This window comes from Rhodococcus sp. 14-2496-1d (genome assembly GCF_002259365.1).
Classification (GTDB): domain Bacteria; phylum Actinomycetota; class Actinomycetes; order Mycobacteriales; family Mycobacteriaceae; genus Rhodococcoides.
Genome location: NZ_NPFV01000029.1, coordinates 691,777 through 749,447 on the forward strand (window position 1 = coordinate 691,777; position 57,671 = coordinate 749,447).

General features: G+C 66.2%; 52 protein-coding genes (2 of these 52 only partly in view). 17 read left to right on the forward strand and 35 right to left on the reverse strand.

Translation table 11 applies throughout. The features are described 5' to 3' along the window. Window positions 1-461, reverse strand: the 5' portion of a protein-coding gene (locus CH296_RS24605) for a fumarylacetoacetate hydrolase family protein (RefSeq protein ID WP_094685877.1). 313 nt of this gene lie to the left of the window's left edge; only the first 461 of its 774 coding nucleotides appear in the window; it begins with the start codon at window positions 459-461; the stop codon falls past the left edge of the window. Window positions 462-591: 130 nt separating this feature from the next. Between CH296_RS24605 and CH296_RS24610 the strand changes: the two genes are divergently transcribed. Further along, on the forward strand, window positions 592-1,815 hold the full coding sequence (locus CH296_RS24610; RefSeq protein WP_218830269.1) for an MFS transporter: 1,224 nt from the start codon (window positions 592-594) through the stop codon (window positions 1,813-1,815). Between the two features lie 81 nt (window positions 1,816-1,896). On the opposite strand, the gene CH296_RS24615 is transcribed toward CH296_RS24610, so the two are convergent. The 5 genes from CH296_RS24615 to CH296_RS24635 all read right to left on the reverse strand — a co-directional run bounded on the left by CH296_RS24615 (window position 1,897) and on the right by CH296_RS24635 (window position 8,243). Next, window positions 1,897-2,907: a 3-isopropylmalate dehydrogenase gene (locus CH296_RS24615; RefSeq protein ID WP_032397760.1), complete on the reverse strand. Its 1,011-nt coding sequence runs from the start codon at window positions 2,905-2,907 to the stop codon at window positions 1,897-1,899. A 49-nt stretch (window positions 2,908-2,956) separates the two neighbouring features. After that, entirely contained in the window at window positions 2,957-4,552 is a 1,596-nt protein-coding gene (gene serA, locus CH296_RS24620; protein ID WP_032397759.1) for a phosphoglycerate dehydrogenase, read from the reverse strand. Between the two features lie 185 nt (window positions 4,553-4,737). Continuing rightward, window positions 4,738-5,739, reverse strand: a complete 1,002-nt coding sequence (ilvC, locus tag CH296_RS24625) for a ketol-acid reductoisomerase (protein WP_170944858.1) — start codon at window positions 5,737-5,739, stop codon at window positions 4,738-4,740. Window positions 5,740-5,799: 60 nt separating this feature from the next. Further along, window positions 5,800-6,303, reverse strand: a complete 504-nt coding sequence (gene ilvN / locus CH296_RS24630) for an acetolactate synthase small subunit (RefSeq protein ID WP_032397758.1) — start codon at window positions 6,301-6,303, stop codon at window positions 5,800-5,802. After that, window positions 6,300-8,243 carry an acetolactate synthase large subunit gene (locus tag CH296_RS24635; RefSeq protein ID WP_032397757.1) on the reverse strand — a complete coding sequence of 648 codons (1,944 nt, stop codon included), beginning with the start codon at window positions 8,241-8,243 and terminating at the stop codon, window positions 6,300-6,302. Before CH296_RS24635 ends, ilvN begins: the two co-directional genes overlap by 4 nt. A 257-nt stretch (window positions 8,244-8,500) precedes the next feature. Here CH296_RS24635 and CH296_RS24640 point away from each other — a divergent pair, with 257 nt between their 5' ends. Then, window positions 8,501-9,049, forward strand: coding sequence for a PH domain-containing protein (locus CH296_RS24640; protein WP_179277809.1), 549 nt, complete (start codon window positions 8,501-8,503; stop codon window positions 9,047-9,049). 60 nt (window positions 9,050-9,109) lie between these two features. Further along, window positions 9,110-10,951 carry a dihydroxy-acid dehydratase gene (gene ilvD, locus CH296_RS24645; protein ID WP_045195643.1) on the forward strand — a complete coding sequence of 614 codons (1,842 nt, stop codon included), beginning with the start codon at window positions 9,110-9,112 and terminating at the stop codon, window positions 10,949-10,951. 75 nt (window positions 10,952-11,026) lie between these two features. On the opposite strand, the gene CH296_RS24650 is transcribed toward ilvD, so the two are convergent. Further along, window positions 11,027-12,001, reverse strand: coding sequence for a DoxX family protein (locus CH296_RS24650; RefSeq protein WP_032397754.1), 975 nt, complete (start codon window positions 11,999-12,001; stop codon window positions 11,027-11,029). Window positions 12,002-12,094: 93 nt separating this feature from the next. Here CH296_RS24650 and CH296_RS24655 point away from each other — a divergent pair, with 93 nt between their 5' ends. Continuing rightward, a complete protein-coding gene (locus CH296_RS24655; RefSeq protein ID WP_032397753.1) occupies window positions 12,095-13,243 on the forward strand; it encodes a sorbosone dehydrogenase family protein in 1,149 nt (382 codons plus the stop codon). 60 nt (window positions 13,244-13,303) lie between these two features. Here the strand turns inward: CH296_RS24655 and gatB are convergent, their stop codons facing one another. Further along, the gene (gene gatB, locus CH296_RS24660) at window positions 13,304-14,815 is read right to left on the reverse strand and encodes an Asp-tRNA(Asn)/Glu-tRNA(Gln) amidotransferase subunit GatB (RefSeq protein WP_094648110.1); all 1,512 of its coding nucleotides are present in this window, start codon (window positions 14,813-14,815) and stop codon (window positions 13,304-13,306) included. Between the two features lie 129 nt (window positions 14,816-14,944). On the opposite strand from gatB, the gene CH296_RS24665 reads away from it, so the two are divergent. Beyond that, window positions 14,945-15,409 (forward strand): acyl-CoA thioesterase, encoded by a 465-nt coding sequence (locus CH296_RS24665; protein WP_176459328.1) that lies wholly within the window; start codon window positions 14,945-14,947, stop codon window positions 15,407-15,409. A 19-nt stretch (window positions 15,410-15,428) separates the two neighbouring features. Here the strand turns inward: CH296_RS24665 and CH296_RS24670 are convergent, their stop codons facing one another. The 3 genes from CH296_RS24670 to CH296_RS24680 form a co-directional block, all read right to left on the reverse strand. After that, window positions 15,429-16,460 (reverse strand): ATP-dependent 6-phosphofructokinase, encoded by a 1,032-nt coding sequence (locus tag CH296_RS24670; RefSeq protein ID WP_032397750.1) that lies wholly within the window; start codon window positions 16,458-16,460, stop codon window positions 15,429-15,431. 101 nt (window positions 16,461-16,561) lie between these two features. After that, window positions 16,562-17,224 carry a response regulator transcription factor gene (locus CH296_RS24675; RefSeq protein WP_032397749.1) on the reverse strand — a complete coding sequence of 221 codons (663 nt, stop codon included), beginning with the start codon at window positions 17,222-17,224 and terminating at the stop codon, window positions 16,562-16,564. 10 nt (window positions 17,225-17,234) lie between these two features. Further along, entirely contained in the window at window positions 17,235-18,422 is a 1,188-nt protein-coding gene (locus CH296_RS24680; RefSeq protein ID WP_094685878.1) for a sensor histidine kinase, read from the reverse strand. Window positions 18,423-18,640: 218 nt separating this feature from the next. Between CH296_RS24680 and CH296_RS24685 the strand changes: the two genes are divergently transcribed. Both CH296_RS24685 and CH296_RS24690 read left to right on the forward strand, forming a co-directional pair. Then, on the forward strand, window positions 18,641-19,297 hold the full coding sequence (locus CH296_RS24685) for a hypothetical protein (RefSeq protein ID WP_143546412.1): 657 nt from the start codon (window positions 18,641-18,643) through the stop codon (window positions 19,295-19,297). Next, the gene (locus tag CH296_RS24690; protein ID WP_094685880.1) at window positions 19,294-20,685 is read left to right on the forward strand and encodes an alpha/beta-hydrolase family protein; all 1,392 of its coding nucleotides are present in this window, start codon (window positions 19,294-19,296) and stop codon (window positions 20,683-20,685) included. Before CH296_RS24685 ends, CH296_RS24690 begins: the two co-directional genes overlap by 4 nt. 17 nt (window positions 20,686-20,702) lie before the next feature. Here CH296_RS24690 and CH296_RS24695 read toward each other — a convergent pair whose 3' ends face one another. The 3 genes from CH296_RS24695 to gatC are packed head-to-tail and all read right to left on the reverse strand — an operon-like array spanning window position 20,703 to window position 23,560. Beyond that, a complete protein-coding gene (locus CH296_RS24695; RefSeq protein ID WP_256980561.1) occupies window positions 20,703-21,785 on the reverse strand; it encodes an esterase family protein in 1,083 nt (360 codons plus the stop codon). A 6-nt stretch (window positions 21,786-21,791) separates the two neighbouring features. Beyond that, window positions 21,792-23,264, reverse strand: coding sequence for an Asp-tRNA(Asn)/Glu-tRNA(Gln) amidotransferase subunit GatA (gene gatA, locus CH296_RS24700; RefSeq protein WP_094648114.1), 1,473 nt, complete (start codon window positions 23,262-23,264; stop codon window positions 21,792-21,794). Continuing rightward, on the reverse strand, window positions 23,261-23,560 hold the full coding sequence (gene gatC / locus CH296_RS24705; RefSeq protein ID WP_032397745.1) for an Asp-tRNA(Asn)/Glu-tRNA(Gln) amidotransferase subunit GatC: 300 nt from the start codon (window positions 23,558-23,560) through the stop codon (window positions 23,261-23,263). The genes gatA and gatC overlap by 4 nt, the downstream gene beginning before the upstream one ends. 340 nt (window positions 23,561-23,900) lie before the next feature. On the opposite strand from gatC, the gene CH296_RS24710 reads away from it, so the two are divergent. Further along, a complete protein-coding gene (locus tag CH296_RS24710) occupies window positions 23,901-24,551 on the forward strand; it encodes an amino acid-binding protein (protein ID WP_032397744.1) in 651 nt (216 codons plus the stop codon). 30 nt (window positions 24,552-24,581) lie between these two features. On the opposite strand, the gene ligA is transcribed toward CH296_RS24710, so the two are convergent. From ligA to CH296_RS24760, 10 genes are all read right to left on the reverse strand, one after another. Next, window positions 24,582-26,732, reverse strand: coding sequence for an NAD-dependent DNA ligase LigA (gene ligA, locus CH296_RS24715; RefSeq protein WP_179277811.1), 2,151 nt, complete (start codon window positions 26,730-26,732; stop codon window positions 24,582-24,584). 55 nt (window positions 26,733-26,787) lie between these two features. Further along, window positions 26,788-26,970, reverse strand: coding sequence for a hypothetical protein (locus tag CH296_RS24720; protein ID WP_032398339.1), 183 nt, complete (start codon window positions 26,968-26,970; stop codon window positions 26,788-26,790). 81 nt (window positions 26,971-27,051) lie between these two features. Continuing rightward, window positions 27,052-28,239, reverse strand: coding sequence for a diguanylate cyclase (locus CH296_RS24725; protein WP_094685882.1), 1,188 nt, complete (start codon window positions 28,237-28,239; stop codon window positions 27,052-27,054). A 132-nt stretch (window positions 28,240-28,371) separates the two neighbouring features. Then, window positions 28,372-29,391, reverse strand: coding sequence for a methionine synthase (locus CH296_RS24730; RefSeq protein WP_094631808.1), 1,020 nt, complete (start codon window positions 29,389-29,391; stop codon window positions 28,372-28,374). Continuing rightward, window positions 29,388-30,476, reverse strand: a complete 1,089-nt coding sequence (gene mnmA, locus CH296_RS24735) for a tRNA 2-thiouridine(34) synthase MnmA (protein WP_032397742.1) — start codon at window positions 30,474-30,476, stop codon at window positions 29,388-29,390. Before mnmA ends, CH296_RS24730 begins: the two co-directional genes overlap by 4 nt. Beyond that, window positions 30,476-31,714: a cysteine desulfurase family protein gene (locus tag CH296_RS24740; RefSeq protein ID WP_094685883.1), complete on the reverse strand. Its 1,239-nt coding sequence runs from the start codon at window positions 31,712-31,714 to the stop codon at window positions 30,476-30,478. Before CH296_RS24740 ends, mnmA begins: the two co-directional genes overlap by 1 nt. Before the next feature lie 82 nt (window positions 31,715-31,796). Further along, window positions 31,797-32,723, reverse strand: a complete 927-nt coding sequence (locus CH296_RS24745) for a 1-acyl-sn-glycerol-3-phosphate acyltransferase (protein WP_256980562.1) — start codon at window positions 32,721-32,723, stop codon at window positions 31,797-31,799. Next, window positions 32,720-33,538 carry a GNAT family N-acetyltransferase gene (locus CH296_RS24750; protein WP_045195662.1) on the reverse strand — a complete coding sequence of 273 codons (819 nt, stop codon included), beginning with the start codon at window positions 33,536-33,538 and terminating at the stop codon, window positions 32,720-32,722. The genes CH296_RS24745 and CH296_RS24750 overlap by 4 nt, the downstream gene beginning before the upstream one ends. Before the next feature lie 146 nt (window positions 33,539-33,684). Then, the gene (locus CH296_RS24755) at window positions 33,685-34,641 is read right to left on the reverse strand and encodes an electron transfer flavoprotein subunit alpha/FixB family protein (RefSeq protein WP_032397739.1); all 957 of its coding nucleotides are present in this window, start codon (window positions 34,639-34,641) and stop codon (window positions 33,685-33,687) included. Between the two features lie 42 nt (window positions 34,642-34,683). Next, complete coding sequence (locus CH296_RS24760; RefSeq protein ID WP_094685884.1) at window positions 34,684-35,484, reverse strand: electron transfer flavoprotein subunit beta/FixA family protein; 801 nt, start codon at window positions 35,482-35,484, stop codon at window positions 34,684-34,686. Between the two features lie 155 nt (window positions 35,485-35,639). Here CH296_RS24760 and CH296_RS24765 point away from each other — a divergent pair, with 155 nt between their 5' ends. From CH296_RS24765 to CH296_RS24775, 3 genes are read left to right on the forward strand one after another with little or no spacing between them, the layout of a single operon-like run. Beyond that, window positions 35,640-36,479: a bifunctional 2-polyprenyl-6-hydroxyphenol methylase/3-demethylubiquinol 3-O-methyltransferase UbiG gene (locus CH296_RS24765; protein WP_052050271.1), complete on the forward strand. Its 840-nt coding sequence runs from the start codon at window positions 35,640-35,642 to the stop codon at window positions 36,477-36,479. A gap of 23 nt (window positions 36,480-36,502) precedes the next feature. Next, window positions 36,503-38,035: a glycoside hydrolase family 57 protein gene (locus CH296_RS24770; protein WP_094685975.1), complete on the forward strand. Its 1,533-nt coding sequence runs from the start codon at window positions 36,503-36,505 to the stop codon at window positions 38,033-38,035. Next, window positions 38,032-39,279 (forward strand): glycosyltransferase family 4 protein, encoded by a 1,248-nt coding sequence (locus CH296_RS24775; RefSeq protein ID WP_032397735.1) that lies wholly within the window; start codon window positions 38,032-38,034, stop codon window positions 39,277-39,279. Before CH296_RS24770 ends, CH296_RS24775 begins: the two co-directional genes overlap by 4 nt. 11 nt (window positions 39,280-39,290) lie before the next feature. Here CH296_RS24775 and CH296_RS24780 read toward each other — a convergent pair whose 3' ends face one another. Beyond that, window positions 39,291-40,052, reverse strand: a complete 762-nt coding sequence (locus CH296_RS24780; RefSeq protein WP_032397734.1) for an acyltransferase — start codon at window positions 40,050-40,052, stop codon at window positions 39,291-39,293. A 149-nt stretch (window positions 40,053-40,201) separates the two neighbouring features. Here CH296_RS24780 and CH296_RS24785 point away from each other — a divergent pair, with 149 nt between their 5' ends. Beyond that, a complete protein-coding gene (locus CH296_RS24785) occupies window positions 40,202-41,524 on the forward strand; it encodes a PQQ-binding-like beta-propeller repeat protein (protein WP_094685885.1) in 1,323 nt (440 codons plus the stop codon). Here the strand turns inward: CH296_RS24785 and CH296_RS24790 are convergent. From CH296_RS24790 to CH296_RS24810, 5 genes are all read right to left on the reverse strand, one after another. Beyond that, entirely contained in the window at window positions 41,512-42,684 is a 1,173-nt protein-coding gene (locus CH296_RS24790; protein ID WP_094685886.1) for an SAM-dependent methyltransferase, read from the reverse strand. The genes CH296_RS24785 and CH296_RS24790 overlap by 13 nt on opposite strands. A 39-nt stretch (window positions 42,685-42,723) precedes the next feature. Then, on the reverse strand, window positions 42,724-43,782 hold the full coding sequence (locus CH296_RS24795) for a class I SAM-dependent methyltransferase (protein WP_032397731.1): 1,059 nt from the start codon (window positions 43,780-43,782) through the stop codon (window positions 42,724-42,726). A 58-nt stretch (window positions 43,783-43,840) separates the two neighbouring features. Then, window positions 43,841-44,620: an enoyl-CoA hydratase/isomerase family protein gene (locus CH296_RS24800; RefSeq protein ID WP_045195673.1), complete on the reverse strand. Its 780-nt coding sequence runs from the start codon at window positions 44,618-44,620 to the stop codon at window positions 43,841-43,843. Between the two features lie 11 nt (window positions 44,621-44,631). Then, on the reverse strand, window positions 44,632-45,462 hold the full coding sequence (locus CH296_RS24805) for an NUDIX hydrolase (RefSeq protein ID WP_094685887.1): 831 nt from the start codon (window positions 45,460-45,462) through the stop codon (window positions 44,632-44,634). A gap of 64 nt (window positions 45,463-45,526) precedes the next feature. After that, a complete protein-coding gene (locus CH296_RS24810; RefSeq protein ID WP_094648183.1) occupies window positions 45,527-46,369 on the reverse strand; it encodes an ABC transporter ATP-binding protein in 843 nt (280 codons plus the stop codon). A gap of 31 nt (window positions 46,370-46,400) precedes the next feature. Here CH296_RS24810 and glgX point away from each other — a divergent pair, with 31 nt between their 5' ends. After that, window positions 46,401-48,566, forward strand: coding sequence for a glycogen debranching protein GlgX (glgX, locus tag CH296_RS24815; protein ID WP_094685888.1), 2,166 nt, complete (start codon window positions 46,401-46,403; stop codon window positions 48,564-48,566). A gap of 658 nt (window positions 48,567-49,224) precedes the next feature. On the opposite strand, the gene CH296_RS24825 is transcribed toward glgX, so the two are convergent. The 3 genes from CH296_RS24825 to ctaD form a co-directional block, all read right to left on the reverse strand. Further along, a complete protein-coding gene (locus tag CH296_RS24825) occupies window positions 49,225-50,004 on the reverse strand; it encodes a peptidyl-tRNA hydrolase (protein ID WP_094685976.1) in 780 nt (259 codons plus the stop codon). Window positions 50,005-50,045: 41 nt separating this feature from the next. Next, window positions 50,046-51,272, reverse strand: a complete 1,227-nt coding sequence (gene serB, locus CH296_RS24830; RefSeq protein WP_032398333.1) for a phosphoserine phosphatase SerB — start codon at window positions 51,270-51,272, stop codon at window positions 50,046-50,048. A 144-nt stretch (window positions 51,273-51,416) separates the two neighbouring features. Continuing rightward, complete coding sequence (gene ctaD / locus CH296_RS24835; RefSeq protein ID WP_032397727.1) at window positions 51,417-53,207, reverse strand: cytochrome c oxidase subunit I; 1,791 nt, start codon at window positions 53,205-53,207, stop codon at window positions 51,417-51,419. A 347-nt stretch (window positions 53,208-53,554) separates the two neighbouring features. Here ctaD and CH296_RS24845 point away from each other — a divergent pair, with 347 nt between their 5' ends. The 4 genes from CH296_RS24845 to CH296_RS24860 all read left to right on the forward strand — a co-directional run bounded on the left by CH296_RS24845 (window position 53,555) and on the right by CH296_RS24860 (window position 56,291). Then, complete coding sequence (locus CH296_RS24845) at window positions 53,555-54,595, forward strand: iron-siderophore ABC transporter substrate-binding protein (RefSeq protein WP_094685890.1); 1,041 nt, start codon at window positions 53,555-53,557, stop codon at window positions 54,593-54,595. Between the two features lie 4 nt (window positions 54,596-54,599). Further along, window positions 54,600-55,073 carry an NUDIX domain-containing protein gene (locus tag CH296_RS24850; RefSeq protein WP_032397726.1) on the forward strand — a complete coding sequence of 158 codons (474 nt, stop codon included), beginning with the start codon at window positions 54,600-54,602 and terminating at the stop codon, window positions 55,071-55,073. Window positions 55,074-55,172: 99 nt separating this feature from the next. Further along, a complete protein-coding gene (locus CH296_RS24855; RefSeq protein WP_032397725.1) occupies window positions 55,173-56,090 on the forward strand; it encodes an SPFH domain-containing protein in 918 nt (305 codons plus the stop codon). A 3-nt stretch (window positions 56,091-56,093) separates the two neighbouring features. After that, window positions 56,094-56,291, forward strand: a complete 198-nt coding sequence (locus CH296_RS24860) for a hypothetical protein (protein ID WP_094685891.1) — start codon at window positions 56,094-56,096, stop codon at window positions 56,289-56,291. Between the two features lie 24 nt (window positions 56,292-56,315). Here the strand turns inward: CH296_RS24860 and nrdF are convergent, their stop codons facing one another. Then, window positions 56,316-57,281: a class 1b ribonucleoside-diphosphate reductase subunit beta gene (gene nrdF / locus CH296_RS24865; protein WP_008717549.1), complete on the reverse strand. Its 966-nt coding sequence runs from the start codon at window positions 57,279-57,281 to the stop codon at window positions 56,316-56,318. 161 nt (window positions 57,282-57,442) lie between these two features. Continuing rightward, window positions 57,443-57,671: the 3' portion of a DUF2252 domain-containing protein gene (locus CH296_RS24870; protein ID WP_094685892.1), read on the reverse strand. Its footprint extends 1,166 nt past the window's final position; 229 of the gene's 1,395 nt are visible here — the last part of the coding sequence; its start codon lies off the right edge, out of view; its stop codon occupies window positions 57,443-57,445.

Genomic DNA, 57,671 nt, shown 5'->3' on the forward strand with positions numbered 1-57,671 from the left:
TGTCCGTCGTGCTTCTGGTGGTCACGGGCCGAGACGTCGTTGGCGACGGTGTATCCGAGCACCACCTCGTACGCCTTGGAGGCCGGGACGTCCTTGCACGGGCGGCCGATGACGATCGCCAGTTCACCCTCGAAGTGCACCTCGTTCGAGGACGGTGGCAGCACGATGGGCGCTCCGGGCCCGACGATGGAGGTGTTCGGCTTGATGAAGATCACGGGGTCCTTCGGAGCCTCACCGCCCATCTCGGCCACGTGCGCGGCGTAGTTCTTCCCGATGGCGATGACCTTGCTGGCGAGGATGGGGGCGAGCAGTCGCACGTCGGCCAGAGGCCACGACCGACCCGTGAACGTGGGTGTGCCGAAAGGATGTTCGGCGATTTCCTTCGCAGTCTGCGAGTCACCCTCACCTTCGATACTCACGAATGCCACACCATCAGGACTTGCAATTCGACCGAGACGCATGCCGGAAGTCTATCGACCGTCGTTCTCCGCACGTCGACGCCGTCCGATCCACCGATCTTTCGCCGGTGTAAAGTTCGCGTTGATCCACATAGCAAGATCGTATGTCCATATCTTGAGACGAAAGGCCGGAATGAGTGACACGAAACAGTTGTCCAGCATCGGCGAGACGCGACGGTGGTTCATGCTCGTGCTCGGGATGCTCGCGCAGACTGCGGGCGCCGTCTTCATCAACGGTGCTGCATTTCTCATTCCTGCCCTGCACGACGACCGGGGACTCGGCCTTGCGACTGCAGGATTCGTGGTTGCGATGCCCACCGTCGGCATCATGCTGACCCTCATCGCATGGGGCGTGCTCGTCGACCGCATCGGTGAACGTCTCGTTCTGGTGATCGGGCTCGGGCTCACGGCCGCAGCGAGTCTCGGCGCGGTGGTCAGCACGTCCATCCCGGTGCTCGCCGTCCTGCTGCTGGTCGGCGGTATGGCCGCGGCCAGTGCGAACAGCGCCAGCGGACGCGTGGTGGTGGGATGGTTCCCGCCGCATCGCCGTGGACTGGCAATGGGCATCAGGCAGATGTCGGTGCCCCTGGGCGTTGCCCTTGCCGCCCTCACCATCCCACCCATCGCCCGTGACCACGGCGTCGGAGTGGCACTACTCGTACCCGCTGCCGTGTGCGCTGCGAGCGCCCTGCTGTGCCTGGCGGTCGTCGACCCTCCCCGTCCGAATCGTATCGACGCGGCGGCGCAGGGTCTGCTCGACAATCCGTACCGAGGCAGCAGCCAACTGTGGCGCATTCATGCCACGTCCATTCTGTTGGTGGTTCCGCAGTACGTGGTCTGGACATTTGCACTCGTGTGGCTGATGACCGACCGAGGGTGGACTGCTGCGGCCGCGGGCGTCCTCGTCACCGTCACCCAGATCCTCGGTGCACTGGGCCGGATGAGCGTCGGAGCGCTCTCCGATCGGGTCGGTAGCCGCATGCGGCCCCTACGGTGGGTTGCGGCCACCGCCACCGTCAGCATGATGGGGCTCGGCATCGCCGACTGGTTCGACTCCCCCGCCGCGATCGTCCTGCTCGTCGTCGCGTCCGTCGCCACCGTTGCACCGAACGGCCTTGCCTTCACTGCTGTCGCAGAGATATCGGGACCGTATTGGAGCGGACGCGCCCTCGGCGTGCAGAACACGAGTCAGTACGTGTTCGCGTCGGCCGTACCGCCGATCTTCGGGGCGCTTGCGACGGTCAGCTTTCCCGTCGCATTCCTGGTGTCGGCGATCTTCCCTGCACTCTCCGTACCGATCGTCCCCGACGATCCACGTCCCGAGACTCCCGACGAGAATTCCGACAGCGCCGGCTGATCCAGACCTGCGGGGATGCCCGAGAAACACGACATGCCACGATGGGCAGTCGGCCCACCGTGGCATGTCGTGACGGCCCTGCTACAGACGCGCTGCGATTCTCGCGCCGATGTCCTTCGTCGACGCGGTTGTGGTTCCTCGCTCGGCGAGATCCGCTGCGACAGCGGCTTCCACCCGCGCCGCACCTGCCGCATCGCCCAGATGATCGAGCAACAACGACACCGACAGAATCGCGGCCGTCGGGTCCGCCTTCTGCTGCCCTGCGATGTCGGGAGCACTGCCGTGCACGGGCTCGAACATACTCGGATTGGTTCCGGTCGCATCGATGTTTCCGCTTGCGGCCAAACCGATTCCACCGGTCACCGCCGCCGACAGGTCCGTCACGATGTCTCCGAACAGATTGTCGGTGACGATGACGTCGAACCGGCCCGGGTCGGTCACGAGGTGAATCATCGCGGCGTCGATGTGCTGGTACGCGACCTCGACGTCCGGGAACTCGGCCGCGACCTCGTCCACCGTGCGAGCCCAGAGGCTGCCTGCGAACGTGAGCACATTGGTCTTGTGCAGCAGCGTCAGATGCTTGCGCCGAGTCAGAGCCCGCTCGAAACCGTTGCGCACCACCCGCTCGACCCCGTAACGGGTGTTGACACTGACCTCGGTGGCCACCTCGTGCGGGGTGCCGACACGAAGCGCGCCACCGTTGCCGGTGTACGGCCCCTCGGTGCCCTCCCGCACGACCACGACGTCGATGTCCTTGTCACCGGCGAGTGGGCCGACGACACCCGGGTACAGCTTGGCCGGACGCAGGTTGATGTGGTGATCGAGCTCGAACCGAGCGCGCAACAGCAGTCCGCGCTCGAGCACGCCGCTCGGAACCGACGGATCACCGATGGCTCCCAACAGAATCGCGTCGTGCTCGCGCAGTTCGGCCAACACCGAGTCCGGCAGCAGTTCTCCGGTGGCGTTGTAGCGACGCGCGCCGAGGTCGTACTCGGTCTTCTCGGCACCGGGTGCAACGACGTCGAGCACGGCGAGCGCCTCGGTGACGACCTCCGGTCCGATACCGTCTCCGGCGATGACGGCCAGCTTCATCTCACTCCTCGTGATTCTTCGACTTCGTTCGATCGACTGCGAGCGATGCTCAGGACAGGTCGACCAGTTCGATGGTGGACGCGCCGACCGCGGTCGCGATGCTCGCGCTCAACTCCTCCGACACGTCCTTGTCGACGCGCAGCAGAATCGTTGCGCCGTCGCCCTCGGAGTCCTGGCTCAGTGCGGCGGCCTGGATGTCGATGCCGGCATCGCCGAGCAGGGTGCCGATCCGGCCGAGGCTGCCGGGCTGGTCCGCGTAGTTGACGATGAGGTTCTTGCCCTCGGCACGGAGGTCGAAGTTGCGGCCGTTGATGTTGACGATCTTCTCGACCTGCGTGGTGCCGGTCAGAGTGCCCGCGACGTTGAGCACCGAGCCGTCGCCGTACACGGCGCGGATGTCGACCACACTGCGGTGGTTCTCGCTCTCGGACGCGGTGGTGACCTCGGCGGTGACGCCACGCTCCTCGGCGAGCGACGGGGCGTTGACGAACGTGACCGAGTCCTCGATGACGGCGGAGAACAGACCGCGCAGCGCCGAGAGCTTGAGGATCTCGACGTCCTCGGCGGCGAGTTCGCCGCGGACGTCGACCGACAGCGACGTGGGAAGTTCGGTGGACAGAGCGCCGAGCAGCACACCCTGCTTACGCACGATCTCGAGCCACGGCGACACCTCCTCGCCCACGGCGCCACCCTTGACGTTGACGGCGTCGGGCACGAATTCGCCTGCGAGAGCGAGCAGAACCGACTTGGCGACATCGGTGCCCGCCCGGTCCTGTGCCTCGGTCGTCGACGCGCCGAGGTGCGGGGTGACCACGACCTGCGGCAGCTCGAACAGGGGGCTGTCGGTGCACGGCTCGGAGGCGTAGACGTCGATTCCGGCGGCGAAGACGTGGCCACTGGTGATGGCGTCGGCCAGTGCCTGCTCGTCGACCAGTCCACCGCGAGCAGCGTTGACGACGATGACACCGGGCTTGGTCTTGGCCAGGGCTTCCTTGCCGATGATGCCCTTGGTCTCCGGGGTCTTCGGGAGGTGAACCGAGAACATGTCGGCGCGCTCGAGCAGCTCGTCCAGGCTCACCAGTTCGATGCCGAGCTGGGCGGCACGCGCAGCCGAGACGTAGGGGTCGTAGGCGATGATGTGGGTCTCGAACGCAGCGAGACGCTGCGCGAACAGCTGACCGATGCGGCCGAGTCCGACGACACCGACGGTCTTGCCGAAGATCTCGACACCGTTGAACTTGCTGCGCTTCCACTCGTGCTGACGCAGAGTGGCGTCGGCAGCGGGGATCTGGCGCGCGGCCGACAGCAGCAGTGTCACCGCATGCTCGGCGGCGGTGTGAATGTTCGACGTCGGGGCGTTGACGACGAGGACACCGCGCTCGGTGGCTGCGGGTACGTCGACGTTGTCCAGGCCGACGCCTGCGCGGGCGACGATCTTGAGATTGGTTCCGGCGGCGAGAACCTCTGCGTCGACCGTGGTCGCGGAACGCACCAGGATCGCGTCGGCCTCGGGGACCGCGGCCAGCAGCGCGGGGCGATCCGGGCCGTCGACCCAACGGACCTCGACGCCGTCGCCCAATGCCTCGACGGTGGACGGCGCAAGTTTGTCGGCGATCAGAACGACAGGACGGCCTGGCTGGCTCACGTGAAGAACTCCCTATGTCGGTTCGAGACTGTTGTCGGTGAAAAGTCGGAGCTGGTGCAGCAGAAACAGTTTAGAGGCCGGAGACGTCGAACTGTGACGCCACCTGCCTCACGCATCGAAGGGCACCCCTACGGATGCAGGGGTGCCCTTCGATCAGCATGCGTGAGAACGTGATTCGATGAGAATCAGGCCGTTTCGGTGATCGGGCGATCGACCCAGCTCATCAGGTCGCGCAGCTTCTTGCCGGTGACCTCGATGGGGTGCTCGGCGTTGGCCTTGCGCAGGCCTTCGAGCTCGGTGTTGCCGTTCTCGACGTTGGCGACGAGGCGACGGGTGAACTCACCCGACTGGATGTCGGCCAGGATCGCCTTCATGCGCTCCTTGGTGCCTGCGTCGATCACGCGCGGTCCCGAGAGGTAGCCACCGAACTCCGCGGTGTCGGACACCGAGTAGTTCATCCGAGCGATGCCGCCCTCGTACATGAGGTCGACGATGAGCTTGAGCTCGTGCAGCACCTCGAAGTACGCCATCTCGGGCGCGTATCCGGCCTCGACCATGACCTCGAAGCCCGTCTTGACGAGCTCTTCGGTGCCGCCGCACAGCACGGCCTGCTCGCCGAAGAGGTCGGTCTCGGTCTCTTCCTTGAACGTGGTCTTGATGACACCTGCGCGCGTTCCGCCGATGCCCTTGGCCCAGGACAGGGCCAGCGCCTGACCTTCGCCCTTGGGGTCCTGGTCGATGGCGATGAGAGCGGGAACGCCCTTGCCGTCGACGAACTGGCGACGCACGAGGTGCCCGGGGCCCTTGGGTGCGACCATGCCGACCGTGACGAACTCCGGTGCCTTGATCAGGTCGAAGTGGATGTTGAGTCCGTGCCCGAAGAACAGCGCGTCGCCGTCCTTCAGATTGGGCTCGATCTCCTCGGAGAAGATCTTGGCCTGCGCGGTGTCCGGTGCGAGCACCATGATCACGTCGGCCCATTCGGACACCTCGGCGGGAGTGCCGACCTTCAGACCCTGCTCCTCCGCCTTGGCGCGGGACTTCGAGCCCGCAGCCAGGCCGATGCGCACATCGACACCGGAGTCGCGCAGGCTCAGCGAGTGCGCGTGGCCCTGGCTTCCGTAACCGATCACAGCGACCTTGCGGCCCTGGATGATCGACAGATCAGCATCGTCGTCGTAGAACATCTCGACTGCCACTGTTTGTAACCTTTCCTCTTCGATTTCGCTGAAAATCACGTCCGCCGCTCAGCGCGACGCTGTGATCGATTTCGGTCCACGTCCGACGGCAACGACTCCCGACTGAACTATTTCTCGAATTCCATAGGGGTCCAACATCTTCAGCAACGCATCGAGCTTCGAGCGGGTGCCCGTCGCCTCGACCGTCACGGCCTCGGGAGACACGTCGATCACCTTGGCGCGGAACAGGTTCACCGTTTCGATGACCTCACTGCGCACACTGGCGTCGGCGCGGACCTTGATCAGCACCAACTCGCGAGCCACCGAGGAGTCGTCGTCCTGCTCGACGATCTTGATGACGTTGATGAGCTTGTTGAGCTGCTTGGTCACCTGCTCGAGCGGGAATTCGTCGACGGTGACCACGATCGTCATCCGCGAGATCTCGGGAATCTCGGTACCGCCGACGGCAAGCGAGGAGATGTTGAAACCACGGCGCGAGAACAACGCGGCGACGCGGGCCAGCACACCTGGCTTGTCCTCGACGAGGACGCTGAGGGTATGGCTCGTGCTCACTTGTCGGTGCCTTTCACGTCGTCGATCTGCGGGTGCGGGGCCTGCTCGCGCTCCATGGCCTCGTCGAGGCCGGGCTCGCTTCCCACGGTCTCGTCCTCGTCGAACAGCGGACGGATTCCGCGCGCGGCCATGATCTCGTCGTTGCCGGTACCGGCAGCGACCATCGGCCACACCTGTGCGTCGGCTCCCACGATGAAGTCGATGACGACCGGACGATCGTTGATCGCTCGTGCCTGAGCGATCACCGCGTCGACGTCCTCTTCCCGCTCGCACCGCAGCCCGACGCAACCGAGCGCCTCGGCGAGCTTCACGAAATCGGGGATGCGAACGGCACCGTGGGTACCGAGATTGGTGTTGGAGTAGCGCTCCTCGTAGAACAGGGTCTGCCACTGGCGAACCATGCCGAGGTTGCCGTTGTTGATGAGTGCGACCTTGATCGGGATGCCCTCGACCGCGCAGGTCGCGAGTTCCTGATTGGTCATCTGGAAGCATCCGTCGCCGTCGATGGCCCACACCTCGGCGTCGGGGAGGCCCCTCTTGGCACCCATTGCGGCCGGAACCGCGTACCCCATCGTGCCGAGGCCGCCCGAGTTGAGCCACGTACGCGGCTTCTCGTAGTTGATGAACTGTGCCGCCCACATCTGGTGCTGACCGACGCCGGCGCAGTAGATCGCGTCGGGGCCGGCGAACTTGCCGACCGAGCTGATGACGAACTCCGGTGACATCGATCCGTCGGACGGGCGGTCGTAACTCAGCGGGTAGGTCTTGCGGATGCCGTTCAGGTAGACCCACCACTGCTCGAGATCGAGCGTGGTTCCGGTCGCACGGTCCGCCCGCAGTGCCTCGATGAGCTCGGTGATGACCTCACGGCAGTCGCCGACGATCGGCACGTCGGCGTAGCGGTTCTTGCCGATCTCGGCCGGATCGATGTCGGCGTGGATGACCTTGGCATCCGGTGCGAAGGACGAGAGCTGGCCGGTGACTCGGTCGTCGAACCGGGCACCGAGCGTGATCAGCAGATCGCTCCGCTGCAATGCGGCCACCGCGGCGACGGTGCCGTGCATACCCGGCATGCCGAGGTTCAGATTGTGCGAGTCGGGGAACGCGCCGCGGGCCATCAGAGTGGTCACGACAGGAATTCCGGTCAATTCGGCCAGCTCGAGCAGCTCCGCCGAGGCGTCGGCCTTGATGACGCCGCCACCGACGTAGAGCACCGGCTGCTTGGCGTCGGCGATGTAGCGGGCCGCTTCGCGGACCTGCTTGCCGTGCGGCTTGGTGACCGGACGGTAGCCGGGCAGACGCATCTCCGGCGGCCACGAGAACGTGGTCTGCGCCTGCAGGACGTCCTTGGGGATGTCGACGAGCACCGCACCGGGACGGCCCGAGGCGGCGATGTAGAACGCCTCGGCCATGATGCGCGGGATGTCGGCACCGTCGGTGATGAGGAAGTTGTGCTTGGTGATCGGCATCGTGATACCCGAGATGTCGGCTTCCTGGAAGCCGTCGGTCCCGATGAGACTACGGGCGACCTGGCCGGTGATCGCGACGACGGGAACCGAATCCATCTGAGCGTCGGCGAGTGGGGTGACGAGGTTGGTCGCGCCGGGACCGGACGTTGCCATGCAGACGCCGACCTTGCCGGTCGCCTGGGCGTAGCCGGTCGCGGCGTGGCCTGCACCCTGCTCGTGGCGCACCAGAATGTGGCGCACCTTCACCGAGTCGAAGAGCGGGTCGTAGACCGGGAGAACCGCGCCACCGGGAATGCCGAATACGGTGTCGACGTCGAGTTCTTCGAGGGCCCGAACGACCGACTGTGCGCCGGTGACCTTCTCCGGTGCGACGTGGCGTCGCGATCCGTTGGTCACTGCGTCTGCGGACGGGCTGGCGGCTGTCCCCGACTTACGGGTCGTGGGCCCTGGGCGTGCGGTTGGTGCGCTCACTGATTGCTTCCTCAGGAATGTGAAATTGCTGGGCGATCTCTGGGCAAGAAAAAACCCCCGTCAGCGTGAGCTGTACGAGGGTGGCGCGTCGATGCGAGTTTGAACAACCGGCTCAGGCGTTGACGCGCCGGCCGATTACGAGTATCCAATTCCGCTTCACGCGCTCGACGGTAGGCGCGCGCACAGGGAAGAGTCAAACTCGTCACGACGCAATCCCATTATGTGAGATCGCGTAGATGCAATGCGAAGATGAATGGGTGTCGTCTTCGCAGCAGTCCGAACCACCTCGGCCATCATCCCACACCGCACCCGAGTCACCGAACGGTGCCGAGGGACCGCAACCACCGACAGCGCAGGTCATTCGAGTCCCGCGCCTCGCGCTCCTCGGCGTCGGCCTGTTGCTCTTCGGCACCGGACTGACCGCCGCCAGCTGGCCCCTGGCCATGGGCTGGCTGCTCATCCTGCCCATCGTCGCCGGCATCTGGGTGTTTCGGGTGCGCACGGTCGTCTCTCCCGAGGCGATCACGGCGCGACGGTTCGTGGGTTCGGATGTGATCGCGTGGGAATCGGTGGCGGGTCTGCACTTCCCGGACCGTCGATGGGCGCGAGTGGTCCTGACCGACAAGAGCGAGAAGTCCCTACCGCTCGTGCGATTCGACCTACTCCCCCAGCTCGCCGCGGCCAGCGGCGGTCGTATCACCGACCCCTACGCCGCGGCCGCCGCTGCTGCCGCCGCGGAGGATCGGGACCGTGAGGAAGCCGACGACACCGAGGGCGACGGCGAACAGGCACCGAAGGACCGGTAGTCGACGGCGAGTAATCTCCTCGGTGCGAGAAACCGCTGCAACGAACGAGGACAACGCACTATGCCGCCACTACGCTCACGGGTCACCACTGTCGGACGCAACGCCGCGGGCGCACGCTCGCTGTGGCGCGCCACCGGAATGACCGATTCGGACTTCGGAAAACCCATCGTCGCCATCGCGAACTCGTACACCCAGTTCGTCCCCGGCCACGTGCATCTGAAGAACGTGGGCGAGATCGTCGCCGACGCCGTACGAGCTGCAGGCGGCGTACCCCGGGAGTTCCACACCATCGCCGTCGACGACGGAATCGCCATGGGTCACGGCGGCATGTTGTACTCGCTGCCCAGCCGCGAGATCATCGCCGACTCCGTCGAGTACATGGCCAACGCCCACACCGCCGACGCGCTGGTGTGCATCTCGAACTGCGACAAGATCACCCCCGGCATGCTCAATGCCGCGATGCGCCTGAACATCCCTGCCGTCTTCGTCTCCGGTGGACCGATGGAGGCAGGCAAGGCGGTGGTCGTCGACGGCGTCGCGCAGGCACCGACCGACCTGATCACCGCGATCTCCGCCAGCGCCAACGACGCCGTGTCCGAGGCGGGCCTCGACGAGGTCGAGCGCAGCGCGTGCCCCACGTGCGGGTCGTGCTCGGGGATGTTCACGGCCAACTCGATGAACTGCCTCACCGAGGCGCTCGGTCTCGCCTTGCCCGGCAACGGCTCCACGCTGGCCACTCACGCGGCCCGCCGCGCGCTGTTCACACGTGCAGGCACCACCATCGTCGAGGCAGCGCTGAAGTACTACCGCGACGAGGACGAATCCGTCCTCCCCCGCAACATCGCCACTCCGGCCGCGTTCCGCAACGCCATGGCTCTCGACGTCGCGATGGGCGGATCCACCAATACGGTGCTGCACACCCTCGCTGCCGCGCAGGAAGGCGAGGTCGACTTCGATCTGGACTCCATCGACGCCATCAGCCGCAAGGTCCCGTGCCTGTCGAAGGTCTCCCCCAATTCCGACTACCACATGGAGGACGTGCACCGCGCCGGCGGAATCCCGGCCCTGCTCGGCGAACTGCGACGCGCGAACCTGCTCGAAACCGATGTCTCGACCGTGCACACGAAGAGCTTCGACGAATGGCTCGACACCTGGGACATTCGATCCGGCAAGGCCTCCGCCGAGGCCGTCGAGCTGTTCCACGCCGCCCCGGGCGGTGTCCGCACCGTCGAACCGTTCTCCACCGGCAACCGCTGGTCCTCGCTCGACACGGACGCCGCAGGCGGCTGCATCCGCGATCTCGAGCATGCCTACACGGTCGAGGGTGGCCTGGTGGTACTGCGCGGCAACATCGCCGTCGACGGTGCGATCCTCAAGACCGCAGGCATCGACGAGGACCTGTTCTCCTTCCAGGGTCCGGCACTGGTCGTCGAGTCGCAGGAAGAAGCGGTCTCGGCCATCCTGCAGAAGAAGATTCGGCCCGGTGACGTGCTGGTCGTCCGCTACGAGGGCCCCAAGGGCGGCCCGGGCATGCAGGAAATGCTGCACCCGACGGCCTTCCTCAAGGGGGCCGGACTGGGCAAGGTCTGCGCACTGATCACCGACGGCCGCTTCTCCGGCGGAACTTCGGGACTGTCCATCGGACACATTTCCCCCGAGGCCGCCGCCGGCGGTGTGATCGGGCTCGTCGAGAACGGCGACCAGGTCCGAATCGACGTCGCCACCCGCACCCTCGAGATCCTCGTCGACGACGAGACCCTCGAGACGCGACGCGCGAAGATGAACGCGTCCGAGCGGCCGTGGCAGCCGGTCGATCGCCAGCGCACGGTCACCACCGCGCTACGCGCCTACGCCGCCCTGGCGACATCGGCGGACAAGGGTGCCGTTCGCTACGTCCCCTGAGGGTGAAAACCACGTGAGCGGAACTTCGTAGCAGGCTACGAACTTCCGCTCACGTGGTCGGGCGGCTGTCAGAGGTCAGCGAACGACGGGGTTGGCCCCGTTGAGGAAGATCCAGATGCACACGCCTGCGGCGATGCCGACGACGAGCGCCAGGAACGAACCGATCCGCGGCCGGGTGGCCCATCCACGTCGGCCGTCGAACGCGATGCGTCCCGGGCCGGTGAGAATGATCGCCGCTGCAGCGAAGCCGAGGACCGTCTCGTACTCGACACCGCCGCTGCCCGAGAACTGCAATCCGGGCTCGACGGCCTGCTTGAAGCACCAGGCGTTGATGATCGTGGCCAGCACGGCCGCGCCCGCCAGTGGTGTCGCCAGACCCAGGATCAGCAGCGCTCCACCGAGGGTTTCGCCAGCCGCGGCCGCGATCGCGAGAATTTCCGGGTAGCGGAATCCCGAGCTCTCCAGCAGGTTCTGAAATCCGTCGAGGCCGGGGCCGTTCCACAGTCCGACGAGCTTCTGCAGTCCGTGACCGAGAAACACCGCTCCGATGGTGACACGGAGGACGAACAGACCGAGGTCGGTGCTGCCGCGGCGTGCGGGAACCTCGACGGTCTCGGTACGAACTTCGGGCTCCGGGGCAACGGCCGCCGCGGGCGCTGCCGCTGCGGTGGTCCCGAGGTACTCGGTGGAGCGATCGGAGTACGCACTCGACGTCGTGCTCTCGGAGGTCGACGGGCGATCGGACGTCGAATCGGCGAAGGCCGACGGTCGATATGTCTGCATCTTCTCCGTGGGCTGTGCGTCTGCCGAGCGTGCGTCGGACGACGACGAGTACGGAAAGTCGAGTTCGTCGTCGGTTCGCGGCAGTCGGTCCGAGCGCTGGGCACCGAACGCCGTGGTCGGCGGACCCGCGGCGTCGGTGCGGTCGGACGCCGACGTCTCCGAGGTGGAGCGCGAGGGTGGAATCTTCTCCGTGGGATTGTCGTACGGGCTCTCGGCCGGTTCGTACGACTGATCCGGCCGGTTGGGGTCGCGCGGTGTATCGGTCACCTCCCCACAGTAGAGCCGAAGTGCGCTCCTCACCGACGTCGACGCTCACGGCCGCGTGGCGTGTCTCCCTCCACGTTCCGTAACGTTCGAAGCATGAAGCCGGTCGGAGCGTCGCCACGAACTGCAACCGCTGCCGTCGTCGCCCTGTCGATGACCGCAGCCCTGCTCGCCGGGTGCGCCCGTTTCGACGACTCGAACGCCTCTCCGTTCACTCCTGCGCCGGAGGTGGGCGCGGCCGAGCTGGAGCCGACGACTCCCAGCGACACGCCGCCGCCGTCCGATCCGAACGCTCCGCCGCCGCCGTCCGGTCCGTGTGTCGACCCGGATTCGGCGGTGATCGCGACATGTCTGGACACCACGGGCGGTCTCGTCGCGCTCCCCGACGGACAGTCGGCACTGGTCGCCGAGCGTCGCACCGGTCGCATCATGGAGGTCGCTGCCGGCCGCACGCCGGTCGAGGTGGCTCGAATCGATGTCGACGGCACCGGCGACGGCGGCTTGCTCGACATCGCGCTGTCTCCGACGTACATCGAGGACGGGTTGCTCTACGCCCTCATCACCACATCCGCGGACACCAGAGTGGTCAGACTCGCTCAGGGCGATGTACCCAAGGACATCCTGACCGGCATCCCCCGCGGCGCGACGGGCAATCGCGGAGCCATCGACTTCTACACACCGAACGAACTACTGGTCCTCACCGGCGACAACGGCGATCCGGCCGCGGCCGCGAGCCCGAACTCCCTGTCCGGCAAGCTGTTACGGGTGACGTCGCTGTCCCCGACGACAAACCCCCCACGCCCGCAGATCGCACTCAGCGGCATCGGCACGGCGGGCGACGTCTGCACCGACGGCACCGGAAACATCTACGTCACCGACCGCACCGCGCTGGAGGATCGCCTGCAGCGCATCGACACCCTCGGTGCAGTGTTCAACCCGGTGTGGACGTGGCCGGACCGTCCCGGTGTTGCCGGATGCGCAGCGGGCGCAGGTGGGGTGGCCGTGGCCCTCACGACGGCCAAAGCTGTTGCAGCACTGACCACGGACCCGAACACCGGAGCTGTCTCGGCCGAACCGACACTGCTGATCCAGGACGAATACGGCCAGTTGAACGGCGCGACGAGCTCGGCCGATGGACAGATCCTGGTGGGCACCGTCAACAAGAACGGGCCGACCGTCGGACCCACCGACGACCGCGTCGTCAAGGTGCCGTTCCCCGGCGGCGGCGGAGGCGGCTTCGACTGAACGACGAACGACTGCGGCCGAGCGCGATACGCGCTCGGCCGCAGTCGTTCTCGGTCGTGATCAGGGCTGACCGCAGGCCTCGAGTACCAGCTCTTTGACGCGGGCGGCATCGGCCTGGCCGCGCGTCGCCTTCATCACCGCACCGACGATCGCCCCGGCGGCCTGAACCTTGCCGCTGCGGATCTTCTCGACCACACCGGGATTCGCTGCGAGCGCCTCGTCCACGGCGGCCTGCAACTTGGTGTCGTCCTTCTCCAGTACGAGATTGCGCGCCGCCATGACCTGCGCAGGCTCACCCTCGCCCGCCAGCACCCCGTCCACCACCTGACGGGCACCGTTGTTGTTGAGCTTGCCGTCGGCGACCAGCGCAGCCACCTCGGCAACCTGAGCCGGGGTGATGGACAGATCGGTCAGTCCGACGCCGGCGATGTTGGCCTGCTGCGCCAGGTACGACACCCACCACGAGCGTGCCGCCTGCGCCGACGCACCCGCCTCGACCGTCGCCGAAACGAGCTCGAGTGCACCGGAATTCACCAGATCGCGCATCTCCTCGTCGGAGACACCCCACTCCTTCTGAATCCGACCACGGCGCAGCCACGGCAGCTCGGGCAGCGTCGTCCGAAGCTCCTCGATCCAGGCCGCGTCGGGAGCGACGGGCGCAAGATCGGGCTCGGGGAAGTAGCGGTAGTCCTCGGCGGTCTCCTTCTTGCGGCCTGCGGTGGTGGTGCCGTCCGACTCCTGGAAGTGCCGAGTCTCCTGCGTCACCTCCCCACCCGATTCGAGAACCGCCGCCTGACGCCGCATCTCGTACCGAACGGCAACCTCGACGCTCTTGAGCGAGTTGACGTTCTTCGTCTCGGTGCGGGTGCCGAATTCGGTAGCCGTCTTCTCCATCAGAGACACATTGGCGTCGCAACGCAACGAGCCCTGATCCATCCGCACATCGGACACGTTCAGCGATTTCAACAGGTCGCGGAGCGCGGTGACGTACGCACGTGCGACCTCGGGCGCACGCGCACCGGTCCCCGTGATGGTCTTGGTCACGATCTCCACCAACGGCACACCGGCACGGTTGTAATCGAGCAGCGAGTGCGACGCCCCCTCGATGCGCCCGGTAGCCCCGCCCACGTGCGTCGACTTACCGGTGTCCTCCTCCATGTGCGCGCGCTCGATCTCCACACGAAACGTGCTGCCGTCGTCGAGCAGCACATCGAGGTAACCCTCTGTCGCGATGGGCTCGTCGTACTGCGAGATCTGATAGTTCTTCGGCTGATCCGGGTAGAAGTAGTTCTTGCGAGCGAACCGCCCCCACGGGGTGATCGAGCAATTGAGAGCCAGCCCTATCCGAATCGCCGACTCCACGGCAGCAGCGTTCACCACCGGAAGCGCGCCGGGAAGGCTCAGGCACACCGGGCACACCTGGGTGTTCGGCTCCGCACCGAACTCGGTGGGGCAGCCGCAGAACATCTTGGTCGCCGTGCCCAACTCCACATGGACCTCCATGCCCAACACGGGGTCGAACTTGGCGAGCACATCGTCGTAATCGATCAAATCGACGGTTGCAGCAGTCATGCACGCAAGTTTATGTCCTACCCACCGCCAGCCGTTCCCGCAGGCTCCACTCCCGCCTACAACGCGCGAGTAACAACGAGTCCTCGTTACCGTGCACGGGTGACTCCCCCAGAGCGACAGACACTGTCCATGACCGTGCTGATGACACCCGACATGGCCAACTTCTCCGGCAATGTCCACGGCGGCACGATTCTGAAGTTCCTGGACCAAGTGGCGTACGCCTGCGCCAGTCGCTACGCGGGGGCCTACGTCGTCACCCTGTCGGTCGATCGCGTCGTGTTTCGCGAACCCATCCACGTCGGAGAACTGGTCACGTTCTCTGCGTCGGTCAACTACACCGGCCGCACCTCCATGGAGGTCGGCATCCGAGTGGAGACCGAGAACATCCAGTGCGGTGAATTACGCCACACCAACAGCTGCTACTTCACCATGGTGGCGATCGGCGACGACGGCAAGCCGAAGACACTGCCCCAGTTGACGCCGACCACCGAGGTCGGTGCCCAGCGTTTCGAGGCGGCGCGACGACGGCGCGAACTACGCCGCGAGACCGAGGAACGTGAGGCCGAGATCCAGGAAGCCTCAGGACGTATCTGACGGCCGACGCCCCGCCCGATCAGCCGAAGAACGCGGCGGCGTCGTCGTATCGAGTCTGGGGTACCCGCTTGAGTTGCTTGGTGGCCTCGGCCAGAGACACCAGGCCGATCTCGGTTCCGCGCAACGAGACCATCTTGCCGAAGTCGCCCGAATGGGCCGCATCGGTCGCATTGACGCCGAATCGTGTTGCGAGAACGCGATCGTACGGCGTCGGTGTTCCACCGCGTTGGACGTGGCCGAGCACCGTGGTCCGTACTTCCTTGTTGATGCGGCGTTCGATCTCGACACCGAGTTGGTGAGCGACTCCGGTGAATCGAACGTGGCCGAACTCGTCGATACCGCCGTCGAGGAGCTTCATCGAGCCCTCCATCGGCTTGGCACCCTCCGCGACGACACAGATGAAATGCGAGTCTCCGCGCTGAAAACGCTTGCGCACCAACGTGCATACTTCTTCGACGTCGAACGGCTGCTCGGGGATCAGCGTCATGTGCGAACCGGACGCCAGACCGGCGTGCAGAGCGATCCACCCCGCGTGCCGACCCATCACCTCGACCAGCATCACGCGCTGGTGGGATTCGGCGGTGCTGTGCAGACGGTCGATCGCATCGGTGGCGATCGTCAGCGCCGTGTCGAAGCCGAATGTGACGTCGGTGCAGTCGATGTCGTTGTCGATCGTCTTGGGCACGCCGACCACGGGCACACCCTCCTCCGACAACCACGCGGCAGCGGTCAGGGTCCCTTCGCCGCCGATCGGGATCAACACGTCGATGCCGTTGTCCTCGAGAGTCTGCTTGACCCGATCGAGTCCGGCGCGCAACACATCCGGATTGGTGCGCGCGGTGCCGAGCATCGTGCCGCCCTTGGTGAGCAACCGGTCGTTACGGTCGTCGTTGCGCAGTTGCACCCGACGGTCTTCGAGAAGCCCGCGCCATCCGTCCTGGAAACCGACGACAGTGGAGCCGTACCGCGCGTCCGCGGTGCGCACGACTGCGCGAATCACCGCATTGAGCCCCGGGCAATCGCCGCCTCCGGTCAGAACTCCGATGCGCATCGATTTTCGCCTCTCTGCTCGCGGGTCCGTGAAGCGGACCCGGTGACGGACGTCAGCCTAATCGGGCGTTGGATGCTGCGCGCGTCGGTACCGTCCGGTTCTCACTTCGGCGTGACGACGCCGGTCTCGTAGGCCAGGACGACCGCCTGAGCGCGATCACGCAGTCCGAGCTTCGCGAGGACCTTGCCGACGTGCGTTTTCACGGTCTGCTCGGCCAGGAACAGCGAACCCGCTATCTCGGAGTTGGACATACCGGTGGCGATCAGTTCGAGAACCTCGCGTTCCCGCGGAGTCAGATCGCTCAGACGCGCGGACGTGTGCCGCCGAGCTCCCCGCCGGGAGGTGACGTCGGCGATGAGCCGTCTCGTCACCGATGGTGCCAACAACGCCTCGCCTGCGGCGACGACCCGAACACCCCTGATCAACTCCTCGGCCGGAGCATCCTTGAGCAGAAAGCCACTCGCGCCGAGCGCGAGGGCCTCGTAGACGTAGTCGTCGATGTCGAACGTCGTCAGCATCAGAATGCGCACCGGCGACGGAAGTGACGCAGAGAGAATGGCGCGAGCGGCATCGAGGCCGTTCATCTCGGGCATCCGAACGTCCATCAGCACCACGTCGGGCAACAACCGGGCGACCTCGCCGACCGCGGTCCTGCCGTTGTCGGCGTCTCCGACGACCGAGATGTCGGCCTGCGCACCGAGAAGGGCACCGAACCCCTGCCGCACCATTGCCTGGTCGTCGGCGATGAACACCGTTGTAGCCACGCGCAACAGCCTAGGCGAGATCGTGCCGAACAACCGGTGCCGTCGAGATCGGCATGCCGTTCGGAACGTGCACCGCGACCTCGAATCCTCCGTCGGGCAGATAGGTGGCGTGCAGCGTGCCGTGCGCCGCGCGCGCACGATCGCGCATACCTGTTATCCCGTGCCCACCGGTATCGGCTCCAGCAGTGCGTCGGACACTCGTGCTCGGCGACGCAGTGTTGATCACGGTCATGACGACCGTACTCGGCCCGACCGTGATGTCGACGGTCACCGCGGCCCCGGGGGCGTGCCGGGCAGCGTTGGACAGCGACTCCTGCAGAACTCGGTACAGCGCCAACCCTGTTGTGTCGGAGATCGATTCGATCCGGCCGGTGACAGTCCACCGCACGTCCATACCGGCCTTGCGGCTCGCGTGCAGGGTGCGTTCGAGGTCGAGTGCATTCGGTGCCGGTGCGTCCTGCCACTGCGCTCCGTCGCTGCGCAGCACGCCCAGCATTCCCCGAATCTCGTTGAGCGCTTCCCGGGCGGTGACGGCGATCGACTCGAATTCCTGTGCTGCGGAATCGGATACATCATCGAGTCGATACTGCGCGCTCTGCGCCTGCACGACGACCATCGACATGTGGTGCGCAACGACATCGTGCAGATCGCGGGCGATCTTGGCTTTCTCCTCGAGAACGGTGCGTCGGGTGCGCTCGAGCTCACTGACTTCCTCTTGCTGCGCGAGCTGCCTACGGGAGAGAACGAGCCAGCGGATCAACAGTCCGAACACCACGATCGCGGTCAGACCCACCGACCAGCCGATGCCGTCCGCGCCCGGCATGTAGGCGAAGAACACCAGCATGCTGGCCGGCCAAGCGACGAGCAGCACCGATATCGGCGAGCGAACCGCGACGGCGAACAACAACGCCAGAAGAACGAGTATGTGCACCACCTGCCACGGGTAGTCGTAGCCGGGTACACGGTCGAACGCTACCGGTATCACCAGAGCGAACAGAGCCGAGACGGCCCATCCCAGTGCGGGATTGACGCGGATCAACGCGAAAGGAAACGCGGCGAGCGCGCCGACGATGGGCAGTAACGGACCCGAGACCTGATGGGTGACCGGCAGAGTCGGCCATGCAATCGAATACAGCGTTGCAGTGATCGCAACGATCAGCACGTCGATCGCGCGGAAGCCACCGAGTCGGGTCGGCACTCGACGCCGAATCGCTCCGAGTTCGGCGTCGCCTGATCTGTTCCTTCGCACGCACCGAGCCTAGGGACTGTGAGCCGACGAGGTCGTCATACCTGGGTATCAGTTCTGTGCAGTATCCAGGTATCGGATCCCCCCTGGGGAACCACCGATGCACGTACGGCAGAACGAGACTTCGGTGCGATGACCGATGAATACGCCGCTCCCTAGCGTCGAAAGCCATGAACAGGAACACTTCTCGCGTCGTCATGTGCGCGGCGGCGGCGATCGCAGCGGTGACGGCAACGACCGGCGCGGCATCGACACCGCCTGCTGCCGAATCGACTTCGCCTGTCGCGGTCTCGGTACACGCACTGGTCACCGAGTCGGCGGACGTCGCCGCCCTGACCATCCCCGACGACTTCGGATCGGTGATGGGCTACCGGCCTCGGGTGCAGGACGACATGGCAGAGAACCCACACGGCGATTGCTCGTCGCCCGTTCCGCTTCCGACCGAGTTCGATTCCGCATGCAGGGCCCACGACCTGGGCTACGACCTGATTCGGTACGCCGCTGCCACAGGAACGACAGTGGATCCGCTGTGGCGCAGATCGTTCGATGCCCAGTTGGAGGGGCGTATGCACGCCGCCTGCACGGACCGGGCCGACGACGGGCCCCGTCAGGTCTGCGACGCCGCCGCATCGGTGGCTGCCACGGCCGTCGACCTCAACTCCTGGCGACAGTCCTTCGGCGCACCGGTGGCCGAGCCGGCATTGCCCTTCGTGTTCGGCAGCGCGGGGATCGTTCCGATTGCACTGTGGGGCATCGCGACCGGCCGACATGCGCGCCGACGCCTGGTGACCACCGATCAGGTGTCCCGGACGATCGAGCCCGCATGATCGCGCCGATCGTCGCAGGCACCGGAGTTGCCGGTTCGGCTCACCCGACTGCCCCGGCCGAGACGGGTGTCCGATTCCCCCGAATCGGCACCTCGGTGGCCCTCACCGTTGCGGTGATGGTGTCCTCGGCTCCCTCGTTGCTCCCACGGCCGGCCGTCACCCAGGCCCTGTTCACCGGCACAGTGATGGCGACGGCACTCGCGGCCGCATGGTCGGCCCGGCGCGTGTTCGGCTCGCGCACGCCCGCTCGGCGGTGCCTGCAGGCCTGGTCGGCCGGTGTCGGGGCAGGGATATCCACCTGCTCTTTTGCAGCGAATATTCTCTGGCAGAACCGATTACGGATCTCTATGGACGTCGGGACGGTGGACTGGCGGTACGCAGCGGAGGTGGCCGCAGGGGCGATCGGTGTTGCGGTGGTTCTCTGCGTACTCGGCCGTGCGGCTGTCGGAATCGGCGGCGCACTCGGCCGTGGTCGATCGGTGATTGCGGTTGCCATCGTCGGTCTTGCGTCGTTCGTTGCCGCGCCTTCGGTCGGGTCGGCCGTATCGGACTCGTTCTCGGCCTCGAACTCCGTTGTGGACGACGCAGAGCCCGCTCCGAGCTCGAACACGAGATCAGGAGCTCCGGCCTCGCTCGTCCCGTGGCGCACGCTCGGCGCAGAGGGCCGGAAGTTCGTCTCCGGCGGTCTCGCTCCCGGTACCGTGCGCGCCTACGCGGGTCTGGATTCGGCCCCGACGGTCGATCGCAGGGTGGCGTTGGCCGTCGCGGACCTGGATCGAGCCGGGGGGTTCCAGCGCAGCGTCGTGGTCGTCGCGATACCGACCGGATCGGGGTGGGTGGACGAGAACGCCGTCACCGGTGCCGAGAGCAGATTCGGTGGTGACGTCGCCACAGTGGCGGTGCAGTACTCGGGCGCGCCCAGTTGGGCGACATTCCTGTTCGCCGAGGACGACGCGCGTAGTTCCGCGGACGCGGTGGTTCGCGCTGTGGCGACGCGCGCGGCATCGGAACCGACACCGCCCGACATCATCGTGTACGGCCAGAGTCTGGGCGCGGTGGCGGGAAGCGACGTGTTCCTCTCGATCGGACGGAGCGATCCGGGTATCTGCGGTGCCGTGTGGGCGGGTCCGCCCGCCGGGGCCGTGAACACCGACGGCGCAACGGTGGTGGCCAATTCCTCGGACCCCGTCGTCCGGTGGTCGACCGACCTGCTGTGGTCACCGCCGAACACGTCGAGCACCCGACTCGACGCGCCCACACCGATGTGGCTGCCCGGCGTGAGCTTCCTCCAGACGTCCGTCGATCTTACGGCCGCACTCGACGTCGGAGCCGGTCACGGCCATCGGTACGGAACCGACCAGGGTACGAGCATGCAACGGTGTCGGTGACGACCACGCCGGGCGATTCAGTCGACAAGCCCCAATCGCCCACCGAGCCAGTCCATTTCCTGCTCCAGCGCGGGAGCCCACACCTGCATCGAGTGCCCGCCGGGCAGCTCGCTGTAGTGCACCTCGAGACCCGCAGCCTCTGCAGCCTTGAAGGTTCGCTCGGTCTGCGGCCGAAATTCCTCGTCGTCGGCACCTACCACGAACGCACCGGCCGAATCGGGAAATCTGTTGCGCGAGAGTATGTTCAGCGGCGTCGATCGCTCGAAACGCGCCTCGTTCGCCGGGGTGTCCGTGCCGTATGCCGCCGCAACGGATTCGCTTCTCGTCCCGCGCCGTTGCTCGTCCTCGCCGGAGATGTCGAGAAAGGTGGGGTACACCGACGGTGCAGTCACCGCCAGCTGCAGCGCGCACGTTCCGCCGTAGGAATAGCCGCCCACCGCCCACGCCCTCGGATCCGAGGACACCCGGAAGTTCGACCGAACCCACTGCGGCACATCGACGGACAGGTACGTCGCGGCATTCCCGAGGTCCGAATCCATGCACATCGGATTCGCCTCGGTGTCGCCGAGGCCGTCGGCCACCACGACGATCGGGGCCGCGCCGTCGTGACGTGCCGCGAATGCGTCCATCGTCTGGGCCAGCCGACCACCCTCGATCCAGTCGACGACATGGCCGGGTTGGCCGGTGAGCAGCACCAGCACCGGTAGGTCGCTCGCTCCTGCGTCGTACGACGCCGGAACGTAGACGGTCGCGGGTCGCGCGTCGAAGTGCGACACCGTGCCGGGCACGTCCATGTCGATCAACCTGCCGGTGCCCTCGATCGGGACGGCCGGTCGGTGGCCGAGCGCCACGGCCACCGTCGGGTACCGAGTGACGGTCAGATTGGTGAGCACCGTCGCCGCCACCACAAGCGATCCCACGAGACCCAGAGCACTCAGCGGGCCGAACACCGTTCCCAGCGTTCGGCCTCGCCGTGTCCTTCGGACGACCGCGACCACGAGGACGGTCGTCAGGACCGCCGTCGCAGTCAGTGCGACCGCGGGCACTGCACCGGACAGCAGTGGCTGATGAGCCAGATCGGCAGCCCACCGATGCAGCACCTCGAACTACCTCAGATCGCCGCGGGCGGCCTCGTATGCGGCACCGACACGGTAGAGCCGCTCGTCCGCGAACGCCGGGGCCATGATCTGCAGACCGACGGGCAGTCCGTCCTCGGAAGCAAGACCCGACGGCACCGACATCGCGCAGTGACCCGCGAGGTTCGTGGGCAGGGTGCACAGGTCGTTGAGATACATCGCCATCGGATCGTCGACCTTGTCCCCCAACGGAAATGCCGTGGTCGGGGTAGTCGGCGACACCAGCACGTCGACCTTCTCGTACGCGGCGTCGAAGTCACGGGCGATCAGGGTGCGCACCTTCAGGGCAGAGCCGTAGTAGGCGTCGTAGTATCCCGCGGAGAGGGCATAGGTCCCGATCATGATGCGACGCTTGACTTCCGGTCCGAACCCCTGTGCGCGCGTGGTGGCCATGACCTGCTCGGCGCTGTGCCTGCCGTCGTCACCCGCCCGCAACCCGTACCGCATGCCGTCGAACCGAGCCAGGTTGGACGACACCTCCGACGGAAGAATCAGGTAGTAGGCGGCCAGTGCGTGCACGAAGTTGGGGCACGACACCTCGACCACCTCGGCACCGAGTTCGGTCAGTGTCGCCACCGCGGCGTCGAAGGACGAGATGACACCGGGCTGGTACTTGTCCGAGTGCAATTCCTTGACGACACCGACACGCACTCCGGTCAGGTCACCGCGAGCACCCTCTCGTGCCGCCTCGACCACCGGTCGAACTGCAGTCTCCACCGACGTGGAGTCGCGCGAGTCGTAGCCGGCGATGACCTCGTGCAGCAACGCGGTATCGAGCACGGTTCGACCGCACGGGCCACCCTGATCGAGAGAGGAGGCACAGGCGATCAGTCCGTAGCGCGAGACGCTGCCGTAGGTCGGCTTGGTTCCCACGGTGCCGGTGAGCGCCGCCGGCTGGCGGATCGATCCTCCGGTGTCGGTGCCGATGGCCAGCGGGGCCTGGTACGACGCGAGCGCCGCAGCACTGCCGCCGCCCGAGCCACCGGGGATGCGGGTGGTGTCCCAGGGGTTCTTGGTCGGTCCGTAGGCCGAGTTCTCGGTGGACGAACCCATCGCGAACTCGTCCATGTTGGTCTTGCCCAGCACCGGAATGCCCGCGGCCCGCAGCTTCGTGGTGAGCGTCGCGTCGTACGGCGACATCCACCCGTCGAGAATCTTCGATCCGGCCGTCGTCGGCATGTCGGTCGTGGTGAACACGTCCTTGAGGGCCAGCGGCACGCCTGCCAGAGCCGAGGCAGGTGCGTGTCCGGCGGACAATCCCGCATCGACGTCGGTCGCCGCTGCGAGTGCCTCGGATCCTGCGACGTGCAGAAAAGCGTGCAGGTCACCATCGACCTCGGAGATCCGGTCGAGATGCGCCTGAGTCACCTCGACGGCGCTGACCTCACGCGCATGGATTCGGGTGGCGAGCTCGGACGCGTCGAGCTTCGTCAGGTCGGTCATTCGCTCTCTCCCAGAATCTGCGGCACCGCGAAACGGCCCTCCTCGGCGTTCGGTGCGCCGGACAGTGCCTGTTCCGGCGTCAGGCCTGGAACGATCACGTCGGGACGCGTCACGTTCACGATGTCGCTGGGGTTGGCGGTCGGTGGGACGTCGTCGGTTGCCACCTCCGCCACCGTCTTGACGTGATGAAGAATCGAATCCAACTGGCCGGCGAACTCGTCGAGTTCGGCGTCGCTGAGAGCCAAGCGCGACAGCCGGGCGAGGTGAGCGACCTCGTCGCGGGAGATGTCTGGCACCGCGTAGACCCCTTTCGGACATAGGAGGGGAGCCTGCAGAAGCGGCCCCGTATTCGTGCAGAGCGAACCTCGTGGGTTCGCGAACGCGGTCCAGCCTAGTGCGCAGCATTACGCGGACTTCACTCACGCCTCGTGGCCGCGTGGAGTGTCGGAATTGTCACGGCCCGCGTTGCGCGACGTACCCGACGGGTCGAAGATGCAAGGATTGCTCGCGCCGGGGTGCACAGTGTTCCCAGGAGCGGAGCCTGCCGAACGACCCAAGAGCGGCACGCTACTCGCCAGCAACGACCGATGACGCTGGGGTGGCCGAAATACGCCAGAAGTCGAAAGGGAGCGTGACATGTCCTACCTGCTCCGCGTCCAACTGCCGGACCGGCCGGGCAGCCTCGGATCGTTGGCCGTCGCGCTCGGTTCGGTCGGGGCGGACATCCTCTCCCTCGACGTCATCGAACGCGGTGACGGTTACGCAGTCGACGATCTTGTGGTCGACGTCGCTCCGGGTTCGCTTCCCGACACGCTCATCACTGCTGCCGAGAACCTGACCGACGTTCGGGTCGATTCCATCCGCCCGTACACCGGCGTCCTCGATACGCACCGAGAACTGGAATTGATCGATCGGGTCGCGGCGGCGTCCGACGACCGACTTCAGGTGCTCGTCGACGGAGCCCCCCGCGTTCTGCGGGTGGGGTGGAGCACAGTCGTGGCCACCAACGCACATGGCCCGTTCCGTCTGGTGGGCAGCTCGGGGGCTCCCGAGACGCACGCCGCCGAGCTGCCCTGGTTCCCACTGAACGCCCCTGCCGCTCTGGACTCGGACGCCGACTGGGTGCCCCAGGTATGGCGGGACATGGACACCAAGATCGCCGCGGCTCCCCTCGGTACCACCGGCACCGTGCTGATGTTGGGCAGGCCCGGGGGCCCGGAGTTCAGGCCCTCGGAGATCGCCCGACTCGGGTATCTCGCCGGCATCGTCGCGACGGTTCTGAACTGACGCGTCCGAACCGACGCGTTCCCGGCCCGATCAGTCCGAGGGTCCGGGTTCTGCGTCGGTCGGAGCCACGGCATCGGGGCCCTCGGTCAGAAGCAGGGTGAATCCCGCTTCGTCGAGCACCGGCACGCCGAGCTCGATCGCCTTGTCGTGCTTGGACCCCGGAGCGTCACCGACCACCACGAACGCCGTCTTCTTCGATACCGAACCTGCAGCCTTGCCACCGCGCAGCAGAATCGCTTCCTTTGCCTCGTCACGCGAGTACGACGTGAGCGACCCGGTGACCACGATCGACAGTCCCTCGAGATTGCGCTCGATGGACGCGTCCCGCTCGTCTTCCATGCGCACGCCCGCGGCCTGCCACTTGTCGACGATGGCGCGGTGCCAGTCGACCTCGAACCACTCGGAGACTGCGGCTGCGATGGTGCCGCCCACCCCGTCGACCGCCGAGAGTTCCTCGACCGACGCTGCCCGGATTCGGTCGAGGCTGCCGAACTCCCCTGCCAATGCGCGCGCTGCCGAGGGACCGACGTGCCGGATGGACAGACTGACCAGCACCCGCCACAGCGGCTGGTTCCGTGCGGTGGCCAGGTTGTCGAGCAACTTTCGACCGGTGGCGGACAACGCCCCGGACTTGGTGCGGAAGATCGCCGTCTTCATCAGATCGTCCTCGGTGAGCGAGAACAGGTCACCTTCGTCCTCGATGGCCCCGGTGGCCAACAGGTCGGATGCGGCCTCGTAACCGAGTCCCTCGATGTCGAATCGCTGCCGCTCGGCCACGAAGAACACCCGCTCGCGACGTTGCGCCGGGCAGAACTGCGAGTTGGGGCAGCGCAGGTCGGCGTCACCCTCCTTCGCCGGGGCCAGAGGCGTCGAGCACTCCGGGCACTCGGTGGGCATGACGAACTCGGTCTCGGCACCGGTCCTGGCGTCGACGACGGGGCCGAGAACCTCCGGAATGACCTCTCCCGCTTTGCGAATGGTCACCGTGTCGCCGATCAGAACGCCCTTGCGCTTGACCTCCGACCCGTTGTGCAGCGTCGCCAGCGACACCGTCGAGCCGGCCACGAGCACCGGCGTCATGTAGGCGAACGGCGTCACTCTGCCCGTGCGGCCGACGCTGACCCGGATGTCGAGCAGCGTCGTGGTGACCTCCTCGGGTGGGTACTTGTACGCGATCGCCCACCGCGGCGCGCGAGACGTCGTCCCCAGTCGACGATGAAGCGACATGTCGTCGATCTTGACGACCAGGCCGTCGATCTCGTGTTCGACGTCGTGTCGGTGCTGGTCCCAGTAGACGACCTTCTCGATGACGGCGTCGACGCCCTGCACTCGGGTCGTGTGGGTGGAAATGGGCAGACCCCAGGCGCGGAGAGCCTTGTAGGCGTGCCATTGCGACTCGGGCGTGAAACCCACCATGCGACCGAAGCCGTGGCAGATCATTCCCAGACGCCGCTTGGAGGTGACCGCCGGATTCTTCTGTCGCAGCGACCCTGCCGCCGAATTTCGTGGATTCGCGAACGGGGGCTTGCCCTCCGCCACCAGTGCGGCGTTGAGCGCCTGGAAGTCCTCCAGCCGGAAGAAGACCTCGCCGCGTACTTCCAACAGTTCCGGGACGGGGTACTGCTCGCTCCCGGTCAGGGTGTCCGGGATGTCGTCGATCGTGCGCGCGTTGAGCGTCACGTCCTCTCCGGTACGTCCGTCACCTCGGGTGGCGCCGCGCACGAGCGTGCCGTTCTCGTACACCAGATTCAATGCGACGCCGTCGATCTTGACCTCGCACAGATACTCCAGATCCGGCCCTGCTTCGGTCTCGACCCGTTTGGCCCAGGCTCGTAGCTCGTCGTGATCGAACACGTTGTCCAAGCTCAACATTCGTTCCAGGTGGTCCACGGCGGTGAATTCCGTGGCGAAGCCGCCCCCGACGAGTTGGGTCGGTGAATCCGCCGTGCGCAGATCCGGATGCGCCTCTTCCAGCTCGTTCAGCTCGCGCAGCAGGGCATCGAACTCGCCGTCGGACACGATCGGCGAATCTCGGACGTAGTAGCGAAACTGGTGCCCGCGAACTTCCTCGGCCAGCGTCTGCCATCGCTCGCGATCGGCAGAGGACGCAGCATCGAGTTCAACACCGACCGTCCCTGCGCTGTCGTCGGTTCCTGCGGGTGATTCGGTCGGCTCGGGCACGTATCGAAGATTATCCGACCCCACCGACAGTGCCCCATCGGCCGACACCGTGCGGCTAGCGACCCATGAGTCCCAGCAGCAATGTCGCGGCGACGATCGCCACCGCGCAGATTCCGGCGGTCAGAGCGAAGCCGGTCACGAAAGAGTCCGCGTAGATGCCGCCGAGCACGGACGCCATCACCGACAACAGCACTCCGGCGGGTAGTCCACGTCGCTGGGCATCCGATAGCCGATACATCGCACGATCATCGCAGAGGTCGCACCCGAGCACACCGGCGCATCGACGCATCGACGCATCGACGCACGTCGGTTCGAGGCCTCAGATCTCTTCGACGACCAAACTGTTTCCACCGGACTGTTTGGACCGGTACATCGCCGCATCCGCCGTACGGGCTGCTCTGCCGACGACGGACGTACCGACGTCCCACAGAGCCGAGTCCTCGCGCAGCAACGCCATTCCCACGCTGACGGTGACGGGGATGTCGTCGCGGCGGTCCCAGAGGACCCGAACGATGTCGAAGCCGAGATCGACCATCCCCCGCGCATCACCGACCATGGCGACGAGGAACTCTTCGCCACCGGTTCGAGCGAGCACTCCCCCCTGATGCCGGACCACGCGGCGCAGCCGATCTGCGACCCGCACGATCACTTCGTCGCCGCGGCTGTGCCCGAATCGGTCGTTGACGGCCTTGAACTTGTCGATGTCGACAACCAGGAAAGCCATGGACATGCCGCGCTTATCGGCCTCGTGCCACAGGTCCAGCAGTTCACTGTCGATGCCGCGCCGGTTGTACACCCCGGTCAGGGGATCGAGAACCGACCGCTTGGCGTCGTTGGACAGCGTCGTCCAGGCCACCTGAGCGAACACCGGTACTCCCACCGTCGCCAGGAGCAGAACCACCGTCGCCGTCACCACCGCGGGCCCGTCGATGTAGTCCACCTCGTCGCTCGTCACCGACAGGAAGGTGCGGATACCGAAACCGACGATGAACGTTGCGGTCCACACCAGATGCGCCACCAGCAGTCGCGGACTGAGGAAGTAGGTGCAGAACGCTCCTGTGACGGCGAACAACACCGTTCCGATCAGGGACGCGACAGGCGCGTACAGAATCAACACCGAGGTCGTGAGAATGTCCCCGAAGGCCAGGAACGCGACGAAGAACTTCTTTCCCGGGATCGGGCCGAGCACGCACCGGGCGGCGACGAACACCTGAGTGACCAGAACGAAGAGGACCCAGCCGATGGCCGTCGGTCCCTGCGGCCCGAGATCGCTGAACAGCATCAAGATCGAGGTGACGGCGTACATCAGCGTGGCGGTGCCGAACACCACGCGGATGATCCCGGTCAGCGGACGGGTCGATCTGTGATTGATGATCCACTCGAAATCGTGCGGCGCTCGGTACCAGTCGGAGGTGGCCGCGGCCAGTTTCGCCACGAGTCCTCGACGGTGCCTGCCGGAACGCCGGAGGGAGGCGACCTCGTCGAAGTCGCGACCACCTGATGCCATTTCCGAACTCCCGCGTGTTCAACAGACCCCCGACGGCCATGTGAATAGTGTCACACCTGTTCGGCGTCCTAACTGCAGTGGGTTCGATCGGCCCGAAGTCGACAGCGTTTCACTCCGAGCGGCTGTGTGATCTCACAACGAATCGGGGGAATCCGCGAACGCGGCAGCCACGTCGCGGGCGAGTCCTGTTGCGCGACGGGCCCACTCCGGTGTACTTCCGGACAATCCACATGCAGGCGTCACGGAGATATGGGAGGCGAGAATCGATCTGTCGAATCCGAGTCGGTCGATCAACGTGACGCCCGGCTCGGCCAGTTCGCGCCAATGCGGTGGCCGCTCCGGCGTTTCGGACGGAATCAACCCGAGCATCAGTGTCTTGCCGGATTGCAGCAGCTCGCCGACTCCGTCGAAATCGCTGCGGCGCAGCGCAGTCGCGTCGACGGCGACTGCGACCGCGCGCGAACGGCGAAGCAGATCGAACGGAACGTCGCCGGCACAACAGTGGACGGCAACGGGACGATCGATCGTCTCGATCAACGAATCGAGCAGGTCGAGAACATCCGGTTCCGGGACTGCCCGCACAGAATCGAGCCCGGTGATGCCCGTCAGGCTGCCGGCCAGAACGGCTGCGAGACTGGGTTCGTCGAGCTGAACGAGGACGTCGACTCCGAGCCGACGCGTCACTTCCGCGCAGTGCAGGCGCAGTCCCTCGCCGAGGGATTCGGCGAAATGCCGCAGCGCACCGCGATCGGTCAAGGCCCGATGCCCGTGCCGAAGTTCGACCTGCGCCGCCATCGTGAACGGACCGGCCGCCTGGACCTTGATGGTGCGGCCGCTGCCGCGAAGCCCCGACACCTCCCACAGTTCCTCGAGCACGTCGAGGTCCTCGGCCAGGAAATCGGTCGCCCGCCGGCCGGCGAGCATCGGGCGTGGCACGACGCGATAACCGGAGGTGCGCACGTCGAGCTCGACGTCGACCATGATGGCTCCGGTGCGTCCGATCATGTCCGCACCGAGGCCGCGAGCCGGAAGTTCGACGACGTGTGGGAGCTCGGTGAACTCCCCGACGACGACCGCAGCGGCCTCACGGATGTCGGTGCCCGGCCACGAACCGATGCCGGTCGCCAGTCCAGCGAAGACGCCCGGGGTCACTCGCGCTCGGATCGAGTACCCGAGATGGTCGAGCTGCCGATGACGATGTCGCCGTGAATGTCCTTGCGGTACAGCACCGCAGCCTGGCCCTTGGCCACACCGGTCAGTGGAGCCCGCAGTTGGATCTCCATGCCGTCACCCGCTGCCTCGGCGACCGCCTCGGTCAGTCCGCCGTGCGCACGGACCTGGACGACGCACTCGATGGGGCCGGTCGGGGCGGTACCTTCGGTCCATACCGCGCGATCTCCACTGATCGCCCAGACGTCGAGCTTCTGTGCCGAGCCGACCATGACGGTGCCACTGTCGGGTTCGATCGACGTCACGTAGCGGGGACGGCCGTCCGCGGCCGGGCCTTCCACGCCGAGGCCCTTGCGTTGCCCGATGGTGAACCCGTGCACGCCTTCGTGATCGGCCAGTTCGGCTCCGGTCTCGGAGTCGACGACCTTGCCCGGGCGTACGCCGATCCGCGCGCCGAGGAATGCGCGAGTGTCGCCCGACGGGATGAAGCAGATGTCGTGACTGTCCGGCTTGTCGGCGACGGCCAACCCACGCTCGGCAGCCTCCTCGCGAATCTCGGACTTCGGGGTGTCCCCGATGGGGAACATCGCACGCGAGAGCTGGGCCCGGTTCAGCACGGCCAACACGTACGACTGATCCTTGTCCGCGTCCACGGCACGTCGCAGCACTCCGTCGTGCAGTTGCGCGTAGTGCCCGGTCGCCACGGCATCGAAGCCCAGTGCGAGAGCGCGGTCGGCCAGAGCGGAGAACTTGATCTTCTCGTTGCAGCGCAGGCACGGATTCGGGGTCTCACCTGCGGCATAGGACGCGACGAAATCGTCGATGACGTCCTCTTTGAAGCGATCCGCGAAATCCCATACGTAGAAAGGGATTCCGAGTACGTCGGCAGCTCGACGAGCGTCACCGGCGTCTTCCTTGGAGCAGCAACCACGCGAACCGGTGCGCAGAGCGCCGGGAGCGGTCGACAGAGCCAGGTGCACACCGACGACGTCGTGGCCCTCGTCCACGGCACGGGCCGCGGCAACGGCCGAGTCGACTCCCCCGCTCATAGCAGCCAGAACACGCATCAGCGATTTCCTCCTCGAGCTCCGACGCCGGCCAATCCGGCGGCACGAGCGCGTTCGACGACCTGCGGCAGAGCCGCAAGCACAGTGGTGACGTCCGATTCGGACGAGCCGGTCCCCAACGAGAACCGCAGTGATCCGCGGGCGACGGCCGGATCGCACCCGAGCGCGATCAGAACATGACTGGCGCTGGCCACGCCGGCAGTGCACGCCGAGCCCGTCGAGCATTCTATGCCTGCCGCATCGAGCAACATCAACAGCGAATCACCCTCGCACCCGGGAAAGGTGAAGTGCACGTTCCCGACCAGCCGATCGTCGCCTTCCGGCCCGTTGAGGACGGCGTCGGGAACGGCGTCTCTGATCCCGACGATCAACCGGTCGCGCAGCGCTCTCAGTTCGGCGCGGTGCCGCGCCGAGTTCTCGACGGTCGTACGCAGCGCAGCCGCCATGGCCACGACGCCCGCAGTGTCCGGAGTGCCCGATCGAACGTCTCGCTCGTGCCCCCCGCCGTGGAAGAGCGGAACGCACGGGACCTGGCGGCCGAGCAGAAGTGCACCGACCCCCTGCGGTCCACCGAACTTGTGTGCCGCGATGCTGAGCGCGGACAGACCGCTCTCGGCAAAGCCGACGGGCAGATGCGGCACCGCCTGGACCGCATCACTGTGCATCGGAACTCCGTATTCGGCGGCCACGGCCGCGAGCTCGGCGACCGGCATGACGGTTCCGATCTCGTTGTTGGCCCACATCACGGTCACGAGCGCAGTCTCGTCGGCATGCAGGGCCAGCTCGGCGCGCAGCGCGTCCGGAGTGACTCGCCCCTCTGTATCGACCGGGAGCCAGGTGACGCTCGCACCTTCGTGTGCGACGAGCCACTCCACCGCGTCGAGCACCGCGTGATGCTCCACCGAACTGGCGATGATCCTGGTCAGTGCGGGGTCCGAATCGCGCCGGGCCGCGAAGATGCCCTTGACGGCGAGGTTGTCGCTCTCGGTACCACCGGAGGTGAAGATCACCTCGGACGGGCGCGCGCCGAGGTCCGCAGCGATCGACTCGCGCGATTCCTCCACTCGCCGCCGAGCGGACCGACCGGAGGTGTGCAGCGAGGACGCGTTGCCCACCGTGGCGAACACAGCGGTCATCGCCTCGATCGCGCTCGGCAGCATCGGGGTCGTCGCTGCGTGATCGAGGTACACCGGTGGCCGCGGCGGGACGGGAGCAGTCGTACTGCGCACTGAAGGCATAACAGGCTAGACGATACCCGCTGCCGTGACCGCGGACCTACCTGCGCGAGGCGGGTCCGCGGTCACGGTGATCGATGCTCGTTCAGGCCGCCGCAACCGTCGGCGGCATCGGCCTGCGTTCGGACTCGGCCATCACCTCGTGCACGGTGGGGTCGAAGACGTCCTTCCCGTATCGTTCCGAAAGCTTCACTCCGTCGCGTCGAATCGCCACCTCGCATCGTCGAGCGAGGTCGCGTCGATCGCCACCGGGTGCCTCCGGGGCGGTGAACTCCACCTCGGCACGCAGGCCTCGCAATCGGAAGATCCGGCCGATGGATGCGCCGATCGTCTCGTCCCCCACGAAGCACGTAGCGGTGGTCTGTTCGCCGGTCCGGTCGAGGTAGCGCAGTCGAATCGGCTGTACCCAGGTCTCCGAATCGATCGCGGCCTGGAGCAGCGCAGGCCGAAGCGAGCCGTACGCGCGACCACACCAGGTGGTGGCTTCGGGGAAGACGACGACCGATCCGCCTGCGCGGACGCGATCGGCCACCTGATCGACGACGCCGGGGAGCTGATGCAGTCGAGCTCGATCGATCGGAAGTACCTTCATGGCCCGCGCGAGGCGGCCGAGCACCGGCCAGTCGATGAGGTCGGCACGCGCGACGAAGGTCGACGGCTGTACTGCAGTGAGTACCACGACGTCGGTCCAGGAGATGTGACCGGCGACGTGCAGTGCGCCTGCAGCGGTTCGGGAGCGTTCCCGCTCCGAGCGGGCGTCGAGCACGGTCAGGTCGATTCCGATGGCGAACAGCAGGGTCCGAGCGCCGATCCGCGTCAGCGAACGGCGAACCCGCGGGAACGGGACCCCGAGGACGACCAGCACCGGCAGCAACCCGAACGCGGCCAGCGCCAGTACGACTCGCAGCACGAGGACGATTCGTCCCACCGTCGGTGGGTTCTTCGGCAGACAGCCGTCACTGCACGGCGACGACGGCATCCACGCGTGCGCGTGCTCGATCGGTCGAGTCACCGGACACCCGACTCGAACGTCGTTGCTGCCGAGCGCAAGCGGTCGAGATAGCGAGTGTTGGCCTCGTGCAGGCCGAGCACCGCGACGAAGTCCGCGACACCGAATTCGGGATCGTGGGCGGGCTCACCACAGATGGAGGCACCGAGCCGAAGGTAGCCGTTCATCAACGGCGGCATCGACGTTCGCGCCGCGGGTTCGATGTCGATCAGGTCCACCCCGTCGACGACGACCGGAGAGTACGGCCTGACCCGACGGTCGAGCGGCGTGGCGTGCTTGCTCAACAGGCGGTCTCGAACACTGCGAACGTTGGCCCCGATGGGGTCCCCCGGTGCCGACTGCATGGGCACCGACACGCAGCCCATCACCCACTCGTATCCCGTCACATCGAGGTAGTGCAGGATTCCTGCCCACATGAGCCCAAGGACGGATCCGGACCGATGATCGGGATGAACTGCAGCCCTTCCCATTTCGACGATATTCATGCCGACGGGATCGAGTGCGGATATATCGAATTCGGTTGCCGTGTAATACCCACCGGCAGAGACGGCGGCCTGCGGCGGCAACATGCGGTAGCAGCCGACGAACGTGTCGGTCCACTGGTCACGAACGAGCAGGTGATCACAGAATTCGTCGAACCGATCGGCGTCGAGGCCGTCGGTATCGGTGGGAACGGAAAATCCCGGCTCGGAAGCGAACACCTCGTAGCGCAGACGCTGCGCGGCGAGTCGGTGCTCCGGGTCGGTGGACAACACCAGCGAGTAGCGGTCGGTGGCCGGGACGATCGATGCAGTCGAGCTCATGACGGAAGTGGTCATGAGGTGTGTCTAACGAGCGGGGAAGGCCACCGGGCATCGTCGGGGAAACGTGTCGGAAGAGTTTGCGTGAACAAGGTTGCGCCGAACGACACGACAGGCCCTCACCGCGCGGGCGGTGAGGGCCTGTCGGGGAACAGCGCTCGGAGCTATCCCTTGTGCTTCTTGACTGCCTCGGTCAGCTGCGGTGCGACGTTGAAGAGGTCACCGACGATGCCGTAGTCGGCGATCTCGAAGATGGGCGCTTCCTCGTCCTTGTTGACAGCGACGATCGTCTTCGAGGTCTGCATGCCTGCACGGTGCTGGATGGCTCCGGAGATACCCAGTGCGACGTACAGCTGCGGGGAGACGGTCTTACCCGTCTGACCCACCTGGAACTGGCCCGGGTAGTAGCCGGAGTCGACAGCGGCGCGCGAAGCACCGACTGCGGCACCGAGCGAGTCGGCCAGCTCCTCGACGACGGAGAACTTGTCGGCACTGCCGACACCGCGTCCACCGGACACGACGACCGACGCCTCGGTGAGCTCCGGACGGTCGCCGCCGACGATCGGGTCACGCGAGGTGACCTTGACGGCCCCCTCTTCCTGCGCGGGGACCTCGACGGTTTCGCGGGTGCCCGCTCCGGCCTTCGGCTCGGCCTCGACTGCACCGGGGCGCAGCGAGATGACCGGAACGTCGCCGTTGGCCTTGGCCTCGACGGTGAACGCGCCACCGAAGATGGAGTAGACGGCACTGCCGTCGCCGTTCAGTGCGACGACGTCGTTGTGGTAGCCCGAGCCGAGGCGTGCTGCGAGTCGACCCGCAACTTCCTTGCCCTCGATCGTGGCTGCGGTGATGATCGCCGCAGGCGAGACCGACTCCGCAAGAGCCGACAGCACGTCGACCTTCGGGGTGACCAGGAATCCGTCGACCGCGTCGGATTCGGCGGCGTAGATCTTCTCGGCACCGGCTTCGGTCAGCGCGTCGGCGACCTTGTCGGTGGTGCCGACCGGGCCGGTGACGACCGCGGACGGCTCACCCAGCGCACGAGCGGCGGTGATCAGCTCGGTGCTGACCTTCTTCAGTGTTCCCTCGACGTGCTCCACGAGCACGAGTACTTCTGCCATGACTTGCTCCTCGTTTGTCTTCGATTGCTCGGTGGGGCGGGATCAGATGATCTTCTGGCCGACGAGGTAGGTGGCGATCTTCTCGCCGCCGTCGCCCTCGTCGGTGAGCCGCTCGCCTGCAGTCTTGGGAGGCTTGGGGGTGGACGACGTGACGGTCGTTCCCGCGTTGTCGACGCCGACGATGCCGTCCTCGACACCGATGTCGGCCAGCGTGATGGTCTGCACCGTCTTCTTCTTGGCGGCCATGATGCCCTTGAACGACGGGAAGCGCGGTTCGTTGATCTTCTCGGTGACGCTCACGATGGCGGGCAACGCGGCTTCGAGGCCGAAGATGCCTTCGTCGGTCTCCCGCTCGCCGGTGACCTTGCCGTCCGCGACGGTGAGCTTGCGCAGCTGCGTCAGGGCCGGGATCTGCAGGTATTCGGCGATGATCGCCGGAACGGCACCGGTGCGGCCGTCGGTGGCCTCGTTGCCTGCGATGATGAGATCGGCCGGCTCGTCGTTCTCGAATGCGACGTTGCCGAGCGCTGCGGCCAGCGCGTACCCGGTCTGGATCGCGTCGGAGCCGTGCAGGGTCGGGTCGTTGAGGTGCACTGCGCTGTCTGCACCCATCGACAGGGCCTTGCGGATGGCATCGGTGGCGCGATCGGGGCCTGCGGACAGAACCTTGACCTCACCGCCCTGGGCTTCCTTGATGAGCAGTGCCTCTTCGACGGCCCGCTCGTTGATCTCGTCGAGGACGGCGTCGGCAGCCTCGCGATCGAGGGTGTAGTCACCGTCGGTGAGCTTGCGCTCGGACCACGTGTCTGGAACCTGCTTGATCAAAACAACGATGTTCGTCATGGGTCTGCGTCGACCTCCTGGTCATGTTCTGCTGATCGTGAGTGTTCTAACGGTTCGTGCAGTTCTACGGTCTGGGACGAGGTTACCTCACCGTAGTTACCCGTGGGTAACATACCTCCCTGCCTGTCCGACCATACATCTGTACCCCGACTGTTATGGAGACCACGTTGGCTTACCTCCCCCGCGTCTCCACTAACCTTTCGTCGGTGAACGATTCATCGGCTCAGGCACCGGCACCGGCACCACTGCCCCTCACCGGGGAGCGCACCGTGCCCGGCATCGCCGAGGAGAACTACTGGTTCCGCCGCCACGAGGTGGTCTACCGCGCACTCGTCGAGCACTGCCGCGACCGAACGGTTCTGGAAGCGGGATCGGGAGAAGGCTACGGAGCCAACATGATTGCCGATGTCGCGACGACAGTCCTCGGTCTCGACTACGACAGGTCGGCCGCCGCGCACGTGCACGCTCGCTACCCGAGGGTGACGATGCTGCGCGGCAACCTCGACCGCCTCCCGGTCGCCGATTCCTCGATCGACGTCGTCGTCAATTTCCAGGTGATCGAGCACCTCTGGGATCAGGGTGCGTTCCTCGCCGAGGTGCACCGGGTGCTCGCGCCCGGCGGCATTCTGTTGATCAGCACGCCCAACCGCATCACGTTCTCGCCCGGACGCGACACCCCGCTCAACCCGTTCCACACCCGCGAACTCGACGCGGCCGAACTCACCGAGCTTCTCGTGGACGCTCGACTCGAGGTCGACGAACTCACCGGAGTCCGGCACGGACGCACGCTGGCCGCACTCGACGCCAAGCACGGCGGTTCGTTCATCGACGCACAGATCGAACGGGCCCTGGCCGGTGAGCCCTGGCCGGCCGAACTCACCGAGGACGTCGCGGCCATCTCCATCGAGGACTTCGACATCGCCGCCGACCGCATCGACGACAGCCTCGATCTGGTCGCCGTCGCCCGCAAGAGTTCGAGCGCGGTGATCGGGTGACATCCGGTGCCACCGTGCCGGGCATGTTCTCCCTCGTGCTGCACTCCCACCTGCCGTGGCTGGCCAATCACGGGCGCTGGCCCGTCGGCGAGGAATGGCTGTACCAGTCCTGGGCGGACTGCTATCTACCGATCACCGAGGCGCTCGAGCGGCTGGCCGAGGACGGCCACGGCAACGTGCTCTCGCTGGGGATCACCCCGGTACTGGCCGCTCAACTCGACGATCCACACTGCCTGTCCGGAATGCACCACTGGCTCGGGAACTGGCAGCTCAGAGCCCACGAGGCGACAGACCAAGACCTGTCCGTTCGGGAACACCGAGGTTCTGCCGCCGCGCTCGATCGATTCGAGACCCGGTGGCGGCACGGCGGGTCCGCAGTCCTTCGACCGCTGATCGACACCGGAACCGTCGAACTGCTGGGTGGACCCTTGGCGCACCCGTTCCAGCCGCTGCTCGATCCCCGACTCCGCGCCTTCTCGCTCCGAGAAGGACTGCTCGACGCCCACACCCGTTGGGGCACAACGCCCCGAGGGATCTGGGCACCCGAATGCGGATTCACCCCGGGCATGGAAACCGAGTACGCCGCGGCCGGGGTCTCGCACTTCATGGTCGACGGTCCGGCAATGCGCGGAGACACCTCCCTCGGCAGGCCGGTGTGGGACTCCGACGTCGTCGCGTTCGGACGCGATCTCCCGGTCAGCTACCGCGTGTGGTCACCGAAGTCCGGCTATCCCGGCCACGGTTCCTATCGGGATTTCCACACCTACGATCACGCCACCGGTCTCAAACCGGCCCGGGTCACCGGCCGCTCGGTCGCGTCGAACGACAAGGCTCCCTACGACCCCGAACGGGCCGCGGCGACAGTGGACCGTCACGTCGCCGACTTCGTCGATGTGGTGCGCAGGCGCCTGATCTCCGAATCCGAGCGGATCGGACGCGACGCCCTGGTCGTCGCAGCATTCGACACCGAGCTGTTCGGGCACTGGTGGCACGAGGGCCCACAGTGGCTCGGCAAGGTCATGCGCGCGCTTCCCGCCGCAGGCATCACCGTCGGCACGCTGAACGACGCCCGCGAGCAGGGTTACGTCGGGGCGCCGCTCGAACTGCAGGATTCGTCGTGGGGATCGGGCAAGGACTGGCGCGTGTGGGCGGGCGACGACGTCGCCGATCTGGTCGCGCTCAATTCCGAGGTGTCCCGGGCCGCTCTCGACGCCGTCGATACCGCCCGAGACGCTCGGCGTCGCGCCGGTGGACCCGAACTACGCAATCGCGTCAACGATCAGATACTGCGTGAGACACTGATGGCCGTGGCCAGCGACTGGGCATTCATGGTCAGCAAGGATTCCGCCGCAGGCTACGCGCGGGAACGGGCGCACGTCCATGCACATGCGCTGCGCGAGATCGCTGCCGCGGCCGCAGCTGGATCACCTGTCCGTGCAGACGAGTTGGCTCGGCAATGGAACCGCGCGGACGGACTGTTTCCTGCGTTGGATGCGCGCCGGCTGCCCGGTGCACACGGTGGCCGCGAGCGAGAAGGTGCAGGGGGGCGTCGATGAAAATCCTGATGGTGTCGTGGGAGTACCCACCCGTTGTGGTCGGCGGACTCGGTCGGCACGTGCACCACCTGGCAACCGAGTTGGTTCGATGCGGGCACGAGGTCGTGGTTCTGTCGCGTCGCCCCACCGGAACCGACGCCGCCACCCACCCGACGTCTCACCACATCGAGGACGGGGTGCTCGTCGTCGCCGTCGCCGAGGACCCGGCCCACTTCGTCTTCGGGGAGGACATGCTCGCATGGACCCTCGCGATGGGGCACGCGATGGTGCGTGCGGGCGTCGCGCTGGGAAAGCCCGGTCTGGGTGACGGTTGGCAGCCCGACGTCGTTCATGCCCACGACTGGCTCGTCGCACACCCGGCGATCGCACTCGCCGAGTTCTACGACGTACCGCTCGTCTCGACCATCCACGCCACCGAGGCCGGACGCCACAGCGGGTGGATATCCGGGCGCGTCAACCGCCAGGTGCACTCCGTCGAGTGGTGGCTCGCCAACGATTCCGATGCGGTGATCGCCTGCTCGACATCGATGAAGGACGAGGTCACCACCCTGTTCGGAGTATCGGAGTCGTCGGTGAAGGTGATTCGCAACGGAATCGACCGCTCCACCTGGCACTTTCGGCGACGAGAGCCTCGATCCGAGCCGGCCAAGTTGCTCTACGTCGGCCGCCTCGAGTACGAGAAGGGCATCCAGGATGCCATCGCAGCTCTGCCCCGCATCCGACGGAGCCACCCGGGTACCACCCTGCACATCGCCGGCGAAGGAACACAGTTCGCCTGGTTGGCCGGGCTGGCGCGCACGCACCGGGTTGCCCGCGCTGTGTCGTTTCTGGGCAATCTCGACCACACCGAACTCCTCGGCTGGCTGCACGGAGCCGACGCCATCGTCCTGCCCAGTCGGTACGAACCTTTCGGCATCATCGCGCTCGAGGCCGCGGCCGCGGGCACCCCGCTGGTCGCGTCCACGGCAGGCGGTCTGGGTGAAGCGATCGTCGACGGCGTGACCGGCCTGTCCTTCGAGCCCGGCGACGTCGGCGGGCTGGCCGCTGCAGTGCGGCGCGTTCTCGACAATGCGGACGCCGCACAGGAGAGGGCCGTGGCCGCCCGCGAACGCCTCACCGTCGACTTCGACTGGAAGCACGTCGCCGAGACGACCGCCCAGGTCTATCTGGAAGCCAAACGCAAAGTTCGGCATCCGTTGGCCCGACCGCACATCGTCGAGCGCGCTCTGCCCGGCCGTACCTGAGAACAGCAGGGTCAGTTCTCTCGCGCCGCCTCGGCCTGTCCGAGCGCCTTCTTGCGAGCGATATCCTCCAGCGCGGCAATGTATTTCGCGCGTTCGGCGGCACCGGCTTCCCAGGCGACCTTGCGATTGCGGACGACCTTGGCCGGGGCACCGACCGCGATGCTGTAATCCGGGATCTCACCCTTGACCACGGCATGGGCTCCGAGCACGCAGCCCCGACCGATCCGGGTCTCGCGCAGAATCGTCACCTTGGCCGCGATCCACGTGTCCGGCCCGATTCTCACCGGTCCCTTGACGATTCCCTGATCCTTGATCGGCATGTTCACATCGTCCATCCGATGATCGAAATCGCAGATGTAGCACCAGTCGGCCACCAACGTCGACGCGCCGATCTCGATGTCGAGATAGGTGTTGACGACGTTGTCCTTGCCGAAGACCACCTTGTCGCCGATCCGCAGCGAACCCTCGTGGCAGCGAATGGCATTGCCGTCGCCGATGTGCACCCAGCGCCCGATCTCGAGGCGCGAGAGCTCGGGAGTGGAGTGGATCTCGACGTTCTTGCCGAGAAACACCATGCCCTTGAGGATCACGTGCGGATTGGCCAGCTTGAACTTCGCGAGGCGGTAGTAGCGCACCAGGTACCACGGCGTGTACGCCTTGTTGGCGAGCACCCAGTCGAGGGACGCACGCGTGAGAAACCGCGCCTGGTCGGTGTCGCGTCGTCTCGACCCGCGCCAGCGTGTCCGCAGCGGCGCGTTCCACATACTCGTCATGGTGGTTCAGCCTAGTTTCTCGTTCGCCCGCTCTCTGCCGCCACCCTCACGCGGGCTAGGGTTGTCTGTCGACCGTTGCTCGTCGGCGGAACGAACACAGACGCCCCGGCACCGTGTCGGGCACGGACTCGAGTCATGGGGAGCGATCGATGCGCGGCGTCAGGGCCAACGGTAGGACCGGCAGAAAGGTCACCGCTTTCGCAGCAGCGCTGGCGCTGGTGACCGTGAGCGGCTGTGGTACCGACACCTCGGCGATAGAGCCGCTCTCTCCCGATTCGTGGCCTGCAGCGCACGCGAATTCCCACAACAGCGCCGCCACCGGGGTGTCGGTGTCGACCCCACTGTCCCTGGACTGGACGCGCCCCACCGGCGGCACGGTGACCTCCCCGGTGTCCATCGGATCGACCGGTCAGATGTTCGTCACTGCCGCCACCGAATCCGGTTGCAACCTCTTCTCGTTCGAGATCGACTCCGCCCGTAAGCGCTGGTGCAATCGCGTCGGACCGTCCGTCGTCACTGCAACGCCGACGGTCGATTCGGCGATCAACGTCTACATCGGCGACGACGGCGGCATGAACTCGTACAACGACCACGGCCAACTACGTTGGCGCACACCGGTGTACGGAGTGCCCAAGTCCGCGCAGTTCCTCGGGGACGGCAGCGTGCTCTCGATCACCCAGTTGGGGCAGGTCAGCGTTCTGGATTCGCAGAACGGGCAACTTCGAGTACCGATTCTCGATCTCGTTCCGACACCGAACTTCCTGACCGACCCGAATTCGGATTTTCTGCCGGTCGATACCGGACTCGACCGGTGCAGCTCGGGCGGATCCGAGTGCCCGGTACCCGCCGCACCCGCCGTCGACGCCGCGACCGGGTCGATCTACCTGACCCTGTGGCGTCCGGGTTCGATTGCACCGCAACTCGTTTCACTGCAGTACGAACGCGATGGCACGCCAGGGCTCGTCGAGCGTTGGTCCTCGGACCTGCTGCCCGCCGGAGTCGCGTCCAGTCCGGTGCTGTCTCAGGACGGATCGACGGTCTACCTGGCCGATGTCGACGGCAGGCTGACCGCGTTCGACACCACCGACGGGCGACAGAAGTGGACCGAGGGTACCGGCCTCGGCATCGGTGCCGCTCCGTCGATCGCCTCGGACGGCACGATCGTGCCGTCGGGCGGCGACGGCACTCTCGTCGGCTTGCGCGACAACGGAGATTCGGCCGAGCGAGTCTGGGTCCGCGACGACGTTCAACAGGCAGGCACGGCAGCTCAATCCGCCGACGGACGCGGCCACACCGTCGTGCGTGAGGACGACGGACTGGCGCTGCTCACGTTCGACGCGGCCACCGGTGAGACGGTGGATGTGCAGCCCGTTCCCGACGTCGTCGGCACCACCGTCGGAACGTCGATCGGCCCGGACGGCCAGGTCGTCACCGCGAGCTACCTCGGCGAGATCTTCACCTACACGGGCTGACCGACAGCCCCTGGCGCGCAGACGAACGCCACCGCGGACCGATCGACTCGGGCGATCACCACCGACAGTGCCACGGATCCCCGAAGTTTGAGCTTGGGCCGCAGCAGCGCCGGATCCACGTCGACTCCGCGGACCAGAATTTCCACCGAGCCGCAGTCCATCCGATTCAGTTGTTGCCGAAGCACCTTCTCCGAGAACTTGGCCTGCTCCAGAATCCGAAACCCGCGCACCCCGGCCGGGACCGTGTCGCCGGTCAGATACGCGATTCTCGGATCGAGTTGCCACAGACCGAATCTGGCACCGTAGTGCCGAACCAAACCGGCCCTGACCACCGCGCCGTCGGGATCGACGATGTAGCTGCCTGGGGGCCGAACCGGAATGTCGTCGGATTCCGAATCGGTGATCTCGAACACACCGCCGTCGGACCGAAGGACTGCAGCACGACGCCGAACACCGTTCTCGCTCAACCCTTCCGACCAGAGGCACGCTTCTCGCACTCCCCCGTCCAGCGAGACCACCTCGACCTCACCCGCCCAGTCGACAGAGTCGAAATCCAGGCCGGGCGCACATTTGACGGCCAGGTCTCGGCCTCGATAGGCGTCGAGCAGGTCCGGTAGCGGTGGTTGCAACGCCGCCGGGTCGTGGCGTCGCCGCCCACCTGCTCGGCGGCCGGGATCGGCGACGACGACGGTGTCACGCGTTGTCGGGGTCAGCGCGTCGGCGCGCAGTACGGTGGCGTCCGGAACGTTGTGTGCGGCCATCCGAAGCCGAATCGGGTCCAGATCGCTGCCCACCGCCAACTCCGCGGTGCCGATCAGGACCGACAGTTCGCTGCCGATCGAACACGTGACATCGTGCACCCGTCGTCCGGCGAGTCGAGCGGCCCGCCTGCGTGCGACGAGCGTCGGCGTTGCCTGCTGCACCGCCTCGTCGGTGACCCACCATCGGTCGGAGTCGAGTAGTTTCACCCGCGCCTTGCGGCGGACGGTCACGGTTTCGATCAGGGCACCCGCGTGGGCGGGGAATCGCTCCCGGATCGAGGAGATGTCTCGCACCGCTGTTCTCGTACCGAATTCGAGGCCGTCCGCAGCGTCGAGTGCCTCCATGCCGACCTCGCTGTGCATGAAGTCGAGGTCGGCATCGGTGAAGTCATATCCCACGGCAGGCCCCGCCGTCGACCCCTGCGGCGTGACTGCCTGTCAATCGCGAGGTGCAGGCTTGGTGCCGGTGATCATCACGTTGTAGAACAGCCCGCGCGGCACCACGTGTTGCAGCACGTTCTCGTCGACCCAGCTCAGTGTCTTCCAACCACCGAAGGCGAACTTGGCCCAGTTCCACCCCAGCTTGCCCGCTGGCACTGCGGCCTCGAAGGTCCGCACCGGCCAGCCGAGGAGAGCGGCGGCGAACTCCTCGGTGTTGGCCTGCACGGACTCCGCACCGGCCGAGAGCGCGATGTGCTCGAGATCGGTCGGATCGAACGTGTGCAGGTCGACGACGGCTTCGAGTGCCGCTGCTCGCGAGGACTCGTCGAGCTCTTCCTGTGGCTTGCGCCAGCTCGCCAGGAACGGGAGCTTGGTTGCGCGGGTGGTCGCCTCCCACGTGATGCGTCCGAGCCAGCGTGCGTAGAAGTTGCCGACGGTGGTGGGTTCGCCCGCGAAGACGAAGCGACCGCCCGGCTTGAGCACCCTCAACACCTCACGCAGGGACTGTTCGACGTCCGGGATGTGGTGGAGGACGGCGTGCCCGACGACGAGATCGAACGTGTTGTCGTCGTACGGAATCGTCTCCGCGTCGGCGACGCGGCCGTCGACGTCCAGGCCGAGGTGCTCGGCGTTGCGAAGTGCGACCTTGACCATGCCGGGCGAGAGGTCGGTGACCGAGCCCTTCTCTGCTATCCCGGCCTGCATCAGGTTGAGCAGGAAGAATCCGGTACCGCAACCCAGTTCGAGCGCGCGGCCATACGGTACGTCGGACTGTGCGGAGGCGTCACCGGAAACGGCCTGATCGAACCTGCCGCGTGCGTAGTCGATGCATCGCTCGTCGTAGGAAATCGACCACTTGTCGTCGTAGGTCTCGGCTTCCCAATCGTGGTACAGCACCTGCGCCAGTTTGGTGTCCGAGCGTGCAGCCTCGACCTGCTCGGCAGTGGCGTGCGGATTCGGGGCGGGATCGACCTGGCGGTCATCGGACTCGGCCGAGGCCAGGGACGTCGAGTTCGAGAGCGAGCGATCGACACCGTCGTGGGGGCTTGCAGTCATCAGGCGAGCCTACTATCCGGTAGCTGTGGAACAACTCTTCTCCGGTCGGGCCGGTGCTTCACCGCCCGGTGAAGGTCGCTTTTCCAGGGCCGTCGGCCACGAACGACGTCATGCCGACGGTGCGATCCTCGGTGGCGAACAGGGCCGCGAACTGCTGGGCCTCGATTCGCAGACCGGTGGTGAGATCGACGTCGAGCCCCTGGTCGATCGACGCTTTGGCCGCTGCGAGCGCTCGCGATGCACCCGTGGTGAACTGCATGGCCCAGGTGCGGGCGGCGTTGTACACCTCGTCCGGTGCCACCACCTCGTCCACCAAGCCGATGCGCAGCGCTTCCTCGGCACCGACGAAGCGGCCGGTGAAGACCATGTCCTTGGCACGGCTCGGGCCGATCAACCGGGCCAGCCGTTGGGTGCCGCCGCCGCCGGGGATGACGCCGAGCAGCACCTCGGGGACACCGAATTTCGCGTTGTCGCCCGCGATCCGACGATCTGCTCCCAGCGCGACCTCGAGCCCACCACCGAGTGCGTATCCGGTCACCGCGGCAACGACGGGCTTGGGAACGGTGCTCAGCGAGCCGAGAGCGGACTGCAGATCCTCGGCGATGGCAGCCATCTCGGCCGCGGACAACGACACCATCTCCTTGATGTCGGCACCGGCCGCGAACACCTTCTCGCCGCCGTAGACGACGACGGCCTTGACCTCGGAATTCACGGTGGCCTCACGCGCCGCCGCGCGAATCTCCTCCTGCATCTGCCGGTTCAATGCGTTCATCGGTGGGCGATCCAGGCGGATGGTGCCGATACCGTCCGATACCTCGAGATTCACGAACTCAGCCATGGGCCGAAAGGCTACCGGCCCTCGTCCCGGCGATCGGACCAGGGATGTCGCGTTCCGGCGTAGTAGTCCTCGTCGCCGTCGAAGAGCACTCGTACGGTGCCGTCGTCTCGGGTCAGTACCGGCAGGACCGGGGTTACCTGGCGTTCGTGCGCAACGACCTCCGCGACCGTGTCGAACCGGGACAGCGCATCCAACTGGCTCCAGGTCGGCGGAAGCAGGATGGTGTTTCCGGAGCGCCAATCCGCCAGTGCATCACCGGTCGAGCGCCAGCTGACCGATGCCGCCTCGCTGGTTTCGCCGTCCGCATTCTGGCCCTCGGGCAGCACGGCGACGAAGAATCGGGTGTCGTACCGTCGCGCTTCACCGACCGGAGTGATCCAGTGCGACCAGGGCCGGAGGAGATCCGCTCGCAGGACGAGGTCGTGGGCGGTGAGAAATTCGGCGAACGAGATCTCGCGGCGCTCGAGCCGACCGCGCTCCGCAGCGAACGGAGCGGTATCGGCGACGATCGACTCCGGCGTCGAGCCGGCCAACAGCACCCCGCACTCCTCGAACGTCTCACGCGCTGCAGCACACACCAGGGCCTGCGCCCTGCCCTCGTCGGTTGCGAAGCGCTCGGCCCACCACGACGGCGGCGGACCTGCCCAGCGGACGTCCGCTGCCGCGTCCGCAGGGTCGACGCCGCCACCGGGAAACACCGTCATCCCTCCCGCGAACGCCATGCCGCCGACGCGTTCGAGCAGGAACACCTCGATGCCCGGCCGTGACAGACCGTCACGAATCAAGATGACGGTCGAGGCATCCCGCGCCTGCACGTGATCGGCAGCACCAGTCGAACTCATGAAAGGCAACGTACCGCTGCGCTGCGCAACGCCGTCGCTCGGTCCGCGCTATCGGCGGTGCGTGCTATCGACGGTGCGCGCCGGCAGCGCGGGTTCGCCGCGCGAAGAACCGACCGTCGACGCGATCGAGCGTGATCGACTGGCTGAACGCCTCGGTCAGGTTCTCTGCGGTGATGACGTCGTCGACCAGTCCCTGTGCCACCACCCCGCCTTCCTTGAGCAACAACGCGTGACTGAATCCCGGCGGAATCTCTTCCACGTGGTGGGTGATCAGCACGGTGGCGGGGGCGTCGGGATCGGCTGCGAGGTCGGTCAGGCGTGCCACCAGTTCCTCGCGTCCGCCGAGGTCGAGGCCCGCCGCCGGCTCGTCCAGCAAGAGCAGTTCGGGATCGGTCATCAGGGCACGGGCGATGAGAACACGCTTTCGTTCGCCTTCGGACAGCGTGCCGTAGGTGCGGGTGGCGAGATGTTCGGCACCGAGGCTCTCGAGCATCTCGACTGCGCGCTCGGTGTCGACCGCGTCGTATTTCTCTCGCCAACGCCCCAGTACTGAGTAGCCCGCGGACACGACCAGATCGGACACGAGTTCGTCGGCCGGAATGCGCTGCGCCAGCGAGGAGGAGGACAAGCCGATCCGCGGTCGGAGTTCGGAGACGTCCACCTTGCCCATGACCTCTCCGAGAACGTGGGCGACACCGGACGTGGGATGGATCTCGGCGGCAGCGATACGCAGCAGGGACGTCTTTCCGGCACCGTTGGGGCCGAGCACGACCCACCGTTCGTCCAGTTCCACCTTCCAGGTGACGGGTCCCACCAGGGTCGCACCGCCCCGGCGGACGACTACGTCGGTGAAATCTACGAGCAGGTCGGGATCCGGTTCAGACACGACGCCTATCTTCTCGCACATCGACCGCGCATTCACGGCAGGATGTGCACGCGTGTCGCTCAATGACGATCTACCCAGCACTTCCCGCCGGACCTCGGACCGGGAATCCGGCGCGAACCCACCCGGATCACCGTTCCCGCTGGGTGCCACTGCACTGTCGACTGGCACTCAATTTGCAGTCCATGCGCCCGAGGCCGATGGAGTCGAGGTGTGTCTGGTCGATCCGGACGGCGGTGAACGACGGGTGGAACTGACCACCCGCACGTTCGGAGTTCGACATGCCTTCGTGCCGGGAGTTCGGCCCGGTGACCGATACGGGTTCCGCGCCCACGGGAGGTGGGATCCGCACTCCGGACGACGGTTCAACGGCGCGAAGATTCTGCTCGATCCCGCAGCACGCCAGGTGTCCGGAACCTTCGGAGACCCATCGGCACTGCTCGCCTACGAGGACGATCCGTTCGGGGCACCCAGTTCTCGAGACTCGCTCGGACACCTCCCGCTCGGCGTCGTCCGCGCGGCCGCAGATCGCGTCGGCCGTCCCGCGCGCCCCGATGTGCCCTGGGACCGAACCGTTCTCTACGAGCTGCACGTGGGCTCGTTCACGGCCCGCAATCCCGCTGTGCCCGAGCATCTTCGCGGTACGTACCTCGGGCTCGCCGAGCCGGCGGTACTCGAACACCTCGCTCGCATCGGCATCACGTCGGTCGAATTGTTGCCCGTACACACCACATTCACCGAACCGGGCGTCCGCGCCCGGGGTATGCGAAACCACTGGGGGTATTCGACGGGTGCGTACTTCGCCCCGGATCCGCGCTTCGCCGCTGTTCCCGGTGCCGAGGTGGACGAGTTTCGCACCATGGTCGACGCGCTGCACGCTGCCGGGATCGAGGTGATCCTCGACGTGGTCTACAACCACACGTGCGAATCCGCGGTCGACGGCCCCTCGATCAGTTGGCGTGGGCTCGATGCGCCCGGCTACTACCTGCTGGACGGACGCGGATCGGACGTCGATCTGACCGGCTGCGGCAACACTCTCGATTCCGCTTCGCCCGCGGTGGTGCGGATGGTGTGCGACAGCCTTCGGTACTGGGTCGAGGACATGGGTGTGGACGGGTTCCGATTCGACCTGGCCAGCACCCTCGGTCGACCCGGTGGTTGGCGATTCGATTCTCGCGCACCGTTGTTGACGGCCGTTGCCACCGACCCGGTCCTGGCTCGGGTCAAATTGATCGCCGAGCCGTGGGACGCCACCGGTGCCGGCTATCAGGTCGGCAACTTCGGAGTGGCGTGGTCGGAATGGAACGATCGCTACCGCGACACGGTGCGACGCTTCTGGGCGGGCCAGCACGGCGTCCGCGAATTGGCCTCGCGCCTGGCCGGTTCGGAAGACCTCTTCGCAGGCAACGGACGCCTGCCGTGGGCGTCGATCAACTTCGTCGCCGCGCACGACGGGTTCACCGCCCGAGATCTGGTGTCGTACGAGCGGAAGCACAACGAGGCCAACGGCGAAGAGAACAGGGACGGCACCGACAACAACTCGTCGGTCAACCACGGCATCGAGGGTCCGAGCGAGGACCCGTCGGTCGTCGAGGCCCGGGGACGCCATGTTCGGGCGCTACTGGCAACCCTGACGCTCTCCACCGGTACGCCGATGCTGCTCGCCGGCGACGAACTGGGACACACCCAGGGAGGCAACAACAATGCGTACTGCGTCGCCGAGAACGCTCCGGCGGCAGAGAGCTGGGCCATCGACTGGGACGGCGCGGATCAGAACATGATTCGCTTCGTGGGTCGACTGCTCCGCGTCCGAGCGAGCGCGCCGACCCTTCGTCAGCAGGAGTTCTTCACCGGCCGCGCGACACCGACCGGCCGACCCGATCTGGTCTGGTTCGATTCCGCCGGAATCGAATTCGACACGGACCGATGGAACGACGACTCGGTGCGCACCATTCAGGCCTGGGTGGACGGTTCCGACGTCCGCTCCTACGCCTCCGACGGTGGGCAGGTCGACGACGCGAGCTCGCTCCTCGTGCTCCATTCCGGTGGCCCCGCCGAGATCACCCTGGCGTGCCCGAGTTGGTCGTCGTCGCGGTTCGTTCCGGTCCTCGATTCCTCGTGCGCGGACGGGGTGCCCGCGGATACCACTGCGCTGGAACCGGGTTCGACGATATCGGTGACCGGATCGACTGTCCTGGTACTGCGCAGCGCAGGCAGGTGAGTCATGAACAGTTGCACGAGCGGACCGACTCCGAGCGCATAGAGAACCGTCCCGACGCCGAGCGTCCCGCCTAGCAACCAACCGGTGAGTACCACCGTCAGCTCGATTCCGGTGCGGGTCAGGCGAATCGACCATCCGGTCCTGGCCACCAGACCGGTCATCAGTCCGTCTCGGGGCCCCGGGCCCATCCCGGCACCGATGTACAGCGCGGTTGCGAACGCGTTGAGCACGATGCCCGACACCATGGCAACGGTCCTGATCGGGAGTCCGTCGAGATGCGGCAACACCGCGGACGTCGCGTCCACGGCAACGGCGATCACCACGACGTTGCTCACGGTACCCAGGCCTGGACGTTGCCGCAGCGGGATCCACATCAGCAGTACGGCCACTCCGGTGATCGCGGTGATGGTTCCGAAACTCAACGACAGGTGACGTTCGAGACCCTGGTGGAAGACGTCCCACGGGTTGACGCCCAGTCCACCCGCGATCATCGACGACATCGACGCCCCGTACAGCCACAGCCCCACGTAGAGGGCAGCCAACCGAGAGGGAAGCCGGCGACCGGCGACGACACGACGTGGTGAGGTGAACATGCCTCCAGTCTCGGGGCTACTGGATATGTTCGGCATAGCCAGTTGTGCGACAGTGGACCCCAGCTCTAGAGAACGGCAATCACCGTCGTCGAACCGGGTGCCACTTCGGTGAAGCCGGCATCCCGCACTGCGACGGCGCGCCCGGCGCGAACCTCGCCCAGTGCACGCGTCCATTGGTCCGGGTTCGCGGATCGGACCGAACATGCGTAGCCGGCCGCGGCCCACTCGCGGCATTCCTCGGTGCCCATCGCACCCGCGAGCAACATCGACGCGTGCCCCACCTGAGCGGCCGCCTTGCCCACCGTCATGGACAGGGAAGCGTCGATCCACAGCACAGGGCCCGCCGAGACCGCAGGCTCGTCCTCGGCCGCCACGTCGGTCCCACCGATCTGCAGCCGCTTGATCCGCGGGTCCAGATCTCCGACCCGACCCGGCACGAAGGCGCGGGCCGACGCTCCCCCGACGTCGACCGTCACACCCGGAACGTCCTGCGCTGCGAGCCAGTGTGCACCGCGTGCCCGTCGAGCGACTTTTCGGATCCGAGCCGACGTCCATTCGGTGAAGGCCTCGTTCCACGACGCGCCGGCACCCACCCGTGGGTCCAGGCACAGCGACACGGTTGCTCGGGCAGCCGCCTCGAGCAACTCGCTACGCCGGGGCGGATCGGATTTGGGGATGTGCAGCACCAACGGCATGGCCAGCACCTGTGACGGATCGGCCGGGTCCTCGGCTCCGCCGTATCCACGAGCGAGTTCGGCGTGGCGCGAGGCGAAGGTGTTGTCCGGTGAGAATTCCTCGGCCGCCGCCTCGGTGCCGCTCACGTCGTCCGGTCCGGCACCGGTCATCAGACCGTCGGTCATGTCGTCGCCGGTCATGGGATCGCCGGTCATGGGATGGGGACGCGGCGGACTCCCCCGTCGACCGCGTCCGCAGCTTCGATCTCGTTGCGGGTCACACCGAGTATGAACAGAACCGCGTCCAGATACGGATGCGAGATGGCCGTGTCGGCGATCTCTCGCAACGCCGGCTTGGCGTTGAAGGCGACCCCGAGGCCCGCGGCCGTCAGCATGTCGATGTCGTTCGCTCCGTCGCCGACGGCGACGGTCTGTTCCATCGGCACTCCCGACTGTGCCGCGAACTCGCGCAGTGCCGTCGCCTTCGCAGCACGATCGACCACTTCTCCGATCACCCGGCCGGTGAGCTTGCCGTCGACGATCTCGAGGGTGTTGGCCTTGACGTAGTCGAGTTCGAGTTCGTGTGCGAGTCCCTCGATGACCTGGCGGAACCCTCCGGATACGACGCCGCAGGCGAATCCGAGACGACGGAGGGTACGAATGGTGGTCCTGGCCCCCGCCGTCAGCTCCAGGCTCTCGCCCACTTCGTCGATGACGGATTCGTCCAGCCCTGCCAACGCGGCAACTCGCTGCTCGAGCGACTCCGCGAAGTCGATCTCACCGCGCATGGCAGCTTCGGTGACCGCACGAACTTCGTCCTCTCGCCCGGCACGGGCAGCCAACATTTCGATGACCTCACCCTGGACGAGCGTCGAGTCGACGTCGAACACGATCAGTCGCTTGGATCGCCGTGCGATCCCGCCGCGCTGCACGGCGATGTCGACGCCGATGCCGGCTGCGATTCCCGCAAGGCCGGCACGCAGTTGCACATCGGCATCCGGCGAGGTGTCGGTTGCGGTCACCTGAAGTTCGAGGCCCGTGACGGGATAGTCGGCAATTCCGCGAATGGCGTCGATGTTCGCTCCCTGGCGGGCAAGCTCACGGGAGATGGTGCTGAAGGCACGAGCGGTCACCGGTCGGCCCAGAACGACGACGACGTGGGTGGCCAGGCTCTGCCCGCCGCCCCGCGCGGTGTCGATCTCGACATCGACGTGCACGCCGACCGTCGCCATCGCGTCCTCCAGCTCCTCCTGGAGCGCTTCGGGGTCGCGGGGGCAGGACAGGAGAACGCCCAGAGTCAGCCTGCCGCGAATGACAACCTGCTCGACGTCGAGCAGGCTGACGTTGTGCCGTGACAGTGCCGCGAACAGCACCGATGTGACGCCCGGCTTGTCGGGTCCCGTCACCGTCACCAGCACTGCGGTGTCGCTCGAAGTCACCGGATCTCCCTTTCGCACACGGCCAGCGGCCGGATAGGTCTTCGTGTCACCTGTGGTGGACGAGCAAGCCCGAACACGCCACGAGATTGTCGCAAGCGAAGAGCCCCACCCGGTAGCCGGGAGGGGCTCTCGCTGTGCTGTGGACTACTTGGGGTCCGGGTCTCCGGATCCTTCGTGATCGCTGGTGGCGATCGGAGCCCGGCGGGCCTGTTCGAGGACGGCGGTGGTCTTACCACCGTGCGCTCCCGGCCCGACGTGCGCTTCCGCGCGCATCCGTTCGACCATGTGCGGGTAGTGCAACTCGAACGCCGGACGCTCGGAACGGATCCGAGGCAGTTCGGTGAAGTTGTGTCGCGGCGGCGGGCACGAGGTGGCCCACTCCAACGAGTTTCCGTAGCCCCACGGATCGTCGACCGTGACGACCTCGCCGTATCGGTAGGACTTGAACACGTTCCACACGAACGGCAGTGTCGAGGCACCCAGGATGAAGGCACCGATCGTGGAGATGACGTTCAACTCGGTGAACCCGTCCGAGGGCAGGTAATCGGCGTAGCGACGCGGCATGCCCTCGTTTCCGAGCCAGTGCTGCACCAGGAACGTGGCGTGGAATCCGAAGAACGTCAGCCAGAAGTGCCACTTGCCCAGCGCCTCGTCCATCATCCGGCCCGTCATCTTCGGGAACCAGAAGTAGATGCCGGCGTACGTTGCGAACACCACGGTGCCGAACACCACGTAGTGGAAGTGGGCGACCACGAAGTACGTGTCGGTGACCTGGAAGTCGATGGGCGGCGACGCCAGCAGAACACCGGTGAGTCCGCCGAAGACGAAGGTGATCAGGAACCCGATCGAGAACAGCATCGGGGTTTCCAGTGTCACCTGGCCTCGCCACATAGTGCCGACCCAGTTGAAGATCTTCACACCCGTCGGCACCGCGATCAGGAACGTCATGAAGGAGAAGAACGGCAGCAACACCGCGCCCGTGGCGTACATGTGGTGCGCCCACACCGCGATGGAGAGGGCGGCGATGGCGATAGTCGCGTAGATCAGTCCCGAGTAGCCGAAGATCGGCTTACGCGAGAAGACGGGGAACACCTCGGAGACGATTCCGAAGAACGGCAGCGCGATGATGTACACCTCGGGGTGACCGAAGAACCAGAACAGGTGCTGCCACAACAGCACTCCGCCGGTCGCCGGGTCGAACAGATGCGCCCCCAGATGTCGGTCGGCCGCCAGCCCGAGCAACGCAGCCGTCAGCAGGGGGAATGCCAGCAGGATCAGGATGGACGTCACCAGGATGTTCCAGGTGAAGATCGGCATGCGGAACATCGTCATGCCGGGAGCACGCAGGCAGATCACGGTGGTGATCATGTTGACGCCACCGAGGATGGTGCCGAGACCGCCGACGGCCAGGCCCATGATCCACAGGTCCGCACCGACGCCGGGCGAGTGCAGAGCCGAGGTGAGCGGGGTGTACGCGGTCCACCCGAAGTCGGCAGCACCGCCGGGGGTGATGAATCCGGCCGTGGCGATCAACGCACCGAACAGGTAGAGCCAGTACGAGAACGCATTCAACCGCGGGAACGCGACGTCGGGAGCGCCGATCTGCAGCGGAAGGATGTAGTTGGCGAATCCGAAGACGATCGGCGTCGCGTACAGCAACAGCATGATGGTGCCGTGCATGGTGAAGAGCTGGTTGTACTGCTCGTTGGACAGGAACTGCATTCCCGGAATGGCCAACTCGGCGCGCATCAGCAGCGCCATGAGTCCACCGATCAGGAAGAACGCGAACGACGTCGCGATGTACATGATTCCCAACACCTTGGGATCGGTGGTCGTCACCGCTTTGTGCAGGAACGACCCCTTCGGTCCCGTCCGCGGCGGGAACGGCCGAGCAGCATCCACCGCGGGAGCGGGCCTAGGCGCTAGGGCAGTCACAGATCCTCCTGATTGCGCGTCGGACCTCGAACCACGAGGCGACGTCATCTAGTCGTGCGCTCCTCGAATCGTAGACCGTCGGACCGACACTTGCCGAACCGGTCCTACCGTGTGTCGTATTGGCCCCGATCGAGCACGCCCACATCGCGCGATCTGCCTGCGCTGTCGGCCTTTCGGACGCATTCGACATTGCTTCGATCGTCGCCGTTTCCGGACGCTCGACGGCGTCCGTTCGAGTGTTCTGCGACGGCCGCCTTCCGATACTGTGTGAGACCACCCGACCCGTCGAAGGAAGTCCCGCGTTGCCACTCCACCCACGACTCCCCCGTTCGTGTGCACCGCGCAGGATGGGCGCCGTCGCCGCCGTGTGCCTTGCCGCCGCCATGGCGCTGGTCGGCTGCTCCGATTCCGAAGCGCAGGACGACGCATCCACCATCATCCGCACCACCACGAACATCGCCGGTGCCGGAGTGGTCGGGAACAATCGGGACACCGTGGGACTGTGCCCCGCGCTCGCACCTCTCGACCCGACCGGAATCGAGGGTGACACCCGACCCGTGGGACATGCCGAGGGGATCAGCGCCATTCCGGCCGACCCGCAGCGCATCGTCGTGCTCGACGCCGCCGGCCTCGATGCGAGCTGCGCGGTCGGAATCTGGGAGCGGGTCGTCGGAGCGGCCACGATCGACCCCGATTTCCGCGGTGACGGCGATCAACCGCTGTATCTGGGCACCGGATTGGCGTCCGTCCCGTCCGTCGGCCCGGTGGGTGCACCCGACATCGATGCCATCGCCGCCCTCGATCCCGACCTGATCCTGGGTGCCGAGTCTCTCGGATCGAACACCTACGACGACCTGACGGCCATCGCCCCGACCGTCTTCACGGAGACCGGACAGGGGTGGAAGGACACGTTCCTGCAGTCCGCGGCTGCGCTCGGTCGCGGCCAGGCAGGATTCGAGGCACTCGCGTCGTTCACCGCGGATGCCGAGCGGGTCGGTCGCGAGATCGACGCCAACCAGACCCAGGCGTCCGTCGTTCGATTCGACGCGGACTCCATCGAAGTGGACGGTCCGAACTCCTTTGCCGGCCAGGTGCTCGCCGAAGTGGGGGTCGCGCGACCGCAGAGCCAGCGCGACGCCGATTTCTCGGTCGAGGCGAACGATCTCTCCCCGGTGGAGGGAGACATCGTCTACGTGCGATTCGCAGACCCCGACGGCGAGACGTTCGGCCGCGAGGTGATGGACAGCGACGCATGGCACGATCTGGGCTCGGTCACCGACGGTCGTGTGTTCGCGGTGAACGACACCGTGTGGTCCGGCAGTGGGGTCGTCGCGGCTCGGGCGATTCTGGCCGATCTGTCCGCGTCGCTGAACGCCTACGTCTCCTGACGCGATGCCCATTCCCGAATTCGTGCAGGCGCTGCGCAGCGTCGTCGGCACGTCGCCGCTGTGGTTGTCCGGTGTCAGCGCGGTCGTCCTCGACGACGACCGGCGTGTGCTGCTGACTCTGCGCGCAGACAACAACACCTGGGCCGTGGTCTCCGGAATCCTCGAGCCCGGCGAGGAACCTGCTCCGGCCGCCCTGCGTGAGATCGGGGAGGAGACCGGCGTCGACGCCACGATCGTGCGACTGACGAGTGTCGACGTGACGGAGCCGATCACGTACCCCAACGGCGACGTCGCGCAGTATCTCGACATCACGTTTCTTGCTCGGTACACCGGTGGCATTCCTCACGTGGCCGACGACGAGAATCTCGACGTCGCCTGGTTCGCACTCGACGCGCTCCCGGAAAACCTCACGGCCACTTCGCGATTGCGAATCGAGAAGGCCATCGCCGATGAGCCGTCGGCGTGGTTCCGGCGCTGACTCCCCCGCCGAACGACAGTGAGCGGTTCCCAAGATTTCCGTGCTCGTCGATGCTTAATGTGATATCACTTTAGTATCACCATCGAGAGGGAGGTTCTCATGTCCGCACCTGCAACCGTCGCCGAGAAGCCGACGGGTACCCCGACCACCACCATCGCCGAGCGCCCGGGCTGGGATCTGCCCGGCTGGTCGATGCTCGGCATCGGTCTCGCGCTGTTCCTCGGCGGAATCGCCGCGTTCGCGCTCGGACTCGTGTTCACCGTCGTCGCACTGGTCGTGACCGGAGTTGTCCTGTTCGTCCTCTCCTTGCCCGCACTCATGGGCCTGACGCTGGTGCAGCCGAATCAGGCTCGCGTTCTTCAGCTTCTCGGGAGTTCGTACAGCGGCACCCTGCGGACGCCGGGGCTGCGTTGGACCAATCCGTTGACCTACCGCCGGGCCATCTCGACGCGAATCCGCAACCACGAGACCGGCCAATCGAAGGTCAACGACGCCGACGGCAATCCGATCGAGATCTCCGCCATCGTCGTCTGGCAGGTTGCCGACACCGCACTGGCATCGTTCCAGGTCGACGATTACGAGGAGTTCGTCGCCGTCCAGACCGAGTCTGCCGTCCGCCACATCGCCGGCAGCTATCCGTACGACGCCGAAGGACGAATGTCGTTGCGGGAGAACGCCGACGAGATCACCGCTGCCATGTCGGAGGAGGTGCACGCACGAGTGCGTTCGGCCGGTGTCGAGGTGATCGAAACACGAATCAACCGGCTGGCCTATGCCCCGGAGATCGCCCAGGCCATGTTGCGACGTCAGCAGGCCGGGGCGGTCATCGCGGCCCGTCAGCAGATCGTCGAAGGTGCCGTCGGAATGGTGGAGATGGCGCTCGGGAAGCTGGAGGAGAAGCACGTCGTCGAGCTCGACGAGGAGCGCAAGGCCACGATGGTGTCGAATCTGCTCGTGGTGCTGTGCAGCGACCGCGACACGCAACCTGTCGTCAACACCGGATCGCTGTATCAGTGAGCCATGGCCGTCGAACGTAAGAAGATTCTGCTGCGGTTGGACCCAGCGGTGCACGACGCCCTCGCCCGTTGGGCCTCCGACGATCTCCGGAGCACCAACGCTCAGATCGAGTTCCTACTGCGTCGAGCATTGAGCGAGCAGGGCCGAATGCCGAAGGATGCACAGGACATTCGCGCGCCGGGACGCCCACCGAAAGAGTGAGCGGCCCGACTCGCGAACGAATCTCTAGAAGTCCCAGTCCTCGTCTTCGGTGTTGACGGCCTTGCCGATGACGTACGAGGAACCCGAGCCGGAGAAGAAGTCGTGGTTCTCGTCGGCGTTGGGTGAGAGCGCCGACAGGATCGCCGGGTTGACGTCCGTCTCGTCCTTGGGGAACAGGCCCTCGTAGCCGAGATTGTTCAGTGCCTTGTTGGCGTTGTACCGCAGGAATTTCTTGACGTCCTCGGTCAGGCCGATCTCGTCGTAGAGGTCCTGGGTGTACTCGACCTCGTTGTCGTACAACTCGAACAGCAACTCGAACGTGTAGTTCTTGAGTTCCTCGCGCTGCGCCTCGCTGACCTTCTCTAGACCCTTCTGGTACTTGTAGCCGATGTAGTACCCGTGCACGGCCTCGTCGCGGATGATCAGACGGATCAGGTCCGCAGTGTTGGTGAGCTTGGCCCGCGAGGACCAGTACATCGGCAGGTAGAAGCCGGAGTAGAACAGGAACGACTCCAGCAGCGTCGACGCCACCTTGCGCTTGAGCGGATCGTCACCGTGGTAGAAGTTCAGGACGATCTCGGCTTTGCGCTGGAGGTTGACGTTCTCCTCGGACCAGCGGAATGCATCGTCGATGTCGCGGGTGGAGCTGAGGGTGGAGAAGATGGAGCTGTAGCTCTTGGCGTGCACCGACTCCATGAACGCGATGTTGGTGTACACCGCTTCCTCGTGGGGAGTGATGGCGTCCGGGATGAGGCTGACAGCGCCGACGGTGCCCTGGATGGTGTCGAGCAGTGTCAACCCGGTGAACACACGCATCGTCAACTGCTTCTCGACGGCGGTCAATGTTGCCCACGACGGGATGTCGTTGGACACCGGCACCTTCTCGGGCAGCCAGAAATTACTGGTGAGGCGCTCCCACACTTCGGAGTCCTTGTCGTCCTGGACCCGATTCCAGTTGATCGCGGAGACGCGATCGATGAGCTTTACCATGGGTGCCTACCTACAGGTCGATGAGCGAGAGACGGGGACGGAGCTACGTGAAAAGCCGCTGATACGAACACTACCCGTTGTGTCCGACAAGTCCGGTAGGCACTACAAAGTGTGCCGGGAGTGTTGCCCGCAGGGATGACCTCTACGGCTGCTTCGGTCGGTCACCACCCCACCGAGCACGGGACGGTTCCGGCCTCGACGGCAGCGACCAACTGCGCATGATCACGCTCGTTCTGATCGGCGTAGGCATGGGCGAACCTCACCATCGCCCGACCGACGTTATCGCCGCGGCCGAGGTAGTCGGCGATCGCCTCCGCGTCACCACTGCGGGCATGCGCTCGCGCGAGAACTTCACCGCATGCGGTGGCGAATTCGGTGAGGTACGGCCCG

Excerpts from the sequence above, each read along its gene's own strand:
- CH296_RS24685 (WP_143546412.1), top strand. The coding sequence starts at position 18,641 with ATGAACAGGAACACTTCTCGCGTCGTCATGTGCGCGGCGGCGGCGATC.
- CH296_RS24860 (WP_094685891.1), top strand. The coding sequence starts at position 56,094 with ATGGCCGTCGAACGTAAGAAGATTCTGCTGCGGTTGGACCCAGCGGTG.
- CH296_RS24610 (WP_218830269.1), top strand. The coding sequence starts at position 592 with ATGAGTGACACGAAACAGTTGTCCAGCATCGGCGAGACGCGACGGTGG.
- CH296_RS24690 (WP_094685880.1), top strand. The coding sequence starts at position 19,294 with ATGATCGCGCCGATCGTCGCAGGCACCGGAGTTGCCGGTTCGGCTCAC.
- ilvD (WP_045195643.1), top strand. The coding sequence starts at position 9,110 with ATGCCGCCACTACGCTCACGGGTCACCACTGTCGGACGCAACGCCGCG.
- CH296_RS24740 (WP_094685883.1), bottom strand. The coding sequence starts at position 31,714 with ATGCCTTCAGTGCGCAGTACGACTGCTCCCGTCCCGCCGCGGCCACCG.
- CH296_RS24755 (WP_032397739.1), bottom strand. The coding sequence starts at position 34,641 with ATGGCAGAAGTACTCGTGCTCGTGGAGCACGTCGAGGGAACACTGAAG.
- CH296_RS24775 (WP_032397735.1), top strand. The coding sequence starts at position 38,032 with ATGAAAATCCTGATGGTGTCGTGGGAGTACCCACCCGTTGTGGTCGGC.
- CH296_RS24805 (WP_094685887.1), bottom strand. The coding sequence starts at position 45,462 with ATGAGTTCGACTGGTGCTGCCGATCACGTGCAGGCGCGGGATGCCTCG.
- CH296_RS24800 (WP_045195673.1), bottom strand. The coding sequence starts at position 44,620 with ATGGCTGAGTTCGTGAATCTCGAGGTATCGGACGGTATCGGCACCATC.
- CH296_RS24655 (WP_032397753.1), top strand. The coding sequence starts at position 12,095 with ATGAAGCCGGTCGGAGCGTCGCCACGAACTGCAACCGCTGCCGTCGTC.
- CH296_RS24825 (WP_094685976.1), bottom strand. The coding sequence starts at position 50,004 with ATGACCGGTGCCGGACCGGACGACGTGAGCGGCACCGAGGCGGCGGCC.
- ilvC (WP_170944858.1), bottom strand. The coding sequence starts at position 5,739 with ATGTTCTACGACGACGATGCTGATCTGTCGATCATCCAGGGCCGCAAG.
- CH296_RS24845 (WP_094685890.1), top strand. The coding sequence starts at position 53,555 with ATGGGCGCCGTCGCCGCCGTGTGCCTTGCCGCCGCCATGGCGCTGGTC.
- CH296_RS24615 (WP_032397760.1), bottom strand. The coding sequence starts at position 2,907 with ATGAAGCTGGCCGTCATCGCCGGAGACGGTATCGGACCGGAGGTCGTC.
- CH296_RS24720 (WP_032398339.1), bottom strand. The coding sequence starts at position 26,970 with ATGTATCGGCTATCGGATGCCCAGCGACGTGGACTACCCGCCGGAGTG.
- CH296_RS24725 (WP_094685882.1), bottom strand. The coding sequence starts at position 28,239 with ATGGCATCAGGTGGTCGCGACTTCGACGAGGTCGCCTCCCTCCGGCGT.
- CH296_RS24765 (WP_052050271.1), top strand. The coding sequence starts at position 35,640 with ATGGAGACCACGTTGGCTTACCTCCCCCGCGTCTCCACTAACCTTTCG.
- CH296_RS24760 (WP_094685884.1), bottom strand. The coding sequence starts at position 35,484 with ATGACGAACATCGTTGTTTTGATCAAGCAGGTTCCAGACACGTGGTCC.
- CH296_RS24810 (WP_094648183.1), bottom strand. The coding sequence starts at position 46,369 with ATGTGCGAGAAGATAGGCGTCGTGTCTGAACCGGATCCCGACCTGCTC.
- gatA (WP_094648114.1), bottom strand. The coding sequence starts at position 23,264 with ATGACCGACCTGACGAAGCTCGACGCGTCCGAGCTCGCCACCCGAATC.
- CH296_RS24850 (WP_032397726.1), top strand. The coding sequence starts at position 54,600 with ATGCCCATTCCCGAATTCGTGCAGGCGCTGCGCAGCGTCGTCGGCACG.
- CH296_RS24785 (WP_094685885.1), top strand. The coding sequence starts at position 40,202 with ATGCGCGGCGTCAGGGCCAACGGTAGGACCGGCAGAAAGGTCACCGCT.
- CH296_RS24665 (WP_176459328.1), top strand. The coding sequence starts at position 14,945 with ATGACCGTGCTGATGACACCCGACATGGCCAACTTCTCCGGCAATGTC.
- CH296_RS24770 (WP_094685975.1), top strand. The coding sequence starts at position 36,503 with ATGTTCTCCCTCGTGCTGCACTCCCACCTGCCGTGGCTGGCCAATCAC.
- CH296_RS24750 (WP_045195662.1), bottom strand. The coding sequence starts at position 33,538 with ATGACCACTTCCGTCATGAGCTCGACTGCATCGATCGTCCCGGCCACC.
- CH296_RS24795 (WP_032397731.1), bottom strand. The coding sequence starts at position 43,782 with ATGACTGCAAGCCCCCACGACGGTGTCGATCGCTCGCTCTCGAACTCG.
- CH296_RS24855 (WP_032397725.1), top strand. The coding sequence starts at position 55,173 with ATGTCCGCACCTGCAACCGTCGCCGAGAAGCCGACGGGTACCCCGACC.
- nrdF (WP_008717549.1), bottom strand. The coding sequence starts at position 57,281 with ATGGTAAAGCTCATCGATCGCGTCTCCGCGATCAACTGGAATCGGGTC.
- gatB (WP_094648110.1), bottom strand. The coding sequence starts at position 14,815 with ATGACTGCTGCAACCGTCGATTTGATCGATTACGACGATGTGCTCGCC.
- mnmA (WP_032397742.1), bottom strand. The coding sequence starts at position 30,476 with ATGCGTGTTCTGGCTGCTATGAGCGGGGGAGTCGACTCGGCCGTTGCC.
- CH296_RS24780 (WP_032397734.1), bottom strand. The coding sequence starts at position 40,052 with ATGACGAGTATGTGGAACGCGCCGCTGCGGACACGCTGGCGCGGGTCG.
- CH296_RS24710 (WP_032397744.1), top strand. The coding sequence starts at position 23,901 with ATGTCCTACCTGCTCCGCGTCCAACTGCCGGACCGGCCGGGCAGCCTC.
- CH296_RS24670 (WP_032397750.1), bottom strand. The coding sequence starts at position 16,460 with ATGCGCATCGGAGTTCTGACCGGAGGCGGCGATTGCCCGGGGCTCAAT.